44 protein-coding genes and 1 tRNA gene (2 of these 45 running past the window's edge) are annotated in these 57,671 nt (G+C 57.2%); 18 read left to right on the forward strand and 27 right to left on the reverse strand.

Translation table 11 applies throughout. The features are described 5' to 3' along the window. A protein-coding gene (locus tag Poly51_RS01880; RefSeq protein ID WP_146453651.1) for a GspE/PulE family protein crosses the window boundary here: on the reverse strand, positions 1-12 show its beginning. Its footprint begins 1,749 nt before the window's first position; 12 of the gene's 1,761 nt are visible here — the first part of the coding sequence; its start codon is at positions 10-12; its stop codon lies off the left edge, out of view. A gap of 108 nt (positions 13-120) precedes the next feature. Between Poly51_RS01880 and Poly51_RS01885 the strand changes: the two genes are divergently transcribed. Both Poly51_RS01885 and Poly51_RS01890 read left to right on the forward strand, forming a co-directional pair. Further along, the gene (locus tag Poly51_RS01885) at positions 121-474 is read left to right on the forward strand and encodes a 4a-hydroxytetrahydrobiopterin dehydratase (protein WP_146453653.1); all 354 of its coding nucleotides are present in this window, start codon (positions 121-123) and stop codon (positions 472-474) included. A 517-nt stretch (positions 475-991) separates the two neighbouring features. Continuing rightward, on the forward strand, positions 992-2,266 hold the full coding sequence (locus Poly51_RS01890) for a GIY-YIG nuclease family protein (RefSeq protein ID WP_146453655.1): 1,275 nt from the start codon (positions 992-994) through the stop codon (positions 2,264-2,266). Positions 2,267-2,291: 25 nt separating this feature from the next. Here the strand turns inward: Poly51_RS01890 and Poly51_RS01895 are convergent, their stop codons facing one another. Further along, positions 2,292-4,115, reverse strand: a complete 1,824-nt coding sequence (locus Poly51_RS01895) for a tetratricopeptide repeat protein (protein WP_246114205.1) — start codon at positions 4,113-4,115, stop codon at positions 2,292-2,294. A 204-nt stretch (positions 4,116-4,319) separates the two neighbouring features. Between Poly51_RS01895 and Poly51_RS01900 the strand changes: the two genes are divergently transcribed. The 3 genes from Poly51_RS01900 to Poly51_RS01910 all read left to right on the forward strand — a co-directional run bounded on the left by Poly51_RS01900 (position 4,320) and on the right by Poly51_RS01910 (position 8,622). Beyond that, positions 4,320-5,051: an ATP-binding cassette domain-containing protein gene (locus Poly51_RS01900; RefSeq protein ID WP_146453657.1), complete on the forward strand. Its 732-nt coding sequence runs from the start codon at positions 4,320-4,322 to the stop codon at positions 5,049-5,051. After that, the gene (locus Poly51_RS01905; protein ID WP_146453659.1) at positions 5,051-7,267 is read left to right on the forward strand and encodes an ABC transporter permease subunit/CPBP intramembrane protease; all 2,217 of its coding nucleotides are present in this window, start codon (positions 5,051-5,053) and stop codon (positions 7,265-7,267) included. Before Poly51_RS01900 ends, Poly51_RS01905 begins: the two co-directional genes overlap by 1 nt. Positions 7,268-7,422: 155 nt before the next feature. Beyond that, positions 7,423-8,622: a 3-keto-disaccharide hydrolase gene (locus Poly51_RS01910; protein ID WP_146453661.1), complete on the forward strand. Its 1,200-nt coding sequence runs from the start codon at positions 7,423-7,425 to the stop codon at positions 8,620-8,622. 123 nt (positions 8,623-8,745) lie between these two features. On the opposite strand, the gene rsmA is transcribed toward Poly51_RS01910, so the two are convergent. Further along, positions 8,746-9,660, reverse strand: coding sequence for a 16S rRNA (adenine(1518)-N(6)/adenine(1519)-N(6))-dimethyltransferase RsmA (gene rsmA, locus Poly51_RS01915; RefSeq protein WP_146453663.1), 915 nt, complete (start codon positions 9,658-9,660; stop codon positions 8,746-8,748). 42 nt (positions 9,661-9,702) lie between these two features. Beyond that, a complete protein-coding gene (locus tag Poly51_RS01920; RefSeq protein WP_146453666.1) occupies positions 9,703-10,305 on the reverse strand; it encodes a riboflavin synthase in 603 nt (200 codons plus the stop codon). Between the two features lie 175 nt (positions 10,306-10,480). Here Poly51_RS01920 and eno point away from each other — a divergent pair, with 175 nt between their 5' ends. The 6 genes from eno to Poly51_RS01950 all read left to right on the forward strand — a co-directional run bounded on the left by eno (position 10,481) and on the right by Poly51_RS01950 (position 15,829). Then, positions 10,481-11,761: a phosphopyruvate hydratase gene (gene eno, locus Poly51_RS01925; RefSeq protein WP_146453668.1), complete on the forward strand. Its 1,281-nt coding sequence runs from the start codon at positions 10,481-10,483 to the stop codon at positions 11,759-11,761. 156 nt (positions 11,762-11,917) lie between these two features. Then, the gene (locus Poly51_RS01930; protein WP_146453671.1) at positions 11,918-12,469 is read left to right on the forward strand and encodes a hypothetical protein; all 552 of its coding nucleotides are present in this window, start codon (positions 11,918-11,920) and stop codon (positions 12,467-12,469) included. A 118-nt stretch (positions 12,470-12,587) separates the two neighbouring features. Further along, positions 12,588-12,767 (forward strand): DUF1289 domain-containing protein, encoded by a 180-nt coding sequence (locus Poly51_RS01935; RefSeq protein ID WP_146453673.1) that lies wholly within the window; start codon positions 12,588-12,590, stop codon positions 12,765-12,767. A gap of 195 nt (positions 12,768-12,962) precedes the next feature. After that, the gene (greA, locus tag Poly51_RS01940; protein ID WP_146453676.1) at positions 12,963-13,439 is read left to right on the forward strand and encodes a transcription elongation factor GreA; all 477 of its coding nucleotides are present in this window, start codon (positions 12,963-12,965) and stop codon (positions 13,437-13,439) included. Next, positions 13,439-14,206: a hypothetical protein gene (locus Poly51_RS01945; protein ID WP_146453679.1), complete on the forward strand. Its 768-nt coding sequence runs from the start codon at positions 13,439-13,441 to the stop codon at positions 14,204-14,206. The genes greA and Poly51_RS01945 overlap by 1 nt, the downstream gene beginning before the upstream one ends. A 99-nt stretch (positions 14,207-14,305) precedes the next feature. Further along, entirely contained in the window at positions 14,306-15,829 is a 1,524-nt protein-coding gene (locus tag Poly51_RS01950) for a phytoene desaturase (protein WP_146453681.1), read from the forward strand. Between the two features lie 184 nt (positions 15,830-16,013). Here the strand turns inward: Poly51_RS01950 and Poly51_RS01955 are convergent, their stop codons facing one another. The 7 genes from Poly51_RS01955 to Poly51_RS01985 all read right to left on the reverse strand — a co-directional run bounded on the left by Poly51_RS01955 (position 16,014) and on the right by Poly51_RS01985 (position 22,252). Further along, entirely contained in the window at positions 16,014-16,973 is a 960-nt protein-coding gene (locus tag Poly51_RS01955) for an RluA family pseudouridine synthase (RefSeq protein WP_146455094.1), read from the reverse strand. A 112-nt stretch (positions 16,974-17,085) separates the two neighbouring features. Continuing rightward, on the reverse strand, positions 17,086-17,973 hold the full coding sequence (locus Poly51_RS01960; protein WP_146453684.1) for a tetratricopeptide repeat protein: 888 nt from the start codon (positions 17,971-17,973) through the stop codon (positions 17,086-17,088). Between the two features lie 207 nt (positions 17,974-18,180). Then, positions 18,181-18,810, reverse strand: a complete 630-nt coding sequence (locus tag Poly51_RS01965) for a PEP-CTERM sorting domain-containing protein (protein ID WP_146453687.1) — start codon at positions 18,808-18,810, stop codon at positions 18,181-18,183. Between the two features lie 272 nt (positions 18,811-19,082). Then, a complete protein-coding gene (locus Poly51_RS01970; RefSeq protein ID WP_186775279.1) occupies positions 19,083-19,718 on the reverse strand; it encodes a PEP-CTERM sorting domain-containing protein in 636 nt (211 codons plus the stop codon). A gap of 270 nt (positions 19,719-19,988) precedes the next feature. Next, positions 19,989-20,621, reverse strand: a complete 633-nt coding sequence (locus Poly51_RS01975) for a PEP-CTERM sorting domain-containing protein (protein WP_146453691.1) — start codon at positions 20,619-20,621, stop codon at positions 19,989-19,991. Between the two features lie 361 nt (positions 20,622-20,982). Next, positions 20,983-21,627, reverse strand: a complete 645-nt coding sequence (locus tag Poly51_RS01980) for a PEP-CTERM sorting domain-containing protein (RefSeq protein ID WP_146453693.1) — start codon at positions 21,625-21,627, stop codon at positions 20,983-20,985. A gap of 259 nt (positions 21,628-21,886) precedes the next feature. Further along, on the reverse strand, positions 21,887-22,252 hold the full coding sequence (locus Poly51_RS01985; protein WP_146453695.1) for a DUF2237 family protein: 366 nt from the start codon (positions 22,250-22,252) through the stop codon (positions 21,887-21,889). Positions 22,253-22,478: 226 nt separating this feature from the next. Between Poly51_RS01985 and Poly51_RS01990 the strand changes: the two genes are divergently transcribed. Beyond that, a complete protein-coding gene (locus Poly51_RS01990; RefSeq protein WP_146453698.1) occupies positions 22,479-24,839 on the forward strand; it encodes an ATP-dependent helicase in 2,361 nt (786 codons plus the stop codon). 458 nt (positions 24,840-25,297) lie between these two features. Here Poly51_RS01990 and Poly51_RS01995 read toward each other — a convergent pair whose 3' ends face one another. Continuing rightward, on the reverse strand, positions 25,298-27,841 hold the full coding sequence (locus Poly51_RS01995; RefSeq protein ID WP_146453700.1) for a hypothetical protein: 2,544 nt from the start codon (positions 27,839-27,841) through the stop codon (positions 25,298-25,300). A gap of 346 nt (positions 27,842-28,187) precedes the next feature. Here Poly51_RS01995 and topA point away from each other — a divergent pair, with 346 nt between their 5' ends. Continuing rightward, positions 28,188-30,902, forward strand: coding sequence for a type I DNA topoisomerase (topA, locus tag Poly51_RS02000; RefSeq protein ID WP_146453702.1), 2,715 nt, complete (start codon positions 28,188-28,190; stop codon positions 30,900-30,902). A 204-nt stretch (positions 30,903-31,106) separates the two neighbouring features. Beyond that, the gene (locus tag Poly51_RS02005; protein ID WP_146453704.1) at positions 31,107-31,286 is read left to right on the forward strand and encodes a DUF6800 family protein; all 180 of its coding nucleotides are present in this window, start codon (positions 31,107-31,109) and stop codon (positions 31,284-31,286) included. 20 nt (positions 31,287-31,306) lie between these two features. Here the strand turns inward: Poly51_RS02005 and Poly51_RS02010 are convergent, their stop codons facing one another. The 3 genes from Poly51_RS02010 to Poly51_RS02020 form a co-directional block, all read right to left on the reverse strand. Continuing rightward, positions 31,307-31,588: an acylphosphatase gene (locus Poly51_RS02010; RefSeq protein ID WP_146453706.1), complete on the reverse strand. Its 282-nt coding sequence runs from the start codon at positions 31,586-31,588 to the stop codon at positions 31,307-31,309. Continuing rightward, on the reverse strand, positions 31,588-33,375 hold the full coding sequence (locus tag Poly51_RS02015; RefSeq protein ID WP_146453708.1) for a SpoIIE family protein phosphatase: 1,788 nt from the start codon (positions 33,373-33,375) through the stop codon (positions 31,588-31,590). Before Poly51_RS02015 ends, Poly51_RS02010 begins: the two co-directional genes overlap by 1 nt. A gap of 189 nt (positions 33,376-33,564) precedes the next feature. Then, the gene (locus Poly51_RS02020; protein ID WP_246114206.1) at positions 33,565-34,596 is read right to left on the reverse strand and encodes a glycosyltransferase family 9 protein; all 1,032 of its coding nucleotides are present in this window, start codon (positions 34,594-34,596) and stop codon (positions 33,565-33,567) included. A gap of 200 nt (positions 34,597-34,796) precedes the next feature. Between Poly51_RS02020 and Poly51_RS02025 the strand changes: the two genes are divergently transcribed. Continuing rightward, on the forward strand, positions 34,797-36,824 hold the full coding sequence (locus tag Poly51_RS02025; protein WP_246114282.1) for a S46 family peptidase: 2,028 nt from the start codon (positions 34,797-34,799) through the stop codon (positions 36,822-36,824). 13 nt (positions 36,825-36,837) lie between these two features. Here the strand turns inward: Poly51_RS02025 and Poly51_RS02030 are convergent, their stop codons facing one another. The 6 genes from Poly51_RS02030 to Poly51_RS02055 form a co-directional block, all read right to left on the reverse strand. After that, on the reverse strand, positions 36,838-38,283 hold the full coding sequence (locus tag Poly51_RS02030) for a sulfatase (RefSeq protein ID WP_146453712.1): 1,446 nt from the start codon (positions 38,281-38,283) through the stop codon (positions 36,838-36,840). Positions 38,284-39,017: 734 nt separating this feature from the next. Then, positions 39,018-39,224, reverse strand: coding sequence for a hypothetical protein (locus tag Poly51_RS02035; RefSeq protein ID WP_146453714.1), 207 nt, complete (start codon positions 39,222-39,224; stop codon positions 39,018-39,020). Between the two features lie 115 nt (positions 39,225-39,339). Next, a complete protein-coding gene (locus Poly51_RS02040; RefSeq protein ID WP_146453716.1) occupies positions 39,340-40,536 on the reverse strand; it encodes a DUF1559 domain-containing protein in 1,197 nt (398 codons plus the stop codon). A 341-nt stretch (positions 40,537-40,877) separates the two neighbouring features. Next, a complete protein-coding gene (locus Poly51_RS02045) occupies positions 40,878-42,188 on the reverse strand; it encodes a DUF1552 domain-containing protein (RefSeq protein WP_146453718.1) in 1,311 nt (436 codons plus the stop codon). Between the two features lie 9 nt (positions 42,189-42,197). Further along, the gene (locus tag Poly51_RS02050) at positions 42,198-44,657 is read right to left on the reverse strand and encodes a DUF1592 domain-containing protein (protein ID WP_146453721.1); all 2,460 of its coding nucleotides are present in this window, start codon (positions 44,655-44,657) and stop codon (positions 42,198-42,200) included. Then, complete coding sequence (locus Poly51_RS02055; protein ID WP_146453723.1) at positions 44,658-45,440, reverse strand: MBL fold metallo-hydrolase; 783 nt, start codon at positions 45,438-45,440, stop codon at positions 44,658-44,660. A gap of 241 nt (positions 45,441-45,681) precedes the next feature. Between Poly51_RS02055 and Poly51_RS02060 the strand changes: the two genes are divergently transcribed. Continuing rightward, positions 45,682-45,765, forward strand: a tRNA-Leu gene (locus Poly51_RS02060). 5 nt (positions 45,766-45,770) lie between these two features. Here Poly51_RS02060 and Poly51_RS02065 read toward each other — a convergent pair. The 3 genes from Poly51_RS02065 to Poly51_RS02075 all read right to left on the reverse strand — a co-directional run bounded on the left by Poly51_RS02065 (position 45,771) and on the right by Poly51_RS02075 (position 51,187). After that, positions 45,771-47,006: an SGNH/GDSL hydrolase family protein gene (locus Poly51_RS02065; RefSeq protein ID WP_186775280.1), complete on the reverse strand. Its 1,236-nt coding sequence runs from the start codon at positions 47,004-47,006 to the stop codon at positions 45,771-45,773. Between the two features lie 357 nt (positions 47,007-47,363). Then, a complete protein-coding gene (locus tag Poly51_RS02070; protein WP_146453727.1) occupies positions 47,364-48,884 on the reverse strand; it encodes a sialate O-acetylesterase in 1,521 nt (506 codons plus the stop codon). Between the two features lie 248 nt (positions 48,885-49,132). After that, positions 49,133-51,187, reverse strand: a complete 2,055-nt coding sequence (locus Poly51_RS02075; protein ID WP_146453730.1) for a glycosyl hydrolase — start codon at positions 51,185-51,187, stop codon at positions 49,133-49,135. A gap of 600 nt (positions 51,188-51,787) precedes the next feature. On the opposite strand from Poly51_RS02075, the gene Poly51_RS02080 reads away from it, so the two are divergent. Continuing rightward, a complete protein-coding gene (locus Poly51_RS02080) occupies positions 51,788-53,734 on the forward strand; it encodes a DUF1800 domain-containing protein (RefSeq protein WP_146453732.1) in 1,947 nt (648 codons plus the stop codon). Between the two features lie 99 nt (positions 53,735-53,833). Continuing rightward, positions 53,834-55,327: a DUF1501 domain-containing protein gene (locus Poly51_RS02085; RefSeq protein ID WP_146453735.1), complete on the forward strand. Its 1,494-nt coding sequence runs from the start codon at positions 53,834-53,836 to the stop codon at positions 55,325-55,327. Positions 55,328-55,345: 18 nt separating this feature from the next. On the opposite strand, the gene ylqF is transcribed toward Poly51_RS02085, so the two are convergent. From ylqF to Poly51_RS02100, 3 genes are all read right to left on the reverse strand, one after another. Continuing rightward, a complete protein-coding gene (gene ylqF / locus Poly51_RS02090; protein WP_246114207.1) occupies positions 55,346-56,368 on the reverse strand; it encodes a ribosome biogenesis GTPase YlqF in 1,023 nt (340 codons plus the stop codon). Beyond that, the gene (locus tag Poly51_RS02095) at positions 56,311-57,297 is read right to left on the reverse strand and encodes an SMP-30/gluconolactonase/LRE family protein (RefSeq protein ID WP_146453737.1); all 987 of its coding nucleotides are present in this window, start codon (positions 57,295-57,297) and stop codon (positions 56,311-56,313) included. Before Poly51_RS02095 ends, ylqF begins: the two co-directional genes overlap by 58 nt. Before the next feature lie 89 nt (positions 57,298-57,386). Next, positions 57,387-57,671 carry the 3' end of a ribulokinase gene (locus tag Poly51_RS02100; protein WP_146453739.1) on the reverse strand. Its footprint extends 1,317 nt past the window's final position, so 285 of the gene's 1,602 nt are visible here — the last part of the coding sequence; the start codon falls outside the window, past its right edge; it ends in the stop codon at positions 57,387-57,389.

Below are 57,671 nucleotides of genomic sequence, written 5' to 3' on the forward strand. Positions count from 1 at the left end.
CGCTTGAGCCATGGCTGGAGTCCTATCGAAAAATTTGAAGAGTTACGGCCGTGTTTGCCACCTTTCTCTAGGATACCATCGGGAACTGTGAAAGTGGCATACGAAGTTTAGGTGCAATCCATGAACGAACCGACGGTTGACGCGTTGACAAAGAAATCGTGCGTCCCTTGCGAGGGAGGCGTGCCGATAATCGACGCGGCGGCGGCAAAACCGTACCTGGCTGCCCTGCCAGATTGGTCGCTGGACGAGGCGGGGACGATGATTTCGCGGCAGACCAACTGCGGGAACTTCGTCAAAGCGATGAAGCTGTTGGGCCAAGTCGCCGAGGTGGCCGAGGACCAACAACACCACCCGGACCTGCATTTGACCGGCTACCGCCACGTCCGAATCGATCTGACAACGCACGCGATCGGCGGTCTAAGCGAAAACGATTTCATCGTGGCGGCAAAGATCGATGAAGTGCTGAAGGGGTAACCAAGCCCGCAACCCGATAAAGCAACCACTCCGGCTGCCCGAGCCCCAATTCAAGGTCGTGACTTTTATCAGGGGTCGTTCCATCCGCGCAAACTTCACTCTCCCTCCGGGAGAGTCGAGCGTCGGCGAGGAGAGGGCCCGGTGATGGAATCCTCCCCTCGCTTAGGCTCGACCCTCCTTGAAAAGGAGGGTCAAGCAAATCCATTGAAAATTCCGCGGTCGTTGAATCGGCGTTCTTCACTCTCCCTCCGGGAGAGTCGAGCGTCAGCGAGGAGAGGGCACGGCGCTGGAATCCTCCCCTCGCTTAGGCTCGACCCTCCTTGAAAAGGAGGGTCAAGTGAAACCATTGAAAGTGGTGGGGCATCCTACCGTCCCGCCTTGCGAAGGCTGAAACGATCGACGGCAGGATGGGAGGTCGATTCTGGGGGTTCGCATTTTGCGGGCGCGTTGGCCTCGGTCGCCGGCTTGGCGAAAATCGTTCATACTGGCGACTTCTCGTTGGAAGGACGTTTGTTGCATGGACGCATTGTTTGGCGATCAGCCGATCTTTGGTTTCGGACCGGACCCGCTTAGCCCTCACCCGGCCCGGCCGATCGATGCGGTTGGCGACGTGCGGACGGACGGGCTTCGCGAAAAGATCGTCCAGTCGTGCCCGCGTGTCCCCGGCGTGTATGGAATGCTGGACCGGAAGGGCAACCTGATCTATGTCGGCAAAAGCAAGTCGCTGAGGTCTCGGTTGCTTAGCTATTTTGCGGCGTCGAATTCTCAAGAGAAGGGCGGCCGGATCATCGAGAGTGCTCGGGCGATCCAGTGGGAAACGCAGCCGAGTGAGTTTGCGGCGCTGGTCCGCGAACAGCAACTGATTCGCCGGTTCGAACCGCGATGGAACGTGCAAGGAGTGCCCAAGCGGCAGCGGCCGGTCTATTTGTGTCTGGGCAAAAAACCGACGACTTTCTTCATTGCGGGCAAGCCGCCCAAAGACACGAAAGTGAAAACGACCAGCGACTGTATCGCGGTCGAGGGTCCGTTCTTCGGCGCGGCCCGCATGAACTTGGTCGCCGACACGTTGAACAAAGTCTTCAAGCTAAGGGATTGCGGCGAAAAGCAGACGTTTCGGTTCGCCGATCAACTGCAATTGTTCGACTTGGAATATCGGCCGGGGTGTCTGCGGCTGGAGGTCGGCACGTGTCTGGGCCCGTGCGCGTCGGCGTGTTCGCGGGCAGCCTATGACGACCGCGTCAATGCGGCGGAAAGTTTCTTGGACGGATTCAATCACGAGCCGCTGGACTCGATCCGCCACCAAATGGAAACGGCTTCCAAGAATCAACAGTACGAATTGGCCGCCAGAGCATTCGAAACGATTAAATCGCTGGAGTACATCGACCGGAAACTGAAAATGCTTAATCAGGCGAGGCGGCGATTCACGTTCATTTACGCGGTCCCCGGAATCGACGGCTGTGGGACGTGGTACTTGATCCACAGCGGCGAGATCGCGGATTGCGTCGCGGCACCTCGTAACGCGGTGGAGCACCGATTGCTGGCACCGAAATTGAAGTCATGGTCGGCGATCACGGCGAACCAATTGGACCGAGGCCACGGCGCCCATCCACACACGCTGTCGCTGGTCGCGTCGTGGTTTCGCAAGCATCGCGAAGAACTGAACCAACGGACGTTCGCCCCGCACTTGGCAGCGAAACACGCAAACACCGCAGCGTTCGACCAGCCAACGGCGACGATCGCGACAACCATTGCGGCAGGGAAGACCGACGAAGCTCGGTCTCCACTGCCCTGATCACTTTTAAACACCCCGATCTTTTTCAAGTGTCGATCAAGTCTTCGGGCGACAGGATTGGGACGCTATTCTCTTCCGTCTCTTGCTTTTCGCGCCAGGGCTTGGACTGGTTGTAGGTGTCTAGCTCTTCCTGCAACTGTTTCAGTTGGCTTTTCTCCTTGTCGTCTTCTTCGGACGCCAGATCAACCGCCTTCTTGCTCCACTCACGCGCCTTGTCGAAGTCACCCGTTTCGGCGTAACCGGCCGCCAACGTACTCAGGATGTGAGCCTCCTTGTACAGCGTCAACTCGGCCGCCGTCGTGGCTAGCTCAACGGCTCGCGTGCCGTTGCGAACCGAATCGTTGGGCGACGTCGACATCACCCATGACAAGTTGTTGTAGATGCCCGATGCTTCCGACTTTTCTTGATCACTTGCTTCCTCGGTATCGAGATTCCCGATCGCTGCGATCGCTTTCTCGTAGTCATCGATCGCACCGGCATGATCACCGACGCTCAGCAACGCATCGCCACGAGTCCGCAGCACGGCGACATTCTTGGGCTCGTCCTGCAAAATACTTGACAAAATATCGATCGCTTTTCGCGGACGATCGTCGATCGTGTAGAGGCTGGCCAAACGCAGCCGGCGGAAAAGATTCCCCGGATCCTTGTCAACCAGAAGCTGGGCGTCGTTGATCGCGTCGACCATCCGTTTCTCGGCGACGGCGATTTGCAAACGCAACTCAATCGCTTCGTCAGCACCTTCGATTCGCGGTTCGATTTCCAGCGCCGCAGCGAAATCGGCCTTAGCCGACTTGATGTCATCTCGATCAAGGGCAAGAGCCGATCGCTGCATCAGCGTCATTGGATCTTTGGGGGACATCGCGATCGCCTTGTTCAGGTCGGCCATCGCTTCATCGCTGTCGTTGTTGGCGCGGTGCAGAATCGCCCGCATCCGATACATCCCTTCGCTCGGCTTGGTGGCCAGCATCTTGGTGATCAACGCCATCGCGTCGTCGAGTCGGTCCAACTGCACGAGCTTCTGGACCGCGGCACCGGCGATCGCTTGGTTGGTCGGATCCTTGGCCAAGATGACTTCCAAATCCGCAATCGCACCTTCGACGTCATTGGATTGCAATTTTAGTGCGGCCCGAGCCTGGCGTGCTTCCATGTTGTCGGCGTCGGCTTCGACCGCCAAATCCAAATCCTGAAGTCGCTTGGTTTCGTCATCTTGCGTCAGCGCTCGAAGCACGAGCGCCGCGCTCTTCTCTTTCGGGTCGTCGTCAAGCAGTGCGATGGCGTTGGTCGTTGCTTCCGTGATCTGCCCGCGATCGCCACCCGGCAGAAGATTCAGTCTTGCGATCAACAAAAACGCTTCGACCAGTGTGGGATCGTATTTGACGGCCTGCTTCAACACGATGATCGCTTCGTCACGAACATCCTCACGTCGACGACCACCGGCCTGGACGATCGATTGAGCCAAACCTTCGGCACGTTGGAACAGCACCGAACCGAGCATTTGCTTTGCGAACGCAGCATTCTCTTCGTCCAGTCCTTTCTGGATTGACGACTCAAGCAATGCGGCAACCGATTCAAGCTGGGCTTCGCTTTCGGCGTCAATTCGCTTGATGATGGCTTCATCGAGCTCGGCCTGACCCCCAGAAACTGCTGGCGCGTTCGCAACCGGCGCGGCCGTTTGGGGCGCCGCGACTTCCGTCTGTGCCGCTTCGGGTGGCGCCGCCGTTTCTTGCCCGATCGCGTTGCCGGAACAAGCGAGAACGAACACACCGCTTAGGAGGGTCGGGACAATTTGGCACAGACGGGATCGGTCGAGCATATCGAGAAAACGCAAGGTCATGGGGATTCGGCTCATCACGTGAAGGGTCAGATGCTTCTCATTATGGCCGGTCGGCTAGCGCCGCGCGTAGACCGGAACGACAGAATTGTCTGAATTGCGCGGACTATCCGAACCCGCTAAGATGTGACAACGTAGACGGGCAATGCGATGGTCGGCACTCGCCGGCGCGAACAATCGAACCATTCCAACAAGCCGGCGCCTCCGGCGGGGCGCTGAACGATGCTAGCGGTCGAGTCGCTGACGAAAACCTTCTCTCTGGACGACAGCGACTTGTGCGCGGTCGATCATTTGTCATTCCAAGTTTCGCCTGGCGAAGTATTCGGATTGCTGGGCGCCAATGGTGCCGGCAAGACGACTACGCTGAGGATGATTCTGGGGCTGCTTGAACCCGACGAAGGCTATGCCGAAGTCGATGGAGTGCGAACGGCGGACGATCCGATCGGAGTCAAGGCGCGGCTGGGGTTCGTTTCGGCCAGCGACGGCGTTTATCCGTGGTTGTCGGTCCGCGAGATGCTGATGTATTTCGCCGATCTGTACGCGGTTGACCCGAATGTGGCCGCCGATCGCTGTGAATCTCTGGCCAAGTTGATGGGTATCGAACCGCTGCTCGAGCGGCGGGCGGGCACCCTTTCGACGGGCCAACGGCAACGGGTGACACTGGTTCGCGGCTTGATCCACGATCCGCCGGTGATGTTGCTGGACGAACCGACGCGAGGCTTGGACGTGGTCGGCGTGCAAACGATTTTCGAATACATCGAACACTTGCGCGACGTCGGCAAAGCGGTGATCGTTTGTACTCACCGACTGGACGAAGCCGAACGACTGTGCGACCGTTTCGGACTCCTTCATCGTGGCCAAATTCGGCACATGGGTACGCTTGATCAGTTGAGAGCATCAACGGGACAACAACACTTGGTCGATATGTTCGTCGAATTGATGAGAGGCGTTTGATGACGGAATCTCAGGCAACGACTCGACACCACACGCCGTCGGTCCTTGGACGACTTTGGCGGTTGTGTCAGAAAGAATTGAAAGAAACCAGCCGCGATCGACGCACGATCGTGACGCTGTTGCTAATGCCGCTGTTGGTCTATCCGCTGTTGAGCATGGCGATGAACCGCTATTTGCTGACGTCGGACGCGTCGACGGATGTTAATTACAAGGTCGGCGTCGCGTCGGATGACGTGGGCGGGCGGATGGACGCGTTGTTATCTAGTCCCGAAGCCACACCGCCCGAAGCGATCTTGAAATCGAGCAGCGGCGAAATGGCGGGATTCGCCTTCTTCAACACCACGGATCCGACCAACGACGACCCGCTTCCTCCGGTGCAAGCTCTTGCGCGCGGCATCGTGGACATCGCGATCAGTGTCACCGATCAACCCGACGGCCAATCCGTGGTGACGGTCACCTCGTTCGATGGGGATGCGAACAGCCAGAATGCGCGTCGCGTGGTGGTTGAACGGATGCAGTGGTTGAAAATGGCGTACGCCGAAGCGTCGGCCAAATCGACGGATCCGGACTTTCGCCAACCCATCAAATTGGTGATCGAACAGGTCGGCGAACCGAAATCGACACCCATCTTGGCAACGATCGTGCCGTTGGTGTTGGTGCTGATGACGATCACGGGCGCGGTATATCCGGCGATCGATTTGACGGCTGGGGAACGCGAGCGGGGCACGATGGAGGCGCTGATGGCATCGCCGGTTCCGCGATTCTATGTGCTGTTGGCTAAATACGTTGCCGTGGTGACGGTGGCGTTGTTGACGGCGATGGCGAACCTTTTGGCCATGTTCACGACACTGTGGTTGGGCGGATTGCTGCCGCTGTTGACGGGTGGTGAACCGGGATTCCCATGGCTGGCGGTGCTGCAGATCCTTGGGTTGCTGGTTCTGTTTAGTGGCTTCTTCTCGGCGGTATTGTTGTCGTTGACCAGCTTTGCACGCTCGTTCAAAGAAGCCCAGGCTTACTTGATCCCGGTGATGTTGTTCGCGATCACGCCAGGGATGCTGTCGTTGATGCCGGGTGTCGAGCTGAAGGGGCCGTTGGCGATCGCGCCGCTGATCAACATCGTCTTGCTTGCGCGTGAATTGCTGGGCGGCACGGTCCAACCGGCTGCGGCCGCGGCGGCAGTGTTTAGCACGATCGGATATGCGGCGGCCGCGTTGGGCATTGCCGCCAAACTGTTCGGCAGCGATGCGGTGACACGCACGAGTGAGCAGTCGATTGCATCGCTGTTTCGGCGGCCGCGAAAAGCGACCGACGTGGCAAGCCCTCAGGCGGCGGCGTTGGTACTGGCCTTGTTGGTGCCGATTTACTTTGTGCTATCGAACGTTTTGATGCAGTACCTCGGCGGCATCAAGGCGGGGATGCTGTCGGGCGAAACCGATTTGACGGATGCACAAGCGGCGAACTTGCAAATCCGCAGCATGATCTTGAGCGCGGTGGCGTTGATCGCGGTCTTCGGTGCTGTTCCGGCGATTGCGTCGTGGATCGGTCGCAATCGCCCGCGAACGACCTTCCGATTGTCGACTCCACCACTGACCGCGATCGTCGGTGCGATGGTGATGGGGCTGGGGGCGTGGGCGGTCGCACACGAGGCGTTCGTATTGGCGGAATACTTTGGCGTGGGCGGTTTGAGCGAAGAGCGGATCCAACAGACGCGAAAGGTGCTGAAGGCGTGGAAGCTGGTTCCGCCTTGGATCTTGCTGCTAACGTTGGCGGCTACTCCGGCGATCATCGAAGAACTCTGCTTCCGCGGATATCTGTTTTCGTCGTTCCGCAAAGTCATGAAGCCATGGCAAACGATCGCGCTGACCAGCGTACTGTTCGGCTTGTTCCACGTGCTGACGGGCAGCGCGTTGCTGATCGAGCGGTTCGTGCCGTCGACGTTGCTAGGTTTCGTTCTAGGCTGGATCGCGTACCGCAGCGGCAGCGTCTTGCCCGGCATGGTGATGCACTTTGTCCACAATGGGCTGTTGGAATTGGTCGGGCACTATCACGAAAAACTGGAGTTTTTGGGCGCAGACTTTGACAACCAAACTCATTTGCCAGTCACCTGGATCGTGATCGCGACGGGCATCGCCGTCGTCGGCGCGACGATCGTATGGGCGGGAACTCGAAGTTCGGGCAACCCTATGTGGCCCCGCGACTCCGCTCGCGGGGCGTAAACCGCAAAGCAGTTCACAAAATCCAACGCACACCTTACGAACGGCGTCGCAGGGCCACGCAGGACCACGCAGGGGTGCCGGTTTTGGCTTCAATAACCCCGTTGCTCGATTAAACTGGCGTCTCGCTCCTCATCCCACCCACCAAAGAATTCGATATGCGCCGTCGTTTTTCCGCATTGTTGATCGCATCCACGCTTATCAGCCCCGTTTTTGCCGCTGATCCCGAAGCCAAACCGGGCAAAGGTCCGGTTCACACCGAACCGCCAACCGACGACGCCAATTACCCGCTATTGGGCGAATTTGTGGGCGAAATCACGGTCAGCGAAGGAAAAACCGAGCGAATCGGCCTGCAAATCCGGCCGGTCGGCGGCGACAACTTTGACGCCCTGTCGTTCACTGGCGGATTGCCGGGCCAGGAAACATTCGGCGGCAAGCCGATGCGGTTGATCGGCCGACGTAGCGGAGACACCGTGATTCTGTCGGGCGGACCTTGGGCGATTTTCGTTTCCGCTGAAGGATGCACTCTGGTCGATCGCGAAGGCACCAAGCTGGGGAAACTGGAACGCACCGAGCGGGTCAGCCCGACAATGGGTGCCCCGGCTCCCGAGGGTGCCACCGTCCTATTCGATGGCACCAACGTCGACCAGTTTTCGAAAGCATCCATGACCGACGACGGTTTGCTGATGCAGGGCGCGGACGTCAAACCGATGTTCCAGGACTTCAACCTGCACGTCGAGTTTCGGTTGCCCTACATGCCCGAGGCGTCGGACCAGTCGCGCGGAAACAGCGGCTTGTATTTGCAGAGTCGATATGAGTGCCAGGTGCTCGACTCGTTCGCCCAAGACGCTGTCTTCAACGGTTGTGGCGCTCTTTACCGTTTCAAACAACCCGACTTCAACATGTGCTTGCCGCCGCTGGTTTGGCAAACGTATGACATCGAGTTCACGGCGCCACGCTGGGCGTCGGACGGATCGAAGCTCCGCGGTGCCCACATTTCATCGTGGCTCAACGGCGTGAAGGTACAGGATAACGTCGAACTGGCTTCGCAAACCGGCCACGGCCAGGAAGAGCAACCGTCGCTGTTGCCGATCAAATTGCAAGATCACGGGGACCCAGTTCGTTTTCGCAACGTGTGGGTGATCGACCGTGGCTTGACGACGGTGACGTTCCCGATCGAACCGACGAAAGAACAAATCGAAGCAGCGGAGAAAAAGAAAGCTGACGCAGTGACGATGGCGGAAGCTGAAAAGAAGGCGAAGGCGGACGCCAAGGCAAAGAAAAAAGCGAAAGAGGCAGAGGCAGAGGAAAAAGCCAAGGCGGAAGTGACAGAAGAAGCACCAGCCGAAACCGCATAACTCGGGCCACCCGATGTGGACCCGCGACTCCGTTCGCGGGACATGAACTGCAAAGCAGTTCATGATCCGATCATCGTACACCCTGCGAGCGGAGTCGCAGGGCCACAATTTTGGATGGATGGGTTACTGCTTTTTCAGTTCTGCCAATCGCAGTGCTTCGGCCAACTGTTGAATTTGTTGGACGTCCAGCTCTTCCGCTCGCGCCGTTTCGCCGTGGCCGAGTGTCTGCAGGACTTCATCGACTTCGCCCTTGTCCAGTCGTCCCTTCATCGCGCTGATCACGACCGAGCGCAAGAATTTTCGTCGGTGAAAGAACAGCGATCGAACGGTAGCGTGGAAGTGATCAAGGTCAGTGAACGCGGCTCGCCGCTCGGGTCGATGGTCCAATCGGATGATCGCGGAATGGACCTTCGGACGTGGCCAAAACACCGTCGGCGGCAGAATCCGCACGATCTCGGCATCGCAGATCGATTGCACCCAAACGCTTAGCGCGCCGTAGTCTTTGGTTCCAGGACCTGCGACGATGCGATCTGCCATTTCTTTTTGGATCGTGACCACGATCACATCCGGCGTTGGCGTCTCGTGCAACAGATTGCTGATAATCGGCGTAGCGACGTTGTACGGAAGGTTCGCGACCAGCAAGAACCGTGACTCGGGACCCAGTCGGGCCATCGCGTCACGGATGTTCTCCATGATTTCGGGTCGCAGCGTGTTCTTGTTTTTCAACGCATCGCCGTGGATTAGTTTGACGTTGGGGCGACCCGACAACTCTTCGCTTGCCATTTGGTGCAAGTTGTTGTCGATCTCAACCGTCAACACCGCACCCGCTTGGTCACTCAATCGCGTCGTCAACGATCCGACGCCAGTGCCGATCTCCAGCACCACGTCGTCCTTGCGAATCTCGGCCGAGCGAGCGATCAGATCGACCAAGTTCAAGTCGATCAAAAAGTTCTGGCCGAACCGCGACACCGGCCGAAGCCCCGCCGCGGCGAGTCGCTTGGAAAGATACGTCGCGGTTTGTCGAGGCTGGTCGGACATAGAGAGGGGGGGGGATTGGTTTTAGGGATTGGGTGTTAGGTATTAGGAAAGATCTGTGTTTTGCGATAACGCTCGCTGGACGTATTTGGCCAACAGATCGGTTTCCAGATTCACTCGGTCGCCAACTTTCCGGCCGCCCAGTGTGGTGACGGACAAAGTGTGAGGAATCAAGGCGACGGAAAACGAATCGTCCGCGACGTCGACCACCGTCAAGCTGATGCCGTCGATCGCAATGCTGCCCTTGGATGCGACTTGGGACGCCAAGTGTTTCGGGATGCTGAACCGCAGGTTGGCCCACGGCGGATCATCTTTTCGCTCGATCAATCGTCCGACGGCATCGATGTGGCCGGAAACGTAATGTCCGCCCATCCGATCGCCGACCGCGAGTGAGCGTTCCAAATTGACGTGGCTGCCGATGACCAATTCGCCCAAGTTCGTCCGCGACAACGTTTCTTCGCCGGCTTCGAAATCCAGTTTCGTTGCTTCGACACCCACAACCGTCAAGCAACACCCATTGATACAGATGCTGGCCCCCATGGTCGCATCCTGGGCCACTAACCCGGCATCAACGGTAAAACGCTTGCCCGGGGATTGATCGACGACGTTGACGAGGGTGCCGAGAGTTTCGACGAGTCCGGTGAACATTGGCAGTAGGTTCTAGGTGACAGGTATCAGGTGACAGGAAATAAAAGTCCTGATGCCTGTTACCTGACAACTGAAACCTATTCCCGACGCCTAGCCAGTTTGGCAGCGATGCACCAAAATGCCAGCCCGGAACGAAACAGACCCTCCCAACTCTTAAGTTTTCACGAGACCTCCCATGACTTTGATCGAAGCCATCCACGCCCGCCAAATCCTCGACAGCCGCGGAAACCCGACGATCGAATGCGAAGTTTTGCTTTCCGACGGATCTCACGGTCGCGCCGCCGTACCTAGCGGAGCCAGCACCGGGATGCACGAAGCGTGGGAACTCCGCGACGGTGACAAGTCCGTCTACATGGGCAAGGGCGTTCTGACGGCCGTCGACAACGTCAACGAAAAGATCGCCGAAGCACTCGAGGGCATGGACGCGACCGACCAAGCCGGCATCGACGCGGCGATGATCCAAATGGACGGCACCCCGAACAAAAAGAACCTGGGCGCCAACGCGATCCTGGCCGTTTCGCTGGCCACCGCCCACGCCGCTGCGTCCTGCACCGGACAACCACTTTACCGCTACCTCGGCGGCGCCGGTGCTCGCATGTTGCCCGCACCGATGATGAACATCATCAACGGTGGCGAACACGCCGACAACAACGTCGACGTGCAAGAGTTCATGGTGATGCCTTTGGGCTTCGAACGATTCAGCGACGCACTTCGCTGTGGCACCGAAATCTTTCATAACCTGAAGAAAGTTCTGACCGACAAGGGCTACAACACCGCGGTCGGCGACGAAGGCGGTTTCGCACCTGATTTGAAGAGCAACCAAGAAGCTCTCGACGTCATCATGACGGCGATCGACAAGGCAGGTTACAAGGCCGGCGAACAAGTCTGGATCGCACTCGACGCGGCTTCGACCGAATTTTACGACAAAGATTCAAAGACCTACTCGATCGACGGCAACAAGATGTCGGGCAGCGAGATGGTCGATTTCTTGGCCGGTTGGTGCGACAAGTATCCGATCTGCAGCATCGAAGACGGTTGCGACGAAGACGACTGGGACACCTGGAAGAAGTTGACCGACAAGATCGGCAAGAAGGTCCAGTTGGTCGGTGACGATTTGTTCGTCACCAATGTTGATCGCTTGCAACGCGGTATCAACGAAGGCATTGCGAACAGCATCCTGATCAAGGTCAACCAAATCGGAACGCTGACCGAAACGATCGACGCCATCCAATTGGCTCATCGCAACAACTACACGTCGATCAGCAGTCACCGCAGCGGCGAAACCGAAGACTCGACCATCGCCGACTTGGCGGTTGCCCTTTCGACCGGCCAAATCAAAACCGGTTCGGCCAGCCGAAGTGACCGCATGGCAAAGTACAACCAACTACTTCGCATCGAAGAAATGCTGGGCGACACCGCACAATACGGTGGCCCAGTCTTCGCAGCAAAGTTGTAGGAACAAGTAGGTAACAAGTAGGTAACAGGTAACAGCAGTCGATACAGCAGTCGATACAGCAGTCGATACAGCAGTGTGATAAGATTTCGGAGTGGCACCTCGTGCCCAACTCGCGAAAACCTGTCACCTGAAACCTGTTACCTATGACCCATCCCCATGCCTTCTCTTCTTGCCGAGCAGCCTTGGATCGTTTCGTTGATGCTGGGCATGCTTGGCGGCGGGTTGTTGTTTGGTTGGCTGCAGACCGGCAAGAAGGCGGCCGCGGTGATGGGAATCATCGCGTTGGCTTTGATTCCCGTCGCGTTCTTGGTGGCCTCGAAGTGGGAAACCGATCGCGAGCAGATCGAACGCGTCATTTACGAAACGGCTGATGCGGTTGAGAAAAATGACTTCGAAAGAGCCTACCGAATCATCGGCGACGAGAAAGCCGAGGCAATGGCGCGGCTCGAATTGCCACAGTTCGAATTCACCATGGCTCGCGTCAATAAACTTCGTTCGATCACGATGATCGAAGGATCGTTTCCCCCCGAAGCCGACGTGGACATGTCGGTCAAGGTCGACGTCAGCAACCAACGCGGCGGAGTGCGGAATCTGCGCGTGGTGCGACGACTGGAACTGCGGTTTCAAAAGGTAGGGGATCGCTGGGTCGTGACCGAGTATCGACACTCGCCGGTTGCCGGCGGACCGGACCAGTTCACCACCCAATGATTAGCAGCCTGTTGAAAAAGGGGTCTGCCCCTCTCCGACGCTTCAAATTCACAATATTTCAGCAACGTCTCCAACGGGTCAGACCCCGTTTTTAATAGGCTGTTAGCCCCCACCGACCATGAACAACCCGCCCGAAGATCCGTCCGCATCACCGTGCATCCAAGTTTGCACGATCGACCAGCAGGGCGTGTGCGAGGGGTGCCACCGCACGCTGGACGAAATTGCCGCGTATTCCCGGCTCAATCCCCAGCAACGTCAAATCGTCAACCAGCGGGCCGCCGCGAGAAGGAAAAAGTAGACTGCGCAGCCAACGCAGCTCCCGTCCAGTTTCCCACCCAGACGGGGTCGCTCGCTCTTTACTTTCACCGCCCTAGCGGCGACAATCCTCGCGTGAGCCTTTTGTGGCTCATCCCTCCAAGAAAAATTTAAAACCTTTCCCCGCACCGGGAAAGGTTTTCTTTTTGTCGAACGTCGAACTCAAAGGACTGGTGCCATGATCGAATCGGTACCCATGACCCGCGCGGGCTACAACAAGATCAAAGCCGAAATCGAACGCCTGGAAGTCGAGATGGCGGCTTGCACCGATCGGATTGCCGAAGCACGTGCCGAAGGCGATTTGAAGGAGAACGCCGAGTACCATGCCCAGCGTGAAAACCAAGGCATGATCGCGGCCAAGATCTCGCAACACAAAGACAAGATCGCGCGCGCCACGATCATCGATATGGCCACCCTGCCCAAGGACGAAGTTGTCTTTGGATGCACCGTCACGGTTGAAGACGTGGCGTATGGCGACGAAGAACAGTTTACGTTGGTCGGCGCCGGCGAAGACGACGTCAACGCCGGCAAGGTGTTGGTGACCAGCCCATTCGGCCAAGGCTTGATCGGCAAGAAGGTCGGCGAGACGGCTGAGATCGATGCGCCGGCGGGTAAGCTGAAGTTCAAAATCTTAAAGATCGAGTTCTTGGATTGATGTCTGACGAATCCGCCGACCCTGAAGCCGAACGGGAACCCGAACTCGAATCGGTTTCACCGGAACAACCAACGACCCCATCGCCGACTTCGCCGCCCCAGCCGCCAACGAAAGGCGATGATGGCCCTGGTTGGATGCCGGCGATCTTGGCCGCGACCGCGCTGATGGGCATCGCCGGCTTTGTGTTCTGTGGATTCTCGACTTGGTTGCTGTTTCAAAAACGAACCGAGTTTGCGATCCGGACGCTTCGCGATGCGTACATCCCCGAACTGGAACAGAGCCTGCTGGAGCCTGACGAGAAGCAACTGGTGATCAAACAGGTCACCCGGTTGGTCGATGAGATGCAGCGTGGCAAATACGAGAACTGGCAATCCGCGGGAATCCTGCAACGGCTACAGCGATTGCCGGTGATCCAGTGGGGTGAACTGTACGCCGTCGATGCCGCAGCAACGAAGAACGCGTCGCCCGAAGTGGCGGCCGAAACGTCGAAACAGTTGTCGCGATTGCGGCGATCGGTCGAAGTCGGGAAGACGACGTCGTTCGATTTCGAAGACGTTTTAACACCGGTCTACATTGCCGATAGCACTCGCCCCGGTGGCCACCGACTACAGCAACCGATCGACGTCGATGCGATCATCGATGTCGTCCAACGGGCCAGACTGGTGGCGGATCGCGAAAAGGTTCCGGACGAGAGTTTTTCGAATGCGCGGATCGAAGCGATCGTCCGCGAACAAATCAACGCGGGTGTGGCCGACGGCGGCTTTTAGCGCCCCGATTGCCGGTGCGCTAGAGTCCAATGGTCTGGCGGAGTGTTCGTCTTGTACACGACGCCCGGGAATGTGGATGAAGCACTAGGAATATCGAAGTTGTCTGAACGAAAAGTGGTCATCGTAGGGGCCGGCCCCGGCGGATTGGCGGCGGCGATGCAATTGGCTCACGCCGGTTGTGATGTCACGGTCTTGGAAAAGAGCGACCGAGTTGGCGGTCGCACGTCGGCGATCGAAGCCGACGGATTCCGGTTCGACTGTGGGCCCACGTTCTTTTTGTATCCCCGCGTGCTGTCGGAGATCTTCGCCTCGGTCGGCCGCGACTTGATGGACGAAGTCCCGATGACTCGACTGGATCCCCAATATCGGTTGACGTTTGCGCAAGGCGGCCAGCTCGACTGTACCGCCGACATGGACGAAATGGATCGCCAGATCGCGAAGATCTCGCCCGCCGACGTCGGTGCCCTGCGTCGGTACATGGACGACAACCGCGTGAAGTTGGCCAAGTTCCGGCCGATCCTAGAATCGCCGTTCAGCTCCGTCACCGACTTGATACGCCCTTCCCTGTTGCCCGCGGCGCGGCATCTGCATCCGATGCGTTCCCTGGGCACCGAATTAGAACGGTACTTCGACGATCCTCGTTTGGTGATCGCGTTCGCGTTCCAAGCCAAGTACTTGGGCATGTCTCCGTTTCAGTGCCCGAGCCTGTTCAGCATCCTTTCGTTTTTGGAATACGAATACGGCGTTTGGCATCCGCAAGGCGGCTGCAGTCGGGTCAGCGAACGGATGGCCGAAATCGCGGAATCCATGGGCGTCAAGATTCGATTGAACGAAGCGGTCACGTCGGTGGAACTGGTGGGCAAGCGTTTAAAGACACTTCACACCGACGTCGATCGTTATGACGCCGATTCGTTCGTCGTCAACGCCGACTTTGCTCACTGGATGACGAAGACGATTCCGAATGCGTCGCGAAAGCGATGGAGCGACGAGAAACTGGCTGGCAAGAAATACTCGTGCAGCACCTTCATGCTTTACCTGGGCATCGAAGGGATTTATGCCGACCTTCCTCATCACAGCATTCACATTGCCAACGACTATGAAAAAAATCTGCGCGAGATCGAAGTCGAGCATGTGCTCAGCAGCGACCCGTCGTTCTATGTTCAAAACGCCTCGGTGACGGATGTGTCGCTGGCACCACCCGGCCACAGCGCTTTGTATGTCCTGGTCCCCGTCACGCACCAACACCCCAATGTCGACTGGAGCGTCGAATCCGATCGCTTCCGCGAATTGACACTCGACAAGTTGGCCGCGATCGGGCTGACCGATATCCGCGACCGTATTCGGTTCGAGCATCGGATCACGCCGCACGACTGGGAACACAAGTACGCGATCTACAAAGGCGCCACATTCAACTTGGCGCACAACTTGGGGCAGATGCTGCACAAGCGACCGCACAACCGCTTCGAAGAGCTCGACGGTGTCTATTTGGTCGGCGGCGGTACCCATCCAGGCAGCGGGCTACCAGTGATCTACGAATCGAGTCGGATCTCCAGTCGGCTGCTACTGAACGATCTCGGCGTCAACACGGACTTCATCGAAGAAGCGGCCGCGGTCGGCGCTTAGCAGCCTGTTGAAAAAAGGGTCTACCTCTCCGACGCTTCGAATTCACAATGTTTCAGCAACGTCCCCAAAGGGCCAGAGCCCTTTTTCAACAGGCCGTTAGCCCACCGGATCACTTGATCGTCCTGAACACCATATACCGTGCGACGGCGTCGCGGGACATCGTCGGCAAAGCAGCAGGTGGGATTTAAGGCAGCATGTCGATGACGCGCTGCAGATCGTCAGGGATCGGCGCCTCGAACGTCATTGGCTTGCCGGTCTGTGGATTCACTATCGTCAACTTGCGCGCGTGCAGCGCTTGTCGATTCAACACGACGGTTTTGTCGGACTCGTCTCGCTTGCCAAGCTTCAGCGAAGACTCACTCACTTCGCTGTGCCCGCCATAAAGCTTGTCGCACAAAATCGGCGAGCGAATGTGAGCCAAGTGAACTCGCAATTGGTGCGTGCGTCCCGTCTTGGGCAACAACCGCACTTGCACGAATCGGCCGTGACGCGAAATCACTTCATAGAACGTTGACGCAGGCTTGCTGGTCACGTGTCCGTCGCGAATCGCCATTTTGTCGCGCTGGTAAGGGTGGCGACCGATGGGCGCGTCGATGATGTCTCGGTCGCGATCCAGCGGCGCGTTGGTGATCGCGTAATATTCCTTTTCGGTCGAACGATCAGCAAATTGGGCCGACAAATGCACGTGGACCGCATTGGTTTTCGCTACCACGATCACACCAGACGTGTCCCGGTCCAACCGGTGGACAATGCCGGGGCGCGTTGGGCCACCGACGTCCGAAAGTGATTGAAACCGATACGCCAGCGCGCTGGTCAACGTGCCGGTCCAATTTCCTCGCGCGGGGTGGACGACCATGCCGGGTGGTTTGTTGATGACGACCATCCCGTCGTCTTCGTACAACACGTCCAGCGGTATATTTTCGGGGACCGTGTCGTCGGTCGGCAGCGGCGGAACGCGAAATCGAACCCGCTGGCCCTCTTTGAGCTTTAAACTGGGACGACAAACGCGACCATCGACTTCCGCGCCATCGTCCTGGACGGCGGCTCGGATTTGTGTGCGGCTGTAACCATCACAGCTTTGCGTCAGAAAGAGATCAACGCGATCGCCGTCCGCCGATTCGGGCACGACAAAGTCGCGATACACGGTTTCAGCAACCACCGCTTCACCGTCGACTTCTTCGACGTCGTCGTTGCTGTTGTCTTCCGATTCGTCATCCGTGCGAGTTTGGTTCCGCGGTCGATCATCGCCGCGCCGGTTACTCGGCACTGGCGGCTTCAGTCTTGGCTTCAGGCGCGGCAGAGTCGAGCTCAGCGGCGTCAGACTCAGCGGCTTCAGACTCAGCGGCGTCCGATTCGGCTTCGGCTTTCACGCCCGTGGCCGCGTCTTCATCCGACGGCAGATCAAGTCCTTCGTCGGACTCCATCACGTCGGAATTGGTGCCACCGGGAAGATCCAGATCGGGCAGGTCCAAGTCCGGCAGATCGGGCAATGCTTCGCTGCCAGGTAAAGACGGCGGCAGGGACGGATCGGCGGGCGAGAAATCTTGGTCGGCGAACCAAGCCAAGAATTCTTTCGTTTTCGGTTTCTCCAAAGCCGCGATGCGTTCCTCGGCCTTCTCGGTCATCTGATCCGATTCGGCGATGCCGATGGTTTTGCGATACTGTTCGATCGCCTTGTCCAGTTCGCCCAGCGATTCGTAAGTGCGAGCCAGACCGAAGTGGGCACGGGACATCAACAGTGGATCTTTGCTGCCGACGAGCGACTCGTCGTAAGCCACTTTGGCATCGTCAAGCAATCGCTTGGCGTTATCGCGGTCCGTGAACAGTGCGTCCACGCCGTCGGAAAGCAATTGGTTGGCTTCGTAGATTTTTGCCCACTCGCCGGCCAGCGTGCCCGGAAACTTCTCGCTGACGTCGGCCAGGACTTCGGTGTCCTTGCCATTCATCGCTTCCATCAACTCGAAAGTCGAATAGCTGCGTTTGCTGGTTTGTTCGCTGTTGTAAAGCATCCAGGCCAACCCAGCCACGATCAGACCACCGACGACGACTGCGATCATCTTGGAGTGGGGTTCGATGAAGCGATTGATGCGATCGAGATAGATCGCAAGGTCGTTTTGTTGCAGTTCGTGACGTCGATCGTTCATGATCTTCCGTGGACTTCGATCAGTTGGACAGGGAGTTTCGAGCCCGGAAGTATAGAAATACCATGACTTTAGCGTCAAGGCGGAAGCCGACAGTTCCGGCGCCGTTTCCGCTCAAAACACCCTCGAAGCTTTGTGTGTCAACGAAAAGCGGGCAGCCTTGGCAGGCTGCCCGCAATGTAACGATCAGTCGTTTGTGGTCAAACGCGATTAAGCGTTGACTTTGCGACGGCGACGATAGGTCGTCACGCCGAATGCACAGGCTCCGAATGCGAAGATCGCAAGCGAAGCGGGTTCTGGTACAGCGTTGGCACTTTGCATGCCCGAAAGCGTGACCGTTCCACCGGGGATCCAGTCCCATCCGCCATTGTTTACCGGGACCGATGATGTCGCGATCAGTGTGAAGAAGAAGCTGTCGGGGCCCAAGACGCTGGTGTACGACGCGATCGGCGCGTGAACGAAGTTCAGGTCGAAGGCGTGGGACTGTGAAACACCGCCCGCGAAGCTGTAGGAACCGACCGTAACGCCGTTGATGCGAGCGTCAAACGTGTTGATGATGCCCGGGTTGGTGAAGTCGGACATGCTGAATTGCCAACGCGAGCTGGTGGTGTTGGCCAGTCCTGTGTTGCCGAAGGTCTCTTCGACGTAGTCACCAATGTTGGCGTGGTTTCCGGTGCCACCAGCACCCAAAACACCGTTTCCGGTAAAGCCGTCACGAACGAACGAATTTTCGGTCGGGAAGCCAACCGAAGCCGTCGCCATCACGCCGGCTTGAGACTGCGCGGCGGTCATCACCAACAAAGCGACGCAGACCAACGCGGCTGAAAGGGAACGTATCATGCTAGAAATTCTCGATGTAAGGTTTGTTCTCAGCCCCCGTGAGGGGCTAACAAACCAATGCTCGTTCAAGGATTTTCAAAACACAATACAAAAACCCACTACTTTCCGCAAAATCCCCAGAACCCCTATCTTTCCACGCGAGCATTCCCCGTTTGGAAGAAAATGGACGAGCATTCGTTAACGAAGTGCCATCTCTGGCTCGGGTTGGCAACAGGCAACGGGCGGCCCTTGTGGGACCACCCGTGTCGTTATTTGCCGTGGTTTCGTCGATCTCAGACGGTCATTTTGCGACGGCGACGATAGGTCGTCACACCGAATGCACAGGCACCGAATGCGAAGATCGCAAGCGAAGCCGGTTCTGGCACAGCGTTGGCACTTTGCATGCCCGAAAGCGTGACCGTTCCACCAGGGAACCAGTTCCATGAGCCATCGCCGATCGGCACTGCCGAGGTCGCAATCAGCGTGAAGAAGAAGCTGTCGGGGCCCAAGACGCTGGTGTACGACGAAATCGGAGCGTAAGCAAAATTCAGGTCGAAAGAACGCGTCGAACCCGGATTTCCGTCGCCGATGAAGCTGTAGGAACCAACAGTCACCCCATTGATTCGCGCATCAAAGGTGTTGACGGTGCCAAGCTCGGTAACGTCCGACATGCTGAACTGCCAACGAGAGCTGTCAGTGTTGGCCAGTCCGGTGTTGCCGAAGGTTTCTTCGACGTAATCACCGATGTTGTAGTGTTGACCACCACCGCCGCTGCCCAAGGTGCCAAAGCCGCTGATGGCATCACGGGTGGTGGAGTTTTCGGTGGGGAAGCCGATCACAGACGTCGCCATGACGCCGGCTTGCGATTGCGCGGCGGTCATCACCATCAGGGCGACGCAGCCCAACGCGGCAAAAAAGGTACGTTTCATGTTGCAAACTCTCTTTGGGGGGAAGTTACCACTCACCCCACTTTTGGGTGAGTGGTTCAATGGTCGCTCAAAAATTTTGCAGATCAAGACGCAAGTCCGGAAAAACCCGCATTCTCCGCAAACTACCCATGTCGCCGACTGGTGCGTGTCGCACCTGTCGTGCATCGCAAGCCGCAGATCGATTGAATCAACGCCTTGGTCTTTCCACGAAAAAAACGGGCAGCCTTGGGGGGCCGCCCGTTTCAGTGAAGATCGGTCGTTTCGAAGTGACTAGGCGGTCGCTCGGCGACGGCGGCGATAAACCGAAGCGCCGAACGCACATGCACCGAAGGCAAACACGGCCAGCGAAGCGGGCTCTGGCACGGCCGCGGCGTTGTTATTGCCGGTCAAAGTGACGGTTCCACCAGGAATCCAATTCCACGCGCCTTGGCCAAGAGGGACCGTCGAAGTGGAAATCAATGTCAGGAAGAAGCTCTCGGGGCCGGCACCGCCGGTGAACGAAGCGATGGGAGCATAGGTGAAATCCAGATCAAACGTGTGCGTGGTCGGGGTCGCTCCGTCGCCATCGAAGCTGTACGAGCCGACCGTTGTACCGTTGATGCGCGCGTCAAACGTGCTGGTGACTCCTGCGTCCGTCGTGTCGGACATGCTGAACTGCCAACGCGAGCTGGTTGTGTCGACCAGTCCGGTGTTGCCAAAGGTTTCTTCGACATAGTCGCCGATCTCGACGTGGACTCCGCCGCCGCCCGAACCAAGCACACTATCGCCGAAAATCGCGTGACGTGTGAACGAGAATTCCGATGGGAAAGCTAGAGTCGTCGTCATGACGCCCGCGTGAGATTGAGCTGCGCTCATCACCAACAAGGCGACGCACACCATTGCGGCAGAAAAGGAACGTTTCATGCTAGATCTTTGAGAAGAGAGAAGAGAGTCGATTGGGGAACGCCAAAAGGGTGGCCCGGCCAATGGATGATTACCGCAATTCTTTTCATTTCAAGAGCAAACGCCGTCAAAATCTGCAAAACCCGAAAAAACGACGCATTCCACCTATTTCACCCTGCCTACCAGGTGGGAGCCGACCGCCTCGCGAGGCCCAAAAAGCGGCCGATAACTTGATGTGCAAGCGATTCGCGGCGGCAAGCTTGGCATGGGCACTCGAACTCGCGAACGTGCCGGCCGACTGCTTGGGAGCGGACACTTTGTAGAAACAGGCCGCCGGACATTGGGACACGGATCATTGGGACACGGGACACCAAAACGCTGTCTAACAAACCGTGCCGTTGGCGGTCTTTCGACGGCGATACGCTGCGATTCCGAGCGAACACGTCGCAAACGTCAACAGCGCCATCGATCCGGGTTCGGGAATAGCTTGAGCTGAACTCATGCCGGTCAGCGTGACCGTGCCGCCTGGGTTCCAGGCCCAGGTGCCAGAGCCGGTCGGAACAGTGGACGTCGCTAACAGCGTTAAGAAGAAGCTGTCGGGCCCCATTACACCGATTTGCGAATTGATGGCGGGAGCATGCGTGTAGGTCAAGTCAAAATCATGGACACTGCCAAAAACACCGTCGCTGGTGTAACTGAAAGATCCAACGGTTGCACCGTTGATTCGCGCATCGAAAGTATTCAAGACACCATCGAGCGTGAAATCGGTGATACTAAACTGCCACTGCGATCCGGTTGTGTTTGAAAGCCCCGTGTTGCCGTACGTTTGCTCGACGTAGTCGCCCAGATTGAAGTGTACAGCGCTTCCGGTACCCAACACACCAAACCCATTGATCGCATCGCGGGTCGTGGAAAACTCAGTTGGGAAATCGAGCAGCACCGACGTGACGACTCCGGCATAGGACGTCGCTGACATCGCAATAGCAAGAGCAGCACTCAGAAACGCAGCCTGAATATGTCGCGTCATGATAAAGATTCTTCGTTCACAGGGGGAATCTCGCACGTCCTACATCGCGTGCCAGACAAATCCACTGTCGCACAGATTTGCTATAATTCAACGAATAACTTTCCCGAATCACCTTTGCCAGTGCAGTTTCAGATTTTTGCTTGAAAGCCATTCGTCGGTGATTAAAAAGCCTCCCGCAAGTCTTTTCGTGTGATACGAAAAGGCGGATCGAAATCCGAACGGTCAAACGAGGAAGTCGTACCGGGAAGAGGACGCCGCGCTAGGAATCCGGAACCGCTTTTTCTTGCAGTTCTTCCAGCGATGCCCATTCGAGGGTTGAGATATGGCAGGCCTCCAGCACGACGGACGGCGCGAATCCTGCGTCGTAGGCTTCGCGCCATCGGGCCGCGCACAAGCACCAGCGGTCACCGGGCTTCAACCCAGGAAAGCGGTACATCGGCATCGGCGTGCTCAGATCGTTGCCGCGTGACTTGCTGAACTCCAAAAACTCGGCCGTCACTTCACAGCAAACCGTGTGCAGACCGGCATCGTCGCCGCCGGTGTTGCAGCATCCGTCGCGGTAAAAACCGGTCATCGGATCGGTGCTGCATGATGCCAAATCGGTTCCCAGAACGTTCTTCGCCATGATGAATCTGTCTCGTGCCGGTTGGATGAAAGAACTCGTCGCGTTTCGGCCAGTGTAGCACCCCCGGGGTTGGGTATCGGTGCAGTGAATCGGAGATGCAACGCGAGGCGTCCATCTTAAGCTCTCGCCCGTTAAACGATCTGGGTGACACGGGTATAGTGAACCGGCGGTAAACGCAGCGCGGGCAAGTTTTTTGGGTTGATGAAGCGAACGGGAGACACCGAGTATGGACGCGATCTTTAAGAACTTGACCGAGGCACAACAGGAAGCCGTTGCGCACGTCGACGGCCCAATGTTGATTTTGGCAGGACCGGGATCCGGAAAGACGCGCGTCGTCACCCACCGAATCGCCAACATGATTCACCAAGGCGTTCCGCCGTGGCAAATCGCGGCGTTGACGTTCACCAACAAGGCCGCCGATGAAATGCGGATGCGGGTCGAGTCCCTGGCGCCGAATCAACCGGTCTGGATGGGCACGTTCCACCGCTTCTGTGCCCAACTTTTGCGGCGTTACGCGACAATGGTCGGGCTGCAAGAAAACTATTCGATTTACGACACGTCGGATTCAAAGCAAGCGATGAAGCGGGCCGTGCTGGCGGCCGGTGTCTCGACCACTCACGCATCGCCCGAACAAATCGCCTCGGCGATCAGCCACGCCAAGAACCGCTTGACCACGCCCGAGATGATGCAGGGCCTTGCGCTGCGTCCGCTCGATGCGTTGGCGGCGAAGGTCTATCCGATTTACCAGCAACAGTTGTTGACGGCCAACGCGGTCGACTTCGATGACTTGCTTTTGCACATTGCCAACTTGCTGCGCGAGAATCCAGAGATCCGTGGCGAACTGGACAGCAAGTATCGATACATCTTGGTCGACGAATACCAGGACACCAACTTGGCCCAGTACGCGATCGTTCGCGCGCTGTCGATTGACCACCCCAACCTGGCCGTCACCGGCGACCCGGACCAATCGATCTATGGTTGGCGGGGCGCGGACCTGAACAACATCCTGGATTTTGAAAAGGATTATCCGTCCGTCAAAACGGTCCGGTTGGAAAAGAACTATCGCAGCACACCGAACATCCTGCGCGCGGCCGATCAGTTGATTCGATACAACCGCCGACGCAAGGCAAAGGAATTATTCACGGATCACCCCGAAGGCGAAGCGGTGATCTTGCGAATGTTCGAAGACGGTTACCAGGAAGCCGACGGCATCGCCGACGAGATCTCGCGGGCCATCATCAGCGACGGATTGAAACCGTCGGACTTTGCGATCTTTTGCCGCATGAACGCGTTGACGCGGTCGCTCGAACACGCCCTTCGCAGCCGGTCGTTGCCGTACCAGATCGTCAACGGTGTCGAGTTCTATCAGCGCCGTGAAATCAAAGATCTGTTGGCTTACCTTCACTTGGTCAACAACCCCAACCACGACGTCGCGTTGATGCGCGTGATCAACACGCCGACGCGGGGCATCGGCAATCGAACCGTTGAACGGATTCGCGAATTTGCGGACTACAACGCAATCCCAATGCTGGAAGCGGCGCGGCGTGCGGACCAGATCGAAGGACTCGCCAAACGCGCTGTCACGATGGTCAACAAGTTCATCAAGCTCTACGACCGGTTGGCGATCAAGGCGACGGCATCGCTGGAAGACTTGATCCGATACCTCGTCGAAGAGATCGATTACGAAGCGTACTTGGAAAAAACGGCCGTCGAACAGCAAGACGCCAACCCGATGTCGAACGTCGACGAACTGATCACCGCCGCTGTCGAATTCGACCGGCAACACCCCGACGACGGATCGCTCGAAGCGTTCTTGGAACAGGTCGCGCTGGTCGCCGACACCGACGCGATCGACGGGGGCACCGACCGTGTCACGATCATGACACTGCACGCGGCAAAAGGACTCGAATACCCGCGAGTGTTTGTGATCGCGGTCGAAGACGATTTGATTCCCCACAAACGATCCAAAGAAACCGAAGAGCAATTCGAAGAAGAACGTCGGCTTTTGTTCGTTGGCATCACGCGAGCGAAGGAGTGGTTGCAATTGAGTTGCTGTAAACGTCGCGCGGTCCGTGGCGACGTGCGACCGGTGATCCCAAGTCCGTTCTTGAACGAGTTGCCGCTCGATGAAATGAAACGGATCGAAAGCACGGGCAACCGCGATTGGTTCGATAGCGAAGACGACTACGACCAAAGCTATCCCGATTCATGGGATCTGCCGGACGAAGACGTCGGCTCAGATCAAGTTTGCAAAACGCCGTCGGACGAACCTGCTATCGTCGCACCGGCCGGATTCGAAATCGACGAGGTGTCTCAGTTGCCGCCCGAAGAGTTGGCGGCGGCGATGAAACCAAAGAAGAAAGCCTCTGTCGTTGTGGCGGGACTGAAGACGGGCGCCGACCTCCTGAAGGCGGGCACGACGCCGCTGATGAGCTATCGCGAAGGCACGACGGTTCGCCACCCGGAACACGGCGATGGCACGATCATCGAAGTCACCGGACGCGGTCCGAAGCGAACGGCAAAAGTCCAATTCGACGGAGGCGAACACAGCTTCCGCCTGGCCTATGCAAACCTGGAAGTCATCTAGCGGTCGGACGACCCCACGTGGACCCGCGACTCCGCTTGCGGGACGTGAACTGCAAAAGCAGTTCACAGAAGAACAATGTACAACCTGCGACGGAGTCGCAGGACCACGGTCACAGGCCACACTGGGCTTCTGAAAAAATGTGACTGCATAAAAAAACCGACCGACAACCTTTTCAGGTTGCCGGCCGGCTTTATGGTTTGCTTCGACCGTTCGGCGGCAAAATGGAGCCGCTGGGAGAAACGCGAAGATCTCGACGTGCTTCTGCACAAGTCTTTAGTTGATCAAGGCGAACCCTAAAAATGATCCCTCTGCCGAAAACTACTGGGCCGAAGCAGTGAAGGTCTTGTTCAAGACCAACACTTGGATTTTAGACTCGCCTGGGCGGTCAGCAAAGGCATCGACCAAACTTTCGCACCGAATGAAGCCCGAATACGAAAGTTCTTCGATATTCTTCGCGCTTACTCGTCTGTGGGTTTGATTTCCTCGAATCCCGCCGTCTTATCCAACTGTTCATAATAACCACGGCGAATTTCGCCCAGGTCGCTGGCCACCATGCGTGCCATCATTCGATTGACGGGCTGCTTGAACTGGCGACGAAGTTCATCCGTGCTGGGTTCAAACTTCGACGGTTGCACGATATAGATGACGCGTCCGGGTTGATTGGCCCCCGCTGAGTAGCCGCCCTCATCGGTCGTGAAGACCGCACTCATGAATTTCTCGCCGACCGAGTCCAATTCTGGAACGTTGCCGATTGTCGCACCTTGGAACCCGAACGACTCCATCCAAGTAAACGGCCCGAGCCCCTCGTAGAAATTGGCTTTCTTTTCATCGGGGACCAATTCAGCAAGCGACTTGCCGGCGTCCGCCTGTTTGACCAATTCGGCGGCAGCCTCGGTGGCCAACTTACGGGCCTCTTGCGTGCGGATTGCCAACACGACTTCGTCCCGAACTTCGTCCAGCGACGGAGTGTAGGCCTCGGTTTCTTCGGTCTTCCAAGTCACGTACATCTTGCCTGCCTGGTCGTCCGCCGTGCGGACGGGCGAGAAGAGCGGCTGTTTCGCTAATTGAGTTTGTCCGTTGTCAAAACCGAACATCATGATGCCAAAGCTGGGACCACGACGTCCAAATTGAGTACCGACTTCGAACGAGTTCGCAATCGGTTCGTCACCGATGGTGGCCTCCGAATGAGGACCAATGACTTCCAGAGTCAACCCATACTCTTGGGCCAACTTGGCCAAGTCTGGCTTTGCGGGCGGATCAACTTTCTTGCCGCTGACGAGGTTACTTTTGTAGATCCCTTGGCGGCTGAAGTAGGTTCGCATCGCGGTATTTGCGGCGGTGACCGCCTTGTCCATTCGGTCACGCGCGAGCGGACCGGCCAAGTCGCGAGCGATGTCTTCGCGAACATCTTCAAAGGTTTGTACCTTCGGAGTGTCGTCCTTCTTCGGCTCTTCTTTTTTGGGCTCTTCCTTCTTCGCTTCTTCTTTCTTTGGTTCGCCCTTCTCGGCTACATCCTTCTTCTTTGGCTCGTCAGCGTTCGCTTCGTCCGCGGGTTCGGCCTTCTTTTCGACGTCCTTCTTGGCCGGCTCTTCTTCGTCGGATTCCGCTTCGGTGTCTTCGTCTTGGAAGAAGACCAAACGGGCGCCGTTGCCGAATTCGATACCTGACGAGTCAGCTTCGGCGGGCTTAGCTGCGTCTTCGTTCAGTTTCTTGACGTCCTCGACCTTCTTCTTCACGTCCTCAAGATCTTTCTTAAGTTCGTCGCGTTGGGCTTCGAGCTTCTCTTTGACCTCAGCCGCTTTCTCTATCGGTTCGGACGCGGGCTCAGCTTCGTTTTCCGATTCCTCGGCAACTTCCGATTCCTCTTCGGCTGGCTCGTCCTTCATTTCCGGTTCCGACTTCTCAGCATCGCCGGAGTCCGATTCGACCACAGCCTTCTCGTCTGCGGCTTCGTCTTTCATGTCGTCGTCCGTTTCCGCTGCGTCGGCAGCAGATTCGTCGGCAGCAGCCGGTTCGTCAGCAGCCTCTTCTTCGGGCAACTGGAAATCGCCACCCTTCAAACGTCGGTCGTATTCGGCGCGGACGGCCTCGTCGCTCAGTTTGGCGACTTCCTCGTCCAAATACGTTTGGTAGTTGCCCACCAAGTATTCGAACTTGGCGTTGTAACGTTTGTGGAAACCCGGTTCGGGCGACTGATCATTCGCGTCGCGGTCTTTTCCATCGTCATAGACTTCTCGGACACGAGCCTCAGGCGGATTGGCGTCTGTTTTTTCGATGAAATCGTTGACCAGCAAGCCATAGGCATTGATCGTCGCGTTTTGGTTCAGCTTCAGAAAGTTCTTCCACTGCTCGTCCGGCGTCAGCAGCGGGCCTTGGTTTCCGAACAGCCCCGAATTGCCTCGACGCAAGTAAACGTCGGCCAACATGTGGCTGCGTAGTTGTTCGTAAAGGTGGGGCGGTCCCATCCGATTTCCCGTCGCTTGCATCAAGCGGGCGGTGATTTCGCTGGGGCTGATCAAGCCGTCGGTGAATCGTTCCAACCAGACCTGCAAGGCGTTGTCGTCCAGTTCGAAGCCGGCCTTGCGAGCCTCTTCGGCGAACATGAACGTCCGGATCGTGCCATCGTCGTTGGGGCTTTCGTTGATCCCGAGCGAACGAATTTGTTGGGATTGGGCGTCGTAATCGAAGCCGGACGTCCGCGGCACACCCCCACGAGAAATCGTCTCGTTGGCCAATTCGCTCAAGAATTGCACCGTCGCGGCGTGATTCTGGGTGAAATAGCTGACCCGCGTCTGGGTCAAATCCGTGCCGCCGAACTTCGCCACCACCGCGTCGCTGCCCGCACCTGCACGTTTTTGCAGGTACGTTTGCAGAATCGGCAGGATCACGAACGAGACCAGCGCGAGCAGGGTCGCGAAGATCATGAACGGCTTAAGATTGCGGCGAAACAGTTCAAACGGGCTGGAGCTGTTGTTGTTACTGTTACTGTTACTGTTACTCATGTGATAACGAACTTTCGGCCGCTGGTGGTCTGGCGGTAACTGGACTGGGAGGGATAGGGTTGTGCCGATCGGCAGTGATTTTGGCGAGTCGGCTTGACAACGTCGCCGCAGCGCTGAACTCTCTGTAGCGGAACACTTTGTAGCGGAACTCTCCGCGATAGAGAGCCGAACGGTGCTGACGCGAACCGGAAAGGGTATCGCCCGCACTTTTGAAGGGTCAAGCCGAGATTGTAGAGAAACACGACTTCGACATGGACTTGTCGACGCGGCGTCTCAAAAATTTCGGTGGGGCAAGTTCTGACTTCACTGAAAAATTTTCCACTTCCTACCTGATTGATGTGTCTGCATGGCCAAGAGCACGGGAAAAGCGTTAGTGATCGTCGAATCGCCGGCAAAGGCGCGAACGATCGCGAAATTTCTCGGCCCGAACTATCTGGTCGAGGCCAGTATCGGTCACGTCCGTGATTTGCCGGCCGGCAAAAAAGAGGTCCCGGAAAAGTACAAAGCCGAACCGTGGGCCTACCTAGGCGTCAACACGGATTCGAATTTTGAACCGCTCTACATCGTCCCGGACGAAAAAAAGAAACAGGTCAAAAAACTAAAAGACGCCCTGAAACAATCCGACGAACTGTTTCTGGCGACGGACGAAGACCGCGAAGGGGAAGCCATCAGCTGGCACCTTCACGAATTGTTGCAGCCCAAAGTGCCCGTCCATCGGTTGGTCTTCCACGAAATCACCAAGGAAGCAATCAAGAACGCGTTGACGGCGACCCGTAAGATCGACGATTCGTTGGTCAACGCGCAAGAAACTCGCCGCATCCTGGACCGTTTGTACGGGTTCGATATGTCGAATCTGCTGTGGCGAAAAATTGGCAAAGGCACCAGCGCCGGGCGTGTCCAATCGGTCGCGGTCCGCTTGATCGTCGATCGCGAACGCGACCGGATTGCGTTCGTGGACTCGACATACTGGGACTTGGAAGCGGTCTTTCTGACCGGCAAAAAAGAATCGCTTCAGGCGACACTCTCGACCGTCGATGGGCGACGGATTCCTCGAGGTACCGATTTCGATTCGACAACCGGCAAGCTGAAGAAGAAAGACCTGTTGCAGTTGAACGAGGCCGAAGCGATCGCGTTGGCAGCAAAGTTGCGCACATCGGACTTCAAAGTCACCAAGGTCGAAGTCAAACCGTTCACCCAACGGCCGCTGCCGCCGTTCACGACCAGCACGATGCAGCAGGAAGCCAACCGAAAACTTGGATTCACGGCCAAACGAGCCATGAGTGCGGCCCAGCGTTTGTACGAGAATGGTTACATCACTTACATGCGTACCGACAGCGTGACGCTTTCGACCGAAGCGATCACGGCGTCACGCGATTTGGTGCGCTCGGAATACGGCCCCGATTTCCTGCACCCCGAAGTCCGCGTTTACAAGGGCAAAGTCAAGAACGCCCAAGAGGCTCACGAGGCGATTCGCCCGGCCGGGACACCGTTCCGTGTGCCCGAGACGATTCGCGGCGAGCTGGATTCCGATCAATTCCGATTGTTTGATCTGATTTGGAAACGCACCGTTGCCTGCCAAATGGCGGATGCAAAGAAACAACGCATCAGTATCACGATCGAAGGCGGCGGCGCAACGTTCACAGCGTCGGGAACCAGCATCCTGTTCGAAGGATTCTTGCGGGCCTACGTCGAAGGTAGCGACAACCCCGAAGAAGAACTGGCAAGCAAAGAAAAGCTGTTGCCCAATGTCAAGGAATCGGATCCGCTGGACACGAAGAGTCTCGATCCGAAGAGCCACACGACCCAACCACCGGCGCGGTACACCGAAGCCTCGCTAACCCAAACGTTGGAAGAAAAGGGCATCGGCCGGCCGTCGACGTTCGCGTCGATCATCGGCACGATCACGGACGAACGACGAAACTACATCCTGAAAAAAGGCTCGGCACTGGTCCCCACTTGGCGTGCGTTCAGCGTCACACGATTGATGGAACAGCACTTCGGCACATTGGTCGACTATGAATTCACGGCGGAACTGGAAGACTTCCTCGATTCGATCAGCCGCAACGAGGGCAACCGCGAAGAGTATTTGCGGAAGTTCTATTTTGGTGACGATTCGAATGACAAGCACAACGTCGGGCTGAAAAATCGCTTGGTCGAAAAGCTGGAAGAGATCGACCCGAAAGCCTCCGCGATGTTCTTGATCGGGAAACCGGACAGCGGCGAATTCCAGGACGAAGTCTTCGTCCGCGTCGGTAAATTCGGGCCGTACCTGGAACAGGGCGAGCGAACTGCGTCGATCCCCGAAGGATTGCCACCGGACGAAATGGATTTGACAAAGGCGGTCGAGTTGCTCGAGGCTGGCCAGGTCGAAGAAGAACCGATCGGGACTCACCCCGAATCCGGCAAGCCGATCTTCGTCAAAGTCGGACGCTTTGGGCCGTATCTGCAATTGGGCGAGCCGGACGATCCCGAAAAACGCAACCAGGGCCTGCTCAAGGGCATGGAAGTCGCCGATTTGACTTTCGATTTGGCCTGCAAACTGCTGACCCTGCCCAGGACGCTAGGCGAGCATCCGGAAATGAAGGCTCCGGTGCAAGCATTTGACGGTCGATTCGGGCCGTACATCAAATGCGAAAAAGAAACCCGGTCGCTGCCCGCGGGTGTATCGCCGCTGGAGGTGACGTTTGACGAGGCGATGGAGTTGCTGAAGCAGCCCAAACAACGCGGACGGGGAACGCCCAAAGAACCGCTGCGGATGTACGAAAAGCCGTCGCCGATCACAGAGAAAGAAGTCAAAATCCTAGAGGGACGGTTTGGGCCCTATGTCACCGACGGCGCGACCAATGCCAGTCTGCGAAAGGATATGGACCCGAAGGAAATGACCTTCGAGGCCGCGCTGGACCTGTTGGCCGAACGGGCAGCAAAGGGACCGACGAAGAAGAAAAAAGCTGCCAAAAAGAAGGCAACGAAAAAGACAGCGACAAAGAAGAAGGCCGCGAAAAAGAAAACTGCCACGAAAAAGACAGCCAAAAAGAAGGGCGTCGCAAAAAAGAAACCCTAAACCGGGCTACCCCAAGTGGACCCGCGACGCCGTTGCGGGACGTGAACCGCGAAGCAGTTCACGGAAAACCACCGAAGACCCTGCGAGCGGAGTTGCAGTACCACGCTGGAGGGGCATCGGGTTGCTCGGAAAACGCCCTCTTTCGGAAAACTTCTCCGTTCATTAAACTCCCGACCCAACCAAAACCACCCCAGGATTGAATAGATGCCGTCCGGAATCGAACGCGTTCGCGAAATTCGCCGTCGCCGCACCCGCAAGAAAAAAGTGGCCAAGCTTCTGGCACGTGCTGCCGCTGGAACGATGGAAAAATCGGAAGTCGCACGCAAACTGCGTCGCATGACTACCGGTGCCGAGATCATCATCGCTCGCGAAGGCCTGAAGTAAGCCGGCGAAACGACGCCTCGCTACTTCTTAATCGCAACCCCACCGGTTCGGCCGATCGGGTTTCGCGTGTCAATCACGGTGCCGTCCAGTTTCCGCGACATCACCGATTCGATGCGGCGGACCAACTCTTTCAGATCCGACGGCGAGCCCTCGACGTCCATCGTCACGCTGCCATCCGATTCGTTGCACACCGTCCCGTGGACATCCAACCCGCGGGACTGCTGCACGGCCGTAACGCGGAATCCCACACCCTGGACGTGGCCGGTGAACGAAACCAAATAGCGGATCGGCGGGACTGCCATCACCCGTGGGTACGATGAAGCGGTTCTTCATCAACCGTATCGCCGATTTCGGCATCAAGTTTCGAAGGTACGACCGCACCGGTGATCCGCTCGATCACCACCATGCACATGTCGTCGAACGGCGGCGCGTCGCCGATGTGCTCGAGCACTTCTTTGACGATCCTATCCTTCACCGTATCGGCGTCCCCTTCTTGAGCGGTCAAGGTTCTCAAGCGATCGATGCCGAACTCCTCGTCCTGCATATCCATCGCTTCGTTGATGCCGTCGGTGTATAGCACCGCCAAGTCACCGACTTCGAACTTGAATCGGACGACCTCGTATTCCATGCCGTCGTCGATCGCGATGGGAAGTCCGGACTCTTCTTCGCTGGGTTCACAAATTGATTTGTCCGAGTACTTTCGCACCAGCGGCGCCATGTGGCCCGCATTCACGATCGAAACATACTCGTCGGTCGGGTCGATGACGATCAACAGGAACGTGATGAATCGCTCGACATGCAAACGGCTCATCCGATCGTTCAAACGTTCGATGGCTTTGCCGACGTGCGGATCGCTGGCCAAACAGAATCGCGTTTCCGCGGACAGCTTTGCCATAAACATGGCCGCCGCAACCCCGTGACCGACCACGTCGGCAACGACGATCGCCACACGTCCGTCGTTCAAATGGATGTAGTCGAAGTAGTCGCCACCGATATGATTGGCCGCCTGATAGAAACTGCGGACGCAGAATCCGGTCGCATCCGGTGGTGTTTGGGGAAGGAAAGCCTGCTGAACTTCGGTGGCAAGTTTTAAATCCTGCTCCACCTCGCGTTGGTGCAACGCCCGTTCATGCATCCGCGCGTTGTTGATCACGATACCGGCCTGGGCGGCAACGCCGGCCAGCAAGTCCGTGTCCTCTTCGCGAAATTGGCCGCGTCCTTGAGTCGAATCGATCTGAAGCGCGCCGAACGCCTTGCCTTCCGCATCTAAAAGCGGCGCGCAGATCATCGACTTGATCGAAAAGTCGGCGATCGATTGGCTGCTATCGAATCGACTGTCTTCCGACGCATCCAGCGACAAGATCGCTTCGCCCGACGTCATCACCTCGCGCAAGATCGTGCGGCTGATTCGGATCGTTTCCGTTTCGTCCTGCAGCGCTCGCGTCTTGACCCAGCGTGGGATCAAGTTGCCAGCCGCGTCCTGCATGACAATGAATCCACGGTCGGCCGCCGGGAAGATGCCGAACAAACTGCTAAGCACTTTGGGCAACACTTCGTCGACGGACAATGCACCGGTCAGGTTGCGATTGATCTGCATCAACGCCTCGAGTTTCGCCTCGGGCGTCGCGATCATCTTCAGCCCGTCCGCCGAGCTGCGGAATTCGATCTTCGCGCCGACGCCTGACGAGCTTGAATCGTCACCGATCGCTCGGTCGGTATCCTGCTCATCGACCATCATGATGCCGAAGTTCGTGCCTTCGAACGTCATCTCACTGCCCGCTCGAGCGAATTCGGGGACCGCGTCCGTCTGGAACACGAACTCGACGTCGCTGACGCGAATGCGGTCGCCCGGCTTCAATTGTTCGGGGCCCGTCAACAATTGACCGTTCAGGAACGTGCCATTGCGGCTGCCACAATCTTCGACCGCGAACCCTTGATTCTGCTGGAACACTTTGGCGTGATAACGGCTGACCGCGCCAGCGTCCACGACGATGCTGCACTCGGGGTGCCGTCCCAGGGTTGTCTCACGATCGACAAGCTCGAATCGTTCGGATCCGCCGCTGCCGCTACTGGTAACCAAGAAAGCCATCAACAAATCCCTGTGCCGTATGAACGCGTAAGCCGCCTATTGTAGGTAGCAGCCACCCGGTCCACAACGAAGCAAAGGGTGGTCCCAGGGCCAATCGTTTGTTGAATCTGGCATATTTCCAAGCGAGAAACCCAAGCAAGCGAATTCCAAACATCGCCTCAGATTCACTCGCTCGTGCCGGAGCTCGCCCTACGCCACTCGCAACAGGGCTCGTTTCGATTCGATCTGGTCGATCGCTTCACAAACATCCTCGACCGTGATCGCCCGCATCGCCGTATTGTCCGCTCGGCGACGATGAGTCCGCGATCCGCTCTCGTATTCTTTCTGAATCGCGAATTGACCGTAGGGTCCCGAGTCACCGGGGCGAGTCGCACCGTACAGCCCGATCGTGTCGGCGCCGACGGCGACGGCGATATGCAGCGGGCCGGTGTCGCCGCTGATGAACAAGTCAGACTGCTCGATCAACGCGCCCAAATGATGCAGGTCCGTATCGGGTGCCAAAATCGCCGAGCCCTCGGAATGCGAAACAATCTGTTCCGCCATCAATCGTTCTTCGAACGTGCCCCAGACGACGACGCTGCGGTAACCATACCGATCGCGTGCGAACTTGGCCGTTTGCCCGAACCGATCCGCTTCCCAGGCCTTGGATGCCCACGTCGCGCCGGGATTCAACACCGCCATTCGCGATGAAGCGATCGTCCGGCGCCATCGCGCCGCCCAGGCACGCGAAGCCGGCGACAGCGGCAGCTTCCACTGCACGCGCGGCGAGTGAATGTCAAGCGGAATCAGCAACTCAAGCGAGCGATCGGTCACGTGCGAAAACACGGGTGGGACACGAACGTTGTTCAACAGTCGGCTGACCTCTCCGCCGTGCTTTCCCGCATACCCGATCCGCTGTTTCGCGCCAGACAAAAAGCCGGCCAACGCCGATTTCGTCAGCCCCTGGCAATCGATCGAGGTCTCGAAACCGTATGGCTTCAACAATGCTTTCGTCTCGCGGACACGTCGGGCCGATGTGAACCAGCCCCGCTCGAGTTCGATGACGGCGTCCAATGCTTGGTGGCCGCGGACCATCGGCGCAGCCTTCTTCTCGATCACCCACCCGATGTAGGCCGTCGGAAAATGCTCGCGAATCGCGCAGGCAACCGGCAAAGTCAAAATCGAGTCGCCGATCGCACTCATGCGAGAAATCAAAATTCGCGGCGAGCCATTCGTTTCCATCACTGCGATCCTTCGCGCGAGAGAAAAATATGTATTCAGACGGAAGGGTACGAAGAAACGCCGCCATGGCGAAAGAGGAGTCCGCATGGCCTACACAGAACACCTCCGCGGCGTCAAACTGGGGATTCCCGCGTATCCTGATCCCTGTCGCCAGAAACACGAATCCGATTCTCATGACACGTATCTTCGCTATCTTACTTATGCTGAACCTAGCCCTAACGACCTCACCGCCCGACGTTCTCGGCGACGAGGGCATGTACCTGTTCAACGACCTGCCGACGAAGCTGCTAAAGGATCGGCACGGATTCGAGCCGTCGGCGGAATGGGCCGACCATTTGCGGCTCAGTTCGGTGCGTTTCAACAGCGGCGGCAGCGGCTCGTTCATCTCGTCCGACGGCTTGGTTTTGACCAACCACCACGTCGCCAGCGACACGTTGCACAAGTTGTCGACGCCCGAGCGAAATTTGATCGACGACGGTTTCTTAGCCAAAACGAAAGCCGACGAACTGAAGACACCCGATCTGGAATTGAACCAGTTGGTTTCGATCGAAGATGTGACCAACCGCATCAACGCGGGAGTCAAAACCGACGCTTCGGCCGAAGACGCGGCGACCCAGCGGCGCGCCGCGATCGCGAAGATCGAAAGTGAATCGACCGAATCGACGGGGCTGCGCAGTGACGTGGTCACACTGTTCGGCGGTGCCCAGTATCACCTGTACCGTTACAAAAAATACACCGACGTGCGGTTGGTTTGGGCGCCCGAAACCGAAGCCGCGTTTTTCGGCGGCGACGCCGACAACTTTGAATACCCGCGTTTCAACGTCGATGCGACGATCATGCGGGTCTACGAAAACGGGCAACCCGCCAAACTGGATCACTATTTGAAATGGAACCGTGATCCGATCACCGATGGCGAATTGGTGTTCGTCAGCGGCAACCCGGGCCGGACGCAACGTATCTTCACGGTCGCGGCGTTGGAATTTTTGCGAGACGACCGAATCCCCTATGTGCTGGAATATCTGCGTCGCAAAGAGATCCTGATGCAGCAATTCGGACTCGAGGGCAAAGAGCAAACACGGCGTGCTCGCGACGAATTGTTCGGTATCCAGAACGCGCGCAAGGCGTACACCGGAATGCTGGCGGGACTGCAAAACCCGCAAACAATGGCAACCAAGCGAGGCCGCGAAGATCGATTGCTGCAACAAGTCGGCGAACGAGACGAAATCAAAGGACTGGCGTCGGCTTGGAAAGAAGTCAACGAAATTCAGGCCGAGAAACGCGAGATGCTTTCGCAATCGGCATCACTACGAAGCACCCTGTTCGATCTGGCTCAACAGATCGCACTGTTGGCGGCCGAAGATAAGAAGCCGAACGAAGAACGGCTTCGCGGTTTCACCGATTCATCGCGAGACTCGTTGCTGCAAGAACTGTTAAGCACCGCGCCGATCTACACCGACTTAGAACAGGCCAAGCTGGCCGATGAATTGTCGCGAATGATCATCCAGCGCGGTGCCGACGACCGATTGGTGATCGAAATATTGGCCGGCCAGAGCCCAGGCGAACGGGCCGCATCGCTGGTCGCCGGTACGAAGCTGAACGATGTCGCTGTACGTCAAGCGTTGATCGACGGGGGGCTGAACGAAGTCCTCGATAGCGACGATCCGATGATCGAACTGGCACGGAAGATGGAATCCGAGTATCGGCGGATTCGAAAACGCAACGAAGAAATCGAAGAACGCGAACGCCAGGCCTACGCCAAAATCACCGAAGCAACGACCGCGATCGAAGGCACTGGCGGTTACCCCGACGCGACCTTCACGCTGCGATTGGCGTTCGGGACCGTGAAGGGATACGAAGAAGACGGAAATTCGATTCCGCCATTCACGAACTTTGCCGGTGCCTACGAACACGCCGCCCAACACGAAGGCCAAGCCGATTTCGATCTGCCCGCTTCGTGGATGAAGTCCAAGGGCCAAGTCGCCCTCGACACGCAGTTGAACTTCGTGTGCACCGCCGACATCATCGGCGGCAACAGCGGTTCGCCGGTTGTCAACCGCAACGGCGAATTGGTGGGGCTGATCTTTGACGGCAACATCCAAAGCCTGACCAGCGACTACATCTACAGCGACGTCCAAGGCCGCGCCGTCAGCGTCGCCGGAGTCGGCATCCTGGAATCACTGCGATCGATCTACGACGCCAAAGAACTGGCCGACCAAATCGGACGTTAAAACGTACCGAAACTCACTTCCACGCCGGTGCGACTTGCTCGGCGTTCCAGTGGCGCCAGGCTTGCGACAGTTCGCGAACCTTATCCGGCTCAGCCGCCGCAAGGTTCTTCGATTCGCCGATGTCGTCGGCCAGTTGGTAAAGCTGCCAATCGCCTTCACCTTGACGATCGAGTCGCCGCACGATTTTCCATGGTCCGATCCGAGTCGCGTGCCGATCGCCGACCCGCCAATGAATCGGGCGCGGGGCGAGTGCGACGCCCCTGGTCATCAGCGGCATCAGGTCGACACCGTCGATCGCGGGCTCCTGAGGCGAACCGGAACGATCACCAGAAACCGCAACCGCCGTCGCCATCAAATCCATCGACGTGACGGGATGCTCGATTACCCGTGGTGCAATCTTGCCCGGCCAGGAAACCATCATCGGCACCCGCACACCGCCTTCGTACAATTCACCCTTGCCACCGCGAAGGGGCGCGTTGCTGGACGTCAACTCTTTCGTGGGACCGCCATTGTCGCTCAAGAAAATCACCATTGTGTTTTCGCGAAGGCCGGCGTTTTCAATCTCGCCCATGATTTGTCCGATGCTGTCGTCCAAATGCCCCAACATCGCCGCAAAGATGCGGCGGTGGATGTCATCGATCGATGCGAACTTCTTCCTATAGTTTTCGTCGGCCTGCATCGGGCTGTGGACCGCGTTGTACGACAAGCACAAAAAGAACGGCTGGTCGGCATGACGCTTGATGAAGTCGATCGACTCATCCGCGAACGCGTCAGTCAAGTGTTTTTGAATCACGACCGGTTGGCTGGACCTCATCACCGGGTTGTCCGCATCGTAGGGCGGCTCGTTGTGTCCCATGTGATCGGTCCAAATCGTCTTGCCATCGCGGGAAACCCATCGCCCCGAATGACCGTCGGGCAATGCCTTGCGACGAAGCCACGTCGTGACATCATCGGCCGATGGTTCAACGAAAAAATGACCTTCGTGCAGGAACCCAAAGAACTCGTCGAAGCCGCGACGCTGGGGGTGAAACGGCGCCGTCCCGCCCAGATGCCATTTGCCAACCAATCCCGTCGCGTACCCGGCACCCCGCATCGCATCGGCGATCGTCGACTCGTTCGTCGGCAACCCGATGCCCGGATAAGCGTTCTTTGCGCCAATCGGATTAAATTCAAAACCGAACCGCGTTTGGTAGCGCCCCGTCATGATCGCCGCGCGCGATGCGGCACAAAACGGCGCGGTCACGTACCCGTCGGTGAACCGGGCGCCACCAACGGCCAGGGCGTCCAAGTGCGGCGTCGGGATCTCGGTACCGCCATAGCAACCCAGTTCGCCGTATCCCAAATCGTCGGCGATGATGAACAGTACATTGGGCCCGCTACTTTCGCCGGCTGCGTAGGCGACCTGAGTCAACGCGAACAAGCAAAAACCGAAGATCGAACCGAATGAACCTAAACTCATGGACGCTAACTTTTGGTCTCGAGGGAATCTCTCGTGGCTCGGCCGCACCGTCCCGGTGCTTAGCGTTAGCTTTGTGGATTCCATCCCGAAACGCAACTACCGCGTCCGACGTCCGTGGCCGTTCAACGGATCTGGTTCACGCCGACAGCCGCCGATGATGTTAGGAAGTTTTCCCGGCGTGACGTGGGAGTGCGGTCCGCGCTCGTCGTCGACGTCCAAATTGAAACCGTTGAGTGGGTTCTGCGTCCGGGCTAATCAGTTTTGCAACTTGGGCAGCAATCGTCGTGGATTGCTCCGCCGATCCGCCGCATGGAACACGTTGGATTGCGGAGCAATCCACGACAATCGGAACTACCCCGTTTCAAAAACTGATCGGCCCCGAGTTCGGCCTGTCGTCTTTTGCTATTCCCCATCCGCCCGGCAAGGCCGATCACCAAGGAATGCATTTTACACTCGTTAATCCAGGGCGTTTTCACGCACACGGGATACTTGTGATCGTGGTACGCAATCGGAGGACTCGGATCACCACAGCAGGCGAGCTCGTTGCAAGCTCAATCCAACTCACCTACGTTTTCACCAGAGGCACCAGCGAGATTTTTAACAACGAATGGGACATCCCCAACGCAAATCGATCGTGTCGAGAAGCCCCGGAATCGCCGTTTTTTCGTCTCGCTATTAGAACGTCGGTAAGTCCACACGAAACGAACCTCACCGGGTTAGAGTTCGATTTTCTATCACTCGCCCTCACTCGCGTCGGCTGCCTCTTCATCCTCTTGGATCATGCGTTCATAGTCGGCGATCGCTTTTGCGTCGGCATCGTCAGTAACCGCAGAAAGCTCTTCCGATCCTCCGCAGCCGGTCAAGGGAAGGATGCACGACATGCCCAGGATCGTTGCCATCGCAAATGAAACAGCGTTGAATCGTAAAAATAGTTTCGTCATGAATTGGCTCTGTGATTGAATCGTAAAAAGGGTTGATATGAAATTAGCGCAGGTGGCTCGCCAGAACCACCCACGCCGTAAAACTGTTCTATGAAGTAGTCATTCGATCAAGCGTCTAGATCTCTGTATCGATCACTTCGCTAGACGCACTCGTGCCAAGAGCTCCCCAAAGTCCATAGGGACTTTCCGCGCCAGCCTGATTATTGTTCGCGGCCGAACCGCTCGCGAGATTGACGACGGGGTTTCGCTGATTCCCAGCCTCGATCGAGTCCGTGATGAACTTAACTGCACCGTCACCCATCAGAACATGGACCCCGCCTTGATGGCGACTCGAAGTTGTCCCGGTAGTCGAAGACGTAGCACTATTGGCACACAGTTCACCGTTGGGAGGCAAAACCGTGTAACAAGCTCCGAAGTTGGGCAGGTAGTCTGCCCAGCGGTATCCACGGCCGTTGACGGCGGTAAGCGTCGTCGTGCCAGCGGCCCAAAATTTCGGACGAAGCGGATCGATCAAACCGACTGTATCACTGCAATGAGAAGGATTGTTTCGGAGTGTGTTTTCGTTAGGACCGTCCCAGCCGAGCGTCCGAACGTCGCGATCGCCTAAGTCCGTCGCGATCTCACCCGCAGCAATCGTGTTGGAGAGACCATCAAGACAGCTACGAAACCTTTTTTTATCGTGTGGCTTGAAAAAACCACGATTTTTCACCCGAGCATTCTGTGCGAAGGTGGAATTTTCTGGGTACGGAAGTGCATTCGCGCCGGTGCGCACATGAAGGCTGCCGTCGCGTCCACGGTCGTAGGAATCTCCCGCACAGGCGACATAGTTGGTTCTGCCCAGGGCCGGCAAACCGACTCCGGGATCGCTTGGGCAGCGAAACGCAGGAAGTTCAGTAGCCCAAGGGCGGTAGTTAATGTTTTGCGGCGTGGGACCCATCGCAGGGAACTGGTTACCAGCCCTGTCGTAAGGGTTTGAGATCTCCTCCCACAACCCTTGCTGCTCGATAAATGGCAGCAGCCCTACCAAAATGCTCAGCCGATGATTATTGCCTGTGCCGTGGGACTGCCAAATATCGCGTTTGATCGTCGGATGCGTCCCGGCACCGTGCAGCGGAAGCTGCTTGTACGCAGAGTGGTAATTGTGAATCGCGAGCCCGATCTGCTTAAAATTGTTGCTGCAGCTCATTCGACGAGCCGCCTCACGTGCCGCTTGGACCGCTGGCAAGAGAAGTCCGACCAGGACCCCAATAATGGCGATGACAACAAGCAGCTCGACAAGCGTGAAGCCACGCCCTGATCTAAATTTCCGCATCAGACACCTCAAAGAAAAATTTCCAAATACCAGACAGCCAACCGGCGTCTGGTCCCCAAGTAGTGCTTGGTTACCCAGCCATGGTAGCGTCTTTAGCAACCGTTCCCTATTGAAACCCAGGAACGCCTACAGTTTTCTTGGATAAAGAAATGGGTGACTTGGTAACTGAGATCAATATTACTGAGAGGAATATCACTGAGAGCTAAGGAGTTGTTTCCGTACAGATTCTAAGACGTGACGGTCATTGCAATCGACTCCGCATCCACCGAACATCCTCTCGTGGTCCGCACGCGCTAATCGCTCCGTGAACTTCCGGGGGTGGCGACCCGTGATGATCAGGGTCAAGCCTTTTCAAGTCCTCGAATGCCCGCCGCGGAGCTGGATCCGAACTGGTCGGTTTCGATGCCCATGTGCTGGGCCATCGCGACGAACAAATTTGCCAGCGGTGTGTTTCGGGCGGCATCGTGAGCGACATATTTTCCGTGTCGATAACCTCCGCCGGCCATGATGATGGGCAAATTATGCCAATCGTGGGCGCTGGCATTGCCAAGATTCGACCCAAACAGAACGGCCGTATGATCCAGCAGCGATCGGCCGGATTCGTCGATCGATCGCAGCTTCGATAGAAATTGCGCAAATACTTTGAACTCCGCTTGTTCGATCAGTTTCAATTCATCGATCTTCGCAGGATCCTTTCCGTGATGCGACAGCCCGTGCCAATCGCTGGCGACACCTTCGACCTTCGGCACCGAATTGAGCCCGCCCAATTCGAACGTGATCGTTCGCGTCGAATCGGTTTGCAGAGCCAATACGATCATGTCGTAGATCAACCGCTGCCTTTCGATCGCGTCGTTTTTGTCTTGAACGTCCTTCGGCGGATCGACGTCGACGTGCGGTTTGGGACGACGAACCCAGCCCTCACTTTGTTGCAGTCGCCGTTCAAGCTGGCGCACCGAATCGAGATACTCGCCCAACTTTTGACGATCGCGTTGGCCGAGCTTTCGCTCCAACGTTTCCGCTTTGCCACCAACGGTATCTAGGATGCTGCGTCCGCGCCGCAGGTTGCGAATTTCGGCTTCGATCTCTTTCGCATCTCCTTCGACGAACAGCGATTGGTACAGTTTTGCCGGCGACGCCACCGCCGGAATCGGAACTCCGCTGGGCGTCCACGACAACGAACGTCCCGACGTCGATAGTGCCAAGAATGGAAACCGCGTTTCCAGCCCGACCTGTGCCGCGATCATTTGGTCCAGTGATATCGAGTTGCGAAATCCGGCCAAGCCTGGTCGCATCGCAGACGTCAACCAAGTCATCTCCGACGCGTGTCCGTTATTGCCCTGCTGCTCGGGATGCGACAAACCGGAAAACAAAGTGAACTGATCACGATGCTCGGCCAACTGAGACAAATAGGGCGTCGAAGTCAGGTCTGCGTCATCGCGATCCGGAAACAAATGGGGGCCGTGAAAACCCAACCCCGCGCACATCGCCACGAAACGCTTCGGCGCGTTGTCTTTTGCATTGTCGGTCGTTGCACCGAGCGCCCGCCGTCCAACCGAGGGCCCCATCGCTTCTAGCAACGGCAAACCAACGAAGGCTGCGGCGGTGCCACGAAGGACCTGTCGTCGCGATAGAGGCCGTGATGGAATCAGCATCAATCCAACTCACTTTCGACGCATTGCGTCACTGGAAACCACCCACAAAATCATGTCGCCCACCCGATGCCCGCCCGATCGTGATCGGTCCACCAAGTCATCGATCATCGATCGATCGGCGAACCCCATTTCGCGGCCTGTGGCGAACGTCAACAACTTGGTGATCAACGATCGCGCCAGCGTATCATCGTCGCGGGCGATCATGTCGCGAAACTCAACGAAGTCCGTGAATCGGCGACCGTCAAGCAACTGGCCGCTGGCATCGACCGGCGGCCCCAAACGATACTGGACCTTTCGATTGTTGACTTGCTTGCTGATCCGATCGCCCGCACCCAAGCTGCGAAATCGCACGCGATAGCCACCGATCGGATTGAAATTTTCCAGCGCGAATCCCGGCGGATCAATCATCGCATGGCAATTGCGGCACGTGTCGGAGTCACGGTGCTTGTCCAACAATTCACGCAGCGTCGATGCACCGCGGATATCCGGTTCGACGCCGACGATGCCGGCCGGTGGCGGTGGCGGCGTCTGGCCCAAAATCCGGTGCATCACCCACACCCCGCGAACGATCGGCGAAGTGTTGGTGCCGTTGGCCGAAACTTTTAATACGCTCGCTTGCGTCATCAATCCGCCACGCACGCTGTCGGCCGGCAACCGCACGCGGCGCAGCTCGGGCGTATCGATGGTCTCCATTTCGCCCAAGCCAAATTGATAGTGCTTGGCCAGTCGATTGTTCAAGAACGCGATATCGCTTTTCACGACATGTCGGACCGGCAGGTTTTCGGAGAACATTGCATCCACAAACGCTCTGGTTTCCTTGATTGCCGAGTCTTGCAGAAACATGTCGTATTCGGGAAACAGTTTCTGGTCGGGGCTTGTCTGTTCCATATCACGCAGGTTCAACCAGGCGTCTGCAAAGTCGCTGATGAAGCGCCCGTGCCGCTCGTCCGCCATCAAACGCCTGGCGTGCCGCACGATCGCGTTTGGATCCGACGTCAACTCGCCCGCGTCGGCGGACGCCCGCAGCGCATCGTCGGGCGATGTGCGAGTCAAAAAATACGACAACCGCGCCGCTAATGCGTGGTCGTCAAGCAAACCGACCTTCTCGCTGAAATAAATAAAATCGGTCGAACAGAAGATCGCCGCGATCGCCGTCCGTAGCGATGACTCCACCGATTCGCCAACGGCCATCTCCGCTTCGAAGAGACTCACATACGAATCGAGTTGCGGTGCATCGATGGGTCTTCGAAACGCTCGTGTCGCGATTCGCTGCAACACGCGTCGGGCATCATCCGTCGGAGTCGCCGATTCGATCTGGAATTCCGGCCGGTTCCACTTTTTCGTTTTCGCCGACGGGTTGCTGGGCTCTTTTTCGCGACGGTCCAGTCCGCCGAAAACGAGCTCGTGTCCACGTCCGGGCCAATCGGCGATCATCGGACCTTCGACTTCGACATGGTTGATGGCCAGCCCCGGGCCCGGATAGCTGCGGACGCCCTGTTTGCGAATGTTGTATTCGTTCGTTGTCAGTCCCCAAGGCGTGATCTCGACCATGTAGCCCGGTTCCAACCAAACACGCATCTCAAACGTACTCGGCCGACCATCGGTGGACTCGATCGGCGGCAGCGATGCATACGTGTACGTCGGCTTGGTCGAACCCGGCTTAAAACTGGTGCCGCCCAATCGGAACGTGATCGGCCGGCGTGCTTGGTACGCATATCCCGTCACTCGCAAACGATACCAGCCCGCCACATCGACTTCGGTACCACGCAACATCCCAGTCGGATAACCGAAGTCCTGAAAGAAGACGACCGCACCGTCGTCGAGCTGCTTCCACACCTCGCCGATGTGCTTTTCGCCTTCGCGTGTTTCGACATAGGAAACACGAATCGACGTGCGTTCCGGCTGCGACGTCGTATCGGCGATCGCAGCGGTCAGCACCGCGTCGACGGCGGCCAGATAGCCCTGCAAATGAACCGGCGAGATCCCCAGGGCTTCGCCCACATTGTCGAATTCATGACTCAGTCCGTCTTCGGGCAACAGCCCGGTAAGATCCAAGTGAGTCCCGAACAAATCGTTCATCGTGTTTTGGTACTCGGCCCGATTCAGTCGTCGCATCACCGTTTGCGATTGCCGCCGACTGGCGGCCGTCAACGCGGGCTGGACGGCATCGACGAAGACAGCGATTTCGGACTCATCCAATGCACCGGCGTCGGCCGGTGGCATTTCGCCCGTTCGCACGCGATCGAAAATTCGCACCCACGTCCCCAGCGTTTGCGCGTCATCGAAGTTGTCATCGAAGTTGTCATCGACGAGCGACAAATCCAACCCGCCCTCGGTCACCGCTGCGGAGTGACAATCGGCGCAGTGGTCGGCAAAGAATTTGGATGCAACCGCCAACTCGCGATCATCGGCCGCGACCGTCGCTTGAATCGCTGTGAAAACGAAAACGAACAGAACCGCGAAACGCATCTAAAACTCCAAAACCATTTCGTCGGTTGCGAGCACTACTTTCGCATCGAGTCGTCGGCGAATCGATTCGACGTCCACCGGATCGTCGGAGCTCTCGATCGGGTTGATGTGAGTCAGCAGCAATGTCTTGGGATTCGACCGGGACGCGACGTCGACCACGCGGCTGGTCCAACTGTGACCGGTCTTCTTGGCCCAATCCGACGCATTGTCGCCGAAGTAGCATTCGTGCATCAATAAATCCGCGCCGTCGCTCCACACCGCATGCTCGTCGGACAAGTCGCCCGTCGTGTCGGTGGCATACACCAACCGCTTGGCTGGGCGATCACCGTCGGGTTTCCAGTCCAAACGGTACGCCACCGATCCGCCGGGATGATCTTGAGGACGCCACGCGACTTGGACATCGCGAATCGAGAACTCGCGTTTTTTGTCGATCGCGACCCACTCGGCCGACAATTGGGCGGGAAAAATCAGCTCGTGAAAGAGGTGGTTTCGGATTGCGTCGATTTTCGCTGCCTCGCCGTAGATCGTTAGCGAATCGAGCGGCCGCCCTCGCAACTTCTCGGCTTCGAACAGCACATCGAGCAAAAACGTCAATCCAAAGGTGTGATCCAAGTGTGCGTGGCTGAGCAGGACGTCCAGGTGATCGGTTTGGATCAGCGGCGCCAATCGAAACGCGCCGGTGCCACCGTCCAAGAGAATCCCGGATTCGGCAAGGAAGTAGCACGACGTATGCCGCGACGCATTGGGATGATAGCCGACAGTACCCAAACAATTCAGTCGCATCAAAAGGCACCTTGAACAAAACGATCGAATCGATCAGCAGCGACGGCTAGTGGATTCGAGCCCGCCTTGATTCGGCCAATCACATCGCTAGGGAGAATTCGCCCCCTTCGACCCGTCACCGGCGTCCCCAGTCTGACTGAAGCAGCCGACACACTCAATAACGATGGCGGGCAACAACGCCGCTTGTCAGAAAAAGGGTCACTCGATATCCTCCTTTTCTTCGATGATCAACGATCCACATGCGGATGTGGCGAAATTGGCAGACGCGCAAGATTCAGGTTCTTGTGCCCGCAAGGGCGTGGAGGTTCAAGTCCTCTCATCCGCACTACTCTACCGCGACAATGTTTCGCGGCGGCGATTTCGATGCCGGCGACGAACCACCATGCCAACGACCGCCGCCGAAGCCAGACACGACATCGCTAGGGTGCTCGGTTCGGGAACCGCGACGGCTGAAACCACGTAGTTCGCATACGTCTTTCCGCCCAGCGCATTGGTGATCGTGTCGCCGGTGTAGACCAAGTCGCCGCTCGCATTGGCCAACATTTCCGGCTCGGTGAACAAGCTAAAATTGTCGCCATATTCGCTGTTGAATGCGGTCATGAACAAATTGGCGAACATCCCGTTGACGATCGTGTTGGGGTGAATGCCGTCATGAGTGAACGCGTCGGGGGTGTCATCGGTGATCACGCCGGGCGGCAGGGGAAGTTGCAGATAGTCGCGAAAATCGACGCCCGCCGTGCCGTTCAAATCGATCTCGACGCCGCCGATTTCAAACGTTTCTTTGGGGTTCAGATTGTCGCCCCAAATGTCCTTGGTCATCGTGTACAAGTCGACGACGGGGACTCCAACATTTTGAGTCAGTTCGTCCGTCGCGTCGCGATTGTATTGGCCCATGACCGCGTCGATTCGCTCGCGTCCCAGTCCGACGGGGTACAAGAATTCCGTCAGCGGCGCGATCCCATACTCGGGTGCCGTCGCGACAACCACGTCAATCCCGGCGTTGCGAAGCGTCGTCGCCGCCAACGAGACTCGCGCGACCGCCGCCGAGGCAAAGGCATCGATTTCGGCGGTCGTCGCCAACCCAAAATAGATCGACTCGTAACTGCTTTGTGGAAGCGCCGTCACGGCCAGCGTGCTGGTGTTGTTCCCCACCGCTGCGGGAAACGGGAACAGGTCATTCGACCCGATCACGATCACAGCCTTTGCGACGCCCGCCGATGCCGCTTGGCTGGCCAAGTTGGTGTGCTGGTCGCTGCCGATCATCGATTCGGTCGTCGAACCCGCAAGCGCCCAGTTGTACTCGTACCCGGTCCCCCGAGTTCCGCCCCAATTGCCCGTCGGGCCCGCATCGATCTTGCCCGCGTCGACCATCAACTGGATCGCATTGCGCGAGTAGTCCAGCGAGATCCCCGAAAAGCCCGATTGGTCAAAATGCTCGTCAAGCAAACTGTCACCAACGGCGCCCATTTTCGGCGGCACGGCCTGACCCCACGTGCTGCCCGCACCAAAAAGCATCATGATCATGGCAGCGGAAACGATGTTGGCCACAGACGTTGGAAGTCGCATTCTGAATCCTCTCGATCGATGTCGCGGCAGATCGCACGCCGATTGCATGGACCTTGCCTCCCCAGCCCAAGAACCGCCGGAACAGCGATGCCGAAAGGGGGGTCATGGATCCTACCGGACGAGTAGCCGAATATCAAGCAATTCCAGCCTTTGGCTCGAAATAGCGAACCGGCCAGTGTTTTACCGCTGCACGAAAACACATGGCGTGTCCCCGAACAGGTGTCGTATCCGACGCGATCGCAATCGGAGAGCGTCGCAGGATGTCGGCGAAAACGGCGACAGGTTGATTAACGCATCTTGCTGAGTTTGCACCGGAATTGAAACCAAATCGTCGGTCGTAAACAATCGATGCTGGCATCAGACTTGGCGTCGCCGCCGTAGCAACGACAGGGCCATGCAGGGAATAGCCAGCAGTATGGAACTGGCTTCCGGTACCGCAGAAACCGCGTTCAGGCGGATGCTGCCGATCCGGGTCGTCAATGTCGCCGGAAGCCCGGTGGAGGCGTTCGTCCGATCCGTGAATGCGAGCCGCCACTCCAGTTCTGCGCCCGCACCGGCAAAGAACGAGTCATTGAAAATGATCGTCCCGTTGTCACCACCGAAGCCTTCATAGGTGGAATCGAACTGCGTAAACGCCCCCGTACCGCCGACTCGCAAAAACAGGCCCGCATCTCGCGCCGCCCACGAGGCCCCGTTCGACTGATTCACAAACATTTCAAAGCTGAACGAATCGAGCATCAAGTCCTCGGCCGCGATGAAGCTGCTACCGATCCACTCCCCATCGTCCAGCGCCGCGTCGGCAAGCGATCCGGATAGGGTTTCGCTTTCGCCGCCGAAGCGAATGAACTTGTCCGTTCCGCTGCCGAAGGTGACGGTATGATCTTGCGATCCGTGTTGCCCCCAATCGGTCGTGTTGCCACCGAACGATACCAGCGACTCGGCACTGTCGACCAAGCTGGTTTGCGTCAAAGAATCGAGTAACCGCAGACTGGAAGTGCTGTCACCGTTGGACACTGAATCGTATTGCAAAATGGTCTGCGCGGCCGTTTGCAGCGAGTTCATTTCGGCGGCCCAGAGCGGAGCGAGCGTTTGGTAGCCGGCCGTGTTGAGGTGTACGTCATTTTCGCTGACCCATGAAAGGCCAGCGGTGGGAACAACGCTGATTCGCGGATCGACGGCCGCGACGTTGTTCAGTGCCGCGTTAACGTCAGCTCGCAGCGCAGCGTTCGTCGACACGCCTTCGCGGATTTCGGCCGCAACGATCGGTACATTGTTTCCGAAGACTTCGCGAAACCGGTACGTCAAGTTCTCAAAATTGGTTTCGTAAGCACTCACTGCTGTCGCACCCAACACAGCGTCACGCTCACCCTGAAACCAAAACAACCCTTTCACGACGGGTGTATTTCCCGCAGCAACAATTTCGGCGATCCGCGAACTGGTCCAGTCAACAAAGTCACCATAAAAACCGTCATCTTTGACTTGACCATTGGCCGGATCCGATCCCGGAAACCATGTGACCGCTTCTTGGTCAGAGATCGTGGTTCCTGGACGCGCGAACCCAAAAATCGCCTGATCGTTTGTCTGAAACAGCCCCTGGGAAAGCTGCGTCACGGCCTGTGACGTATCCAGCAAGTTCGATGAAAACGCCTGATCCACGTAGGAAGGGTTGGTGAAGACCGTTCGGTCGCGGGCAAAGTTCAAGTTGTAACCGACGTCCGTCCCGCCCATGCCGGCCCGTTCCGCGAAATTAGCCGCGTTGGATTGCCCGGCAATGATGTACACGTCGACATCTTCCGCGACGGCCTTTTCGGTGACGTCCGCCAACGCCACAAGACTGATCAGACACGAAAAACAGAATGGGCTGAGGCGAATTTTCATAGAACAGGCTGAACAATGGATCGGGATCGAGAACGATCCGCTGTTGACGAATGAGACTCTTATCAAAGCACTAACTTACCCGGAACAGCAGCGATTGCCACACGTTGGGACGAATAGTGGTCCCTTTCCGGCGACACGCTTCGCTAGCTCCGTGGACAACGATGACAAAAGATTTGAATCTGCGCGTTCGGAGTGAACGCTACCCCAGACGGTTCACCGCTGGCCCACTGAACGGGTACGTTACATAGTTACGACTGATTTCCGATCGGACGGGTGTCTGCTGCAGGCGTTCTTAGGCTCGCTTTTCGCTTTCTTCGCCAACGCCAGACCAGCCCCATGGCTGCGAGCACGACGAAACTGCCGGGTTCGGGAACCGCGGTCACCTGGATCAGTCCGCTGGAGAGCTGGCGAAAATCCCAAACGCCATTGACCAGCGAGGGCGTGTCAAAGTTGTCGAAGTCGCCGATCACCGAACCGGCGGTAAAGATTTGGAACGTGTCGCCGACTTGCGGTTGAAACCCATCGATCAGCGACAACTGCAACGTGACATCCGCACCGATGACGAGGCCGGTTTGAATCATCAGTTGATCGAAATCGAACAACGACCCGATCTCGAACGTGGCCAGTGACCCGTCTTGAAGCGTCAGTGAGTCCATCGTTAACAGCCCCGTGCTGTTGCCCGGGCTGATCGTCCCCAACGCATTCACATGCCCTCGGATGGTCCCGCTTCCGCCCAGGATGGCGTCGCTGGCAACGTTGACTTGGTTGACCAGCGTTTCTCCGTTGACCAACAACGACCCCACGTTCGCATGGATGTCGCCCGTGACAACATTGTTTCCGGACAGATTCAATGTGCCCGAGCCGAGCTTCCAAATTCCTCTCACCTGGCCGCCCGGGCTGGCCAAAAAGTTGCCTTGCAAATCCAGTTCGCCCAAGACATCGATCGTCGTTGATTCGTAAAGCGTCAAGTCACCCGAAAGTGTGTTGTCGGTTCCATCGACCGAGATCCTGCCGCCTCGCAATTGCATGTCGTAGGGCAAGTGAGTCCCCAAGGTCGGACTGTTCGTTCCGAGTCGAAGATTGGAATCGAAGTCCATTCGGAAGTATCCATTGCCCCGCGTTTCTCGAGTTTCGCTAATCGCTAGGGTACCGTTGTTGCCCTCACCGCCCATCAGACGAATCTGTCCGTCCACGTACAAACGATTTCCGTCCAACCGGACCGTGTTGTCGCCGACCTTTCGCAAGGTTGCATTTTCTTCGACACGAACATAGGCACCCGCATTCACACGCCAATCGCTTGAACCACCGATCGAACTGGCAAGCAAGGTTCCATCGTCGTTAGACAACGTATAGATACCGCCGACCGAATGACCGTCCATGGCGGGACCATCGTTCGTGAGCAAACCGCCGTGAAGGTAAAAGTAATCGCCGTTCTGCGACTGTCCGCCTAGGTCAAACGTTTCGCCCGCCGACAAAACTTGCTCGGGAGTGTACGCCCGGCCGACGGGCGTCGGACGCCTCAATCCATAGGTGTCGGTCGTTGTCAGTCGCGTGTATTGATGGTCCCGGTCCTCGCCGAATTGGAACCAAGCGTAGCGATCCACATAGTCTCGCGCCTCGAGCCCCGCGATCGCGTGCTCTAAAAACGCGCTGTTGAACGCAACCATCTGCTCATCGGTGTATTGGCCATCCCAATCCACCCCGGCGAACTCGGTGATCCATACCGGTCGGCCGTAGGTGTTGTGGTAGTCATCGACCCGCGCCAGAAAACTGTTCGCCGATCCGACCGGGTTATTGATGTTGACGTTTCCGTACCAATGGAAAGCAATCGCGTCGACCTGCATGTTGTTGGTTTCAACGCGCTGCATAAAATCGGAAAGCCACTCACGACCGTGAGTGTTGTCCGATACCGCGGGGCTGACCAACTGGATCCCCGTGCCTTGGAAACGATTCTGGATCAGTTGCCAAGCATCGACCGCGCGATCGACCGTCGTGAAACCCTGGTCGGCTCTTTCGGGCTCGTTGAAGCCAAGGACATAATTGACTTGGTCGCCGCGATCCTGGATGTAGTCGATCGCATTGTTCAACCACGCGTCGGTGTACCCGGCGTACAGCATCGGCATTCGCTCGCTGACGTTGTAGTCGCTATCGGCGGGATCAAGGTAATGCCACCAATAGTGCCACCGCGAATTCATGCCGTTGGCATTGGCCGAGGCGTTCCCCGAGATGCCGCGTTTGACGCTCTGGCCGCTGGCGACCGAGAGCGTGGAAACCAGGAACGCGAGAGTGAGAAGAAACCGCATTTCGCCTGAGTCCGGTTAATCGAGTTGCCCGTACTGCAAAAAATGAGGCAGCAAAAGATGATTGGAGAAGGTGTCGCGATCATAGTCATCATCCCAGTGTGTATCAACGCGATGGTGTCGCATGGAGGCCCGGGGCACGATAGGGACTGGTCTGAGAAAGAGTTCGGTCGACGAATGACGTTTTCATCCGAAACAGCGAACAACCAACAAACTCACCCGAGCGGCACTGGTGACGTCCAAGAATGTGCCGATCCCGAGTCATCGCGATGGACGCCTTCGTCTGGGGGGGTGCCTTCAGTCGATTGGTTCACATCGCGTGGAGGAGCGATTCACATCTTTTCCCACCTCGGGATACCGCTGAAACGGCCAATGACATTTTCTGTGTAAGTTTTATATTTGGCGTCCAAAAATGCTTGCCAAGGTGGCGGAAAAGCGTTACGGTCACGCATGAGCAAGTCTTTCGGGCGCGAATTCTTGCCTTCGGGCCACTTATCGACATCGCCAAGTGAATTGGCGCACCATGGGGAAAGTGGAAAGTGACTGACGCGATCTTTTCGAAGGCTCTGCCTGACCCACTCTTATCTTGAGGCGAAGAAATTGATGTCAACGATTCTTGTGGCTGATTTTCGGCGATTTGTGAAGCAAGCGGGGATCCTTGCGATCGGCATCGTGCTGTCGGCAACAGTGATCTTGTCTTCGTCGGCTTCGGCGGGCACGTTCACAGCCGAAAGTGGTGCCGATGCTCGGATGATTCAAGCGAAAATCCGCGCTGCACATTTCTTGTCAAAAGCAACATTCGGTCCGACTGTCGCCGACATTGAAACGTTGGCAACTCGGATCCGCCAAGTCGGATACCGACGCGCTTGCGAAGAATGGATCGATGACCAATTTGCCATCGTCGACAATCCAGGTCAGGGCGATTTGGTCCGCACGCACGAAGAAACCGTCCAAGAAATGCTGGTTCAGGCATCGATGACTGACACGTTCGGCAGCACGGGCGTTTGGCGATACCGCAACCACGCATGGTGGGACATCGCACTGCGTGGCGAGGATCAACTTCGCCAACGCGTCGCCTGGGCCATGTCACAAATCTTCGTCATCGGCGGCGAAAACTTTCGATCGGTCACGGCAGACGAAACCGGCCACGGACGATGGCTGGGCACGGTTCGGTATTACGACGAAGTTCTCGTTGACGGCGCTTTCGGAAACTATCGCGACGTGCTGACGAACATGACGTACTCGCCGATCATGGGCACGTATCTGAGCCACCGCCAGAATCGAAAAGCAAACGTCGGTGCGAATCGCTACCCCGATGAAAACTATGCTCGCGAAATCATGCAGTTGTTTTCGATCGGCTTGCACATGCTTCATCCCGACGGCCGTCCGATGCGGACGCCCGAAGGCGAACTGATCGCCACCTATGACAACGAAGACATCAAGTCGCTGGCACGGCTGTTCACCGGAATGAAGCAGAACAACACGAACACGAACTTCTACGGTCCGCAGAACGACAACGAACCGATGATCATCTATCCGCCGGAACACGACAACAATCGAAATTACAGCGATGAAGCGGGTGCTCCGGAACACAAGCGTTTCCTCGGTTCGACCTTGACCACGGTCTTACCATCTTCGCTAAGCAGCAACGCAGCGAACGTTGAACTCGTAAAGACCGAAATCGACGAAGGTCTGGATGTCATTTTCAACCATCCCAATGTCGGGCCGTTCATCAGCCGCCTGTTGATTCAGCGGTTGGTCAAGTCAAACCCATCGCGTGCCTACATCCGCCGCGTCGCCAACAAGTTCAATGACAACGGTTCGGGCGTTCGTGGCGATTTCCGTGCTGTCGTCAAAGCCATCCTGTTGGATCCCGAACTGACTCGATCACAACGGGTTCGCCGGATGCGTGCGCCCGATCGGGTTACTGTTACGTCGCGTGGGACCGAATCGAGTCGCTTGCGGGAACCGCTTCTTCTTATCACTTCGATGGTGCGAGGTTTCAATCCGACAAGTGATAACATCGACGGCTACATGATGTTGAAGTTCACCATGGATGACTTCGGACAAGAACCCTACGGTGCCCCGAGCGTTTTCAATTTCTATCTGCCTAGCTACCAACCGGCCGGCGCTCTGCCGAATTTCCAACCGTCGCGAACGATTCCAACGGACGGTCTATCGGCCCCAGAGTTTCAGATCATGGACGCGGTTCTGGCCAATGAATCGGCGAACCAAATCTTTTCTTGGATTCGTTCCGAAGGAATCAATACGTATTTGTATGGACTCGACGGAACGGGTTACCGGAACATCATCTCGTTCGATTTGTCTGCCGAAAGCGCGATGGTAACAGACTTGGCGGACGTTCCCAAGTTGATCGAAGACCTGGATCTGCGATTCTGCAACGGAACGCTCAGCGACGAATCAAGAGCAGCGATCCTCGACGGTATCAATACTTATCTGCAGTCAAATTCGGCGGCCACGCTGTCGTATCGGCTGCACGAAACAATCATTGGTGTGCTGACTTCGCCGGATTGCATGATCGAAGAGTGAATCCAGTTGGCCGGCCAAACGGCTGGCCATTCAAACCCGTGACTTCATTGCCGTCGTCCCTTTTCGTAAACCTATTCTTCTCTTTTTAAGTGTGCTTCGATGTTGATCAAAAAAGACTCGCCGCTGCTTACGTCGCGACGCAGTGTACTGAAGGCCGCGACGGGTTGCTCGATGATGGGCAGCGTATCGTTCGCGTCTGCATTCTTGAATCTGCAAGCCACGCAGGCATTGGCGGCTGGCACAGCCGGCAGCGACTCCAAAGCTTTGGTTTGCATATTTTTGAACGGAGGAAACGATTCCTACAACATGCTGGCGCCGAAGGGTGCCGAGTACGCGGATTACAACACCGCGCGGGGCACGACCACCGATGGCGGCATCGCCATCGCCGAATCCGGGGTCGATTCCCTGTTAGACATCTCGGATCCGTCCGGACGAACATTCGGCTTACACCCGAGACTGAATTCGGAAGTTGCCGGACTGAATTCGCCTACCACCGGCGGTGAGGGCATTCGAGGACTTTATAACAGCGGCAAATTGGCGATGATTGCCAACGTCGGATCGCTCGTCGAACCAACCACCAAAGTTGACTATCAAGCTCGTCTGAATCTGCCCGTTGGGTTGTTCTCACACGCCGACCTGCAACGACACTGGATGACCAGCGTTCCGCAGGACCGTTCTCACTTGAACGGATGGGGCGGCAAGATGGCCGACATTTTGCGTGCAGGAAACGATCCGTCGGTGATCTCGATGAACATTTCGCTGTCCGGCGACAATAAGTTCCAAACAGGCCGGGATGTGTCGCCCTACAGCATTTCAACCAGCTCAAGCGGCGGCGCGACAATGATCAGCGGCTATTCAGTCGATCCGGCTGAAGCCAGCAACACGCGTTACCGTGCCTTCAACCAAATCCGTCGCGATTTGCTGGGCCAAACGTACGAAAACCTGCTCGCCGATACCTTGGCAATCACGAGCCAACAATCCATGCAAGCGGCACTCGAATTCAATAATGCGGTCAGCGGTGTTACGATCAACACGCCGTTCGATAGTTATTCCTTTAGCCAGCGGCTGAAACGAGTGGCACAGGTCATCGGTGCCCGAGACTCAGGCCTGGGGCAACGTCGCCAAGTCTTCTTTGTCCAGCTTGGCGGTTTCGATAACCACGCCAACTTGATCACTGCGCATGCCGACAACATGGAACGACTAAGCATCGGGTTGGCGTCGTTCTACCAATCGTTGGTCGAATTGGGGGTCGAGAACGACGTCGTCACGTTTACCATTTCTGACTTTGCTCGCACGCTTTCCAGCAACGGTCAAGGGTCCGACCACGCATGGGGCGGCAACCACATCGTCATGGGTGGGCCGATCGATGGCGGACGAATCTGTGGCACGTATCCGACGTCGCTGGTCACACCGACCCACGACGGTGCGTCGATCGACTTGGGCCGTGGCCGGTTGATTCCGACCACCTCCGTCGACCAGTACAACGCCGAGTTGGCGCGATGGTTCGGTGTCGGCGAAAGCGATCTTCAGGACGTCTTGCCGAACCTCGCCAACTTCAGCGGCTCGCCCGCGTTGGATCTGTTTGCGACATAGACGATTCGCCCGAACGTCTTAACCCATCTCGCGTGACTTTCGTTGCGCGCGTTGTTTGTCGCGAAAGCGTTTCTTGCGTTTCGCGTCTTTTTCCTTCGCGGTCTCTTCTTTTTCGGCGACGATGCGTGCGGTCTCGGCCCGTTCACGTCGCATGGATTCCGGGGTTTCGATCGTCAAACGTCCCAACCCGCCGGAACGAAGTTCCGTCACAAGGATCCGCGACGCTCGGTCGATATCGACCATGCCGTTCTTCCCCAAACAGCCACGCTTCCGCCCGATCGCCTCAATCGCTTCCATTTCGGCCGTGGGAACTTCGTCAAGGTCATACCGATCGACCAACCGATCGGGATAGTTGGCGATCAAATAGCGAGCGGCAAAGAAACCGATGTCGGCGTAGTCCATCGCCGTCTCTTTGATCGAACCCAACAGCGCCAACCGGTAGCCGCTGTTGACGTTATGAACGTTCGGCCACATCATGCCGGGCGTGTCGACCAAGGTCACACTGTCGCCGATGTTAACGCGCTGTTGCTGTTTGGTGACCGCCGGCGTGTTGCCCGTCTTTGCGACTTTCTTACCGGCCAAGTAATTGATCAGCGTCGACTTACCCACGTTGGGAATGCCGCAAATCATCGCGTTGATCGCGCGTCCCTTGCGCTCGGGCAACATCTTCACGGCCAACCATCGCAGCCGCATGATTGTCGGCACATCATCGGTCGTGACCGCGCGGACGACAACGCCGGGCGTTTCTTCCAGCGCTTCGCACCATCGCTCCGTCATATCAGGATCCGCCAAGTCAGATTTCGTCAGCACCTTGATGCACGGTTTGTCACCACGCAAGTCAGAGAGCAGCGGGTTTTCGCTGGAGTACGGGATCCGCGCATCGAGCACCTCGATGACGAGATGCACTTTCGGAAGCGTCGCTTCCATCTCCAACCGGGCTTTGTGCATGTGGCCCGGGAACCACTGGATTGTCATGTTGGTCGTCAGTTGGAGGTGGGTGAATAAATCGCGTAGCCGGCCGTCGACGTCGGAATTCGCCACAGCGAACCTCCAGCGGTAACGAACAAAGTCTTCCCGTCCGGACCGCCGAACGCACAGTTGGTCGTTTCGTCACGAAGGATTGCCGCGAAGTCGATCAACTTGCCATCAGTCGCGAACACGTAGATGCCCGCGGTCGCGGGGTCCGCCGTCTGGGCCGGCAGTCTAGGTTGGTTCAATCCGGCCGCGACGTAAAGGCGTCCGGCCTTGTCCAACTTCATCCCGTCCGGCCCGCGAGTCGTTTTCCAGTCATAGATCATCGTTTGAGTCGCGAAGTCGGGCGTGCCATCTTCATTCATTACAAAACGCCACAACTTTCGAGCCCCGTTCTCGGCGTTGTTGTTATCCGCAACGAACAGGTATCGATCGTCCGACGTGATGATCAAACCGTTGGGGCGATCAACTTGGTGGTCAATGATGCGTGTGACCGTGCCATCGACGTCGATTCGATAGATGCCTTCGACCATTCGCCCGTCGGCGTCCGTCATTTCCATCCCCGAACGATCGCCGTATTGCGGATCGGTGAAATAGATTCGATCCTTAGAATCGATTGTCAGATCGTTGGGCTGATTGTATTTCTTGCCGCCGAACGAATCGGTCAGCACGGTAATCGTTCCATCGACTTCGGTGCGGGTGATCCGGCGTCGAACGTTCTCGCATGCGATCAATCGCCCCTGTCGATCGAACAGCAATCCGTTGGTTCCCGCGTCTTTGCGGTGGACCGATGAATGGCCATCCAGATCGCGACGGTTGATGTGTCCGTCACCACTGGTCAACAATCCCAGCTCGGGATGCCACATCGGACCTTCGCCGGCGCCCGATTCTTGAATCAACTCGGGCGGCGAGACGAAAACGGGCGACTCAGCACTGAGGGAAGCGAAATGGGTCGCGACGGCAAGGGCGATCAGCGTCGGGATAGCGGTTGATTTCATGAAAGTTCGCAATTCCGTGATTTTGGGCCGAAAGTGGACGGACCGCCATTCTGCTCTACAACCACTCTTACAACTAGCCTGACACCCGATCACGTCGACCGAAGGTGATCCGCCAATTTGCGATATTGGTCGTAAATCGAATCATAGGCATCCGAGCGTTCCGGGCGAGGATGCACGATCGCGGAAGCCACTGCGTCGCCGCCCGCCATTGCAGCGGCCGCCTCGGTGATCGAGGCGAAACCAGTAACGTCACTGCCCGCGGCACACATTCCCAGCACGGCCGCACCAACGGCGGGTCCTTGGGTGGACGGATGGATCTCGATCGGGCGGCCCAAAACATCGGCATAGACTTCGACGAACGCATGGTTGTGATG

It is taken from the genome of Rubripirellula tenax (assembly GCF_007860125.1).
GTDB lineage: Bacteria > Planctomycetota > Planctomycetia > Pirellulales > Pirellulaceae > Rubripirellula > Rubripirellula tenax.

What these genes read in the sequence shown, in the direction of transcription:
- Poly51_RS01900 (WP_146453657.1), top strand. Translation starts at nt 4,320, where the DNA reads ATGCTAGCGGTCGAGTCGCTGACGAAAACCTTCTCTCTGGACGACAGC.
- Poly51_RS01970 (WP_186775279.1), bottom strand. Translation starts at nt 19,718, where the DNA reads ATGAAACGTACCTTTTTTGCCGCGTTGGGCTGCGTCGCCCTGATGGTG.
- Poly51_RS01945 (WP_146453679.1), top strand. Translation starts at nt 13,439, where the DNA reads ATGTCTGACGAATCCGCCGACCCTGAAGCCGAACGGGAACCCGAACTC.
- topA (WP_146453702.1), top strand. Translation starts at nt 28,188, where the DNA reads ATGGCCAAGAGCACGGGAAAAGCGTTAGTGATCGTCGAATCGCCGGCA.
- Poly51_RS02095 (WP_146453737.1), bottom strand. Translation starts at nt 57,297, where the DNA reads ATGAAATCAACCGCTATCCCGACGCTGATCGCCCTTGCCGTCGCGACC.
- Poly51_RS02040 (WP_146453716.1), bottom strand. Translation starts at nt 40,536, where the DNA reads ATGCGGAAATTTAGATCAGGGCGTGGCTTCACGCTTGTCGAGCTGCTT.
- Poly51_RS01995 (WP_146453700.1), bottom strand. Translation starts at nt 27,841, where the DNA reads ATGAGTAACAGTAACAGTAACAGTAACAACAACAGCTCCAGCCCGTTT.
- Poly51_RS01910 (WP_146453661.1), top strand. Translation starts at nt 7,423, where the DNA reads ATGCGCCGTCGTTTTTCCGCATTGTTGATCGCATCCACGCTTATCAGC.
- Poly51_RS02050 (WP_146453721.1), bottom strand. Translation starts at nt 44,657, where the DNA reads ATGCGTTTCGCGGTTCTGTTCGTTTTCGTTTTCACAGCGATTCAAGCG.
- Poly51_RS01960 (WP_146453684.1), bottom strand. Translation starts at nt 17,973, where the DNA reads ATGAACGATCGACGTCACGAACTGCAACAAAACGACCTTGCGATCTAT.
- Poly51_RS02030 (WP_146453712.1), bottom strand. Translation starts at nt 38,283, where the DNA reads ATGAGTTTAGGTTCATTCGGTTCGATCTTCGGTTTTTGCTTGTTCGCG.
- Poly51_RS02070 (WP_146453727.1), bottom strand. Translation starts at nt 48,884, where the DNA reads ATGAAAATTCGCCTCAGCCCATTCTGTTTTTCGTGTCTGATCAGTCTT.
- Poly51_RS01930 (WP_146453671.1), top strand. Translation starts at nt 11,918, where the DNA reads ATGCCTTCTCTTCTTGCCGAGCAGCCTTGGATCGTTTCGTTGATGCTG.
- Poly51_RS01890 (WP_146453655.1), top strand. Translation starts at nt 992, where the DNA reads ATGGACGCATTGTTTGGCGATCAGCCGATCTTTGGTTTCGGACCGGAC.
- Poly51_RS01985 (WP_146453695.1), bottom strand. Translation starts at nt 22,252, where the DNA reads ATGGCGAAGAACGTTCTGGGAACCGATTTGGCATCATGCAGCACCGAT.
- greA (WP_146453676.1), top strand. Translation starts at nt 12,963, where the DNA reads ATGATCGAATCGGTACCCATGACCCGCGCGGGCTACAACAAGATCAAA.
- Poly51_RS01965 (WP_146453687.1), bottom strand. Translation starts at nt 18,810, where the DNA reads ATGATACGTTCCCTTTCAGCCGCGTTGGTCTGCGTCGCTTTGTTGGTG.
- Poly51_RS02085 (WP_146453735.1), top strand. Translation starts at nt 53,834, where the DNA reads ATGTTGATCAAAAAAGACTCGCCGCTGCTTACGTCGCGACGCAGTGTA.
- Poly51_RS02010 (WP_146453706.1), bottom strand. Translation starts at nt 31,588, where the DNA reads ATGGCAGTCCCGCCGATCCGCTATTTGGTTTCGTTCACCGGCCACGTC.
- Poly51_RS01885 (WP_146453653.1), top strand. Translation starts at nt 121, where the DNA reads ATGAACGAACCGACGGTTGACGCGTTGACAAAGAAATCGTGCGTCCCT.
- Poly51_RS02015 (WP_146453708.1), bottom strand. Translation starts at nt 33,375, where the DNA reads ATGGCTTTCTTGGTTACCAGTAGCGGCAGCGGCGGATCCGAACGATTC.
- Poly51_RS02065 (WP_186775280.1), bottom strand. Translation starts at nt 47,006, where the DNA reads ATGCGACTTCCAACGTCTGTGGCCAACATCGTTTCCGCTGCCATGATC.
- Poly51_RS02075 (WP_146453730.1), bottom strand. Translation starts at nt 51,187, where the DNA reads ATGCGGTTTCTTCTCACTCTCGCGTTCCTGGTTTCCACGCTCTCGGTC.
- Poly51_RS02055 (WP_146453723.1), bottom strand. Translation starts at nt 45,440, where the DNA reads ATGCGACTGAATTGTTTGGGTACTGTCGGCTATCATCCCAATGCGTCG.
- Poly51_RS01935 (WP_146453673.1), top strand. Translation starts at nt 12,588, where the DNA reads ATGAACAACCCGCCCGAAGATCCGTCCGCATCACCGTGCATCCAAGTT.
- Poly51_RS01920 (WP_146453666.1), bottom strand. Translation starts at nt 10,305, where the DNA reads ATGTTCACCGGACTCGTCGAAACTCTCGGCACCCTCGTCAACGTCGTC.
- Poly51_RS01895 (WP_246114205.1), bottom strand. Translation starts at nt 4,115, where the DNA reads ATGAGCCGAATCCCCATGACCTTGCGTTTTCTCGATATGCTCGACCGA.
- Poly51_RS02005 (WP_146453704.1), top strand. Translation starts at nt 31,107, where the DNA reads ATGCCGTCCGGAATCGAACGCGTTCGCGAAATTCGCCGTCGCCGCACC.
- Poly51_RS01980 (WP_146453693.1), bottom strand. Translation starts at nt 21,627, where the DNA reads ATGACGCGACATATTCAGGCTGCGTTTCTGAGTGCTGCTCTTGCTATT.
- Poly51_RS01975 (WP_146453691.1), bottom strand. Translation starts at nt 20,621, where the DNA reads ATGAAACGTTCCTTTTCTGCCGCAATGGTGTGCGTCGCCTTGTTGGTG.
- Poly51_RS02045 (WP_146453718.1), bottom strand. Translation starts at nt 42,188, where the DNA reads ATGCTGATTCCATCACGGCCTCTATCGCGACGACAGGTCCTTCGTGGC.
- Poly51_RS02035 (WP_146453714.1), bottom strand. Translation starts at nt 39,224, where the DNA reads ATGACGAAACTATTTTTACGATTCAACGCTGTTTCATTTGCGATGGCA.
- Poly51_RS02080 (WP_146453732.1), top strand. Translation starts at nt 51,788, where the DNA reads ATGTCAACGATTCTTGTGGCTGATTTTCGGCGATTTGTGAAGCAAGCG.
- Poly51_RS02020 (WP_246114206.1), bottom strand. Translation starts at nt 34,596, where the DNA reads ATGGAAACGAATGGCTCGCCGCGAATTTTGATTTCTCGCATGAGTGCG.
- Poly51_RS01905 (WP_146453659.1), top strand. Translation starts at nt 5,051, where the DNA reads ATGACGGAATCTCAGGCAACGACTCGACACCACACGCCGTCGGTCCTT.
- Poly51_RS01990 (WP_146453698.1), top strand. Translation starts at nt 22,479, where the DNA reads ATGGACGCGATCTTTAAGAACTTGACCGAGGCACAACAGGAAGCCGTT.
- rsmA (WP_146453663.1), bottom strand. Translation starts at nt 9,660, where the DNA reads ATGTCCGACCAGCCTCGACAAACCGCGACGTATCTTTCCAAGCGACTC.
- Poly51_RS02025 (WP_246114282.1), top strand. Translation starts at nt 34,797, where the DNA reads ATGCTGAACCTAGCCCTAACGACCTCACCGCCCGACGTTCTCGGCGAC.
- eno (WP_146453668.1), top strand. Translation starts at nt 10,481, where the DNA reads ATGACTTTGATCGAAGCCATCCACGCCCGCCAAATCCTCGACAGCCGC.